This is a genomic window from Halomonas bluephagenesis (assembly GCF_054790765.1).
Window position 1 is genome coordinate 1,325,330 of sequence record NZ_CP133631.1, and the last position, 57,671, is coordinate 1,383,000.

Consider the following 57,671-nt stretch of genomic DNA (forward strand, 5'->3'; position numbering starts at 1 on the left):
GAGCACCGCCCGCAAGCGCCGCCCACCCAGCCGCTTTTTCGACCATCTGTCGGCTGCTCTGTCGCTGTAACCGCTTAGTAGCCCAACCGCGAGCCACTATGCTTGCTAGCGCCAGCACAGAAACGGTAATACCGGTACCAAGCGACATGGCGAGCACCGAAGCGACACCGACGTAAAACTGCCCCAGCAGGCTAGCAGCCCCCAACATAAGTACTGCCCCCGTGCATGGACGCATACCGATAGCGCCGACGGTCATCAACGCTGTGCGCCAGTCGAGCGCCTGTTGAGGCTCGATATGATGAGCGCCACCGCAGCAGTGGGAATGGTCATGGCTGTGGCTGTGGCTGTGGCTGTGGCTGTGATCAACAGCATCACTGGCGTGGGCTGAGTAAGCTTGGCGCAATTGTTTTATCGCCCGCCAGCATAACCAACCACCTAACAGCGCCACTAACATAAAGCTGGCTTGCTCTACCCACACCACGCTACCCATTGCTTGGCGGGTCAGCCAGCCAAGACCATGAACGAGTACTGCTACCATGGCAATGGCCGTTACCCCCTGTAGCAGGGATGCAGCAAAAGAGAGCCCCAGCGCGCGGCGGGTAGCACCGCCGTGGGATGCCAAATACGTCGCTAGTACCGCTTTGCCATGCCCAGGCCCCGCGGCATGAAAAACGCCATAAGCAAAGCTTACCCCTAGTAACGTTAGCCAAGTGTTGGTAGAAGGCGTGCGGGAGAGCTCGGTGATAGCAAGCGTTAGGGTGCGATGTAAATCACGTTGCCAAGCCAGCAACTGAAAGCTCACTCCCTGCAAATTAGCCTGTACGATAACGACCAACAGCAGCGCCCCGAACACGGTAAGCGCTCCCCATAACAGTTGTTGCCGCGTTAAAGGCATTGCCCCTCCACCAAAAAGTTATAAAGTAACACTTTATACACGACCTTCCAGGTTTTCCGCTAGTCGCATTTAACCCGCCCCGTTTCAGCAAAATGGCGGCCAAACCCTGGTTCGCCCGTTTCATCCACGTCCAGCAGCGCGGCTTGCATAACGAGTTCCGGATCGGGATCAGCAGGCAACACGCTTAAACGGCAGTCGGGCTCACCATTGAGAATCAGCGCCTGCTCAGAGGGTGCTCCGTCCTCTTCTTCGTGCACCACTTCAATATAGTAAGTTGGGTCAAAGACCTGATACTCCAGCATTCGCCCAGCCAATGGCTGAGGTGATGCCAACGGTAGAATAAACATAAATGTTAAACGGCCGTCACGCTCCAACGCAGTGTATTCAGACACCTCTCCCAGCGCTTGCGGTTCACCGTTCACACGCACCTCAGTAAAGTAGTGCTGCTGCGACAGGTTATCACGGATGTCACTGCCTAACTGATCAAGACCTTCTTGCAGATTACTGCCTTGAATCTGCTGCAACTCTTCAAACACCACCAAGCTGTAAAAAGGATCCATTCGCCACGTTTGATGCAGCCCTGTGGCTAACCCGTCGTCATCCGTTATCACCCGCACACTGAGATCGATCCAGCCATGTGGGTGAGCCATCACTGGGCTGCTGGTTAACGTGCCACAAACGCCTATTGCCAGCACTACCCAGTAACCGCGAAATTTATTCAGTAAGCTACCAAGCGGAGGTAATACGCCTATCACGGTAATTCTCCTAATTTATATTGCAGCTCAACCAGCCAGGGATCTAATACATACGGTGGCAGTGGCTGATTACCACGCAGAGCCGATAGGCTGACACGGCTGCCACCAGGCACCTCACTTACCTGCAGTTGCAAGCGATACTCTGGCCAACGGGCTAACGTTGCTTCTGCTCGCCCTAGGGCTAAATCAGCGTGCCGCACGACATAGCCTTGCTCCATCATTAACTCAATGGCTTCGCGGAACGTTTGCTCAGGGGAAGCGTTGTAACGCAGTTCTCGCGGCTCTAGCGGCTGCGTAGTGGCACAGCCTGCCAGCGTAATAATCACAAGTACTGCGGTGGCCGTTAAAAAACGCTTACGTAGTGATTTCATGCCGCCCTGGGGGTACCAGCCACTTGCTTAAATGCCGTTTGGAAGCGTTGACAAAAATCATCATTGCTAGCGCTGTAAGATTCACGCAGATCCCCTAAGTGGTCAAAGCGGCGAATATCTCGAGAAAGCCGAATATGGCCATCACGTGCCAGTAGCGACACCCGCTCTACCTCGACAGGTTGGTGGCGAAAACCACCGCCAAATCCTCTACCAACTCCCAAGCCAATGCTGGAACCACCACTCCCCAAACCGAAGCCACCAAATACCCGCGTGCTTCGCCCATAACCAAAGTCGTTATCGTAAGGGTCATAGTAGCCAATCAAATCACGCTGCCGACTAGCGGTCACCAGCCCCAAACCGGTGTCAGTCGTATCAAGTTGAAAGCCCCAGGCTTCCAACACTTCAATACTCTGTGTCAGCACCTCTAGGGGCGGTGCCGACTGGCCGGTGGAGAAGTAGCAGGCTGCCGAAGGGGCAGGCTCCGCTTGAGGAAGGCGCTCTGGCACTGCTTGGCAGCCTGTCAGTATTAACAAGCACGTCATGCTAATCGGTAGTATTGCCTTCATGAGTGATCCTCTCGCCCCGGTTACGGCTGGTGTGTCATCGATCGCCGCGCTAAGCTCGCCAGCAGCCATTCATTAAGATAAATGACAAAGAACTGCTCCAAAAAAACTATTCTCAAAAAACTATTCCCAACAATCTGTGACAACGCTTTAGAGAGGTTGTGCGATGAATGTTCTGCTTTGCCCCGATAGTTTTAAAGATGCTGTGAGTGCTGAACAAGCGGCAAACGCCATGGCCAATGGTATTCAGCGTGCTGCGCCAACCGCCACAATTCACCTTTGCCCGCTTGCGGATGGCGGCGAGGGGAGCTTGGACGCGCTTATTGCAGCCACCAACGCCGAACGCCGTCAACTAACGGTACAAGATGCCCTGGGGCGGCCGCGTCAAGCATCCTGGGGCTGGCTTAGCGAGCAGCGTACCGCGTTTATCGAATTGGCAGAAGCCAGCGGGTTGCAGCACCTAACCCCTGATCAGCGTAATGCCCTGCATACCACCACTTACGGTGTCGGAGAATTATTTCTTGCAGCGCTGGACGCTGGTGCCACGAAAGCACTGCTTTTTTTAGGTGGCAGCGCTACCAATGATGCAGGGGCAGGGATGCTCCAAGCACTGGGAGTAAAACTATTAGATCATAACGGCGACTCGCTTCCTCCCGGTGGTGCTGCGCTCCAACAGCTTGCAACGCTCGACCTTTCCACGCTCGACCCACGTTTAGACAGCTTAGAAGTTGAAGCTGCCGTGGATGTCGATAACCCACTGCTAGGATCGCGTGGGGCGAGTGCAGTCTTTGGCCCGCAAAAAGGAGCATCACCTGACGATGTCGCCACACTTGACCAAGCGATTGGTCATTTTGCCGAGCAGAGCGCCCAGGCATTGGGGCGCGATGAAAGAGAATTAGCAGGCGCAGGAGCTGCGGGCGGTATGGGATTTGCCGCTCGCAGCTTTCTTAACGCAACCCTTACGCCGGGCATTGAGATGATTATGCAGCAGGCCAAGCTACCCAACCTGCTTCCTGACGTTGACGTAGTAATTACCGGAGAAGGTCGCCTAGATGGTCAAAGCCTTTCGGGTAAAACGCCTATTGGCGTTGCTCGTGCGGCCAAACGCTACGGCAAGCCCGTCATTGTGCTGGCTGGCAGCCTGGGTGATGGATGGCAGGCCTGTCTAGAAGAAGGCGTTACCGCAGCGTTTGCCCTTGCCGATGGCCCGATGACACTTGAGGACGCTCTACCACGTACCGCTGAGCTACTCGCCGATCGCTGTGAGAGTATCGCAAGGCTTTGGCTAGCTCGGTAAGCGGGACAGCTAGCCGCTCTTGACGAAACGCCACCCCTTGAAAAACAGGATAGTCGCCTACATCTTTCTTACTAGACGCACACGCAGAGGCATATCAGTGCTGTACTCGTTGCGTAAGCGATGAGTCAGCCGTCGCCAGCTCACCGCCAAGGTCATGTTATGACGCTATTGCAGCGATGCAGAAAACTTGTTTTGCAACGTTCGCTAAGCGACTTAAGCTAAATCAAACGATTTGATGGCCGTACTGTTTCAGAGCGGTTCCAACCATGGAGGAGCACTATATGAGTGATACGAATAGCATTGGCTTACACGAAGGTAGCGCAAGCCAACTAGCTGAGAAACTTAATCACCTGCTGGCCAATTATCAGATCTTCTATATGAACGTTCGTGGCTACCACTGGAATGTCCGAGGTAGCGACTTCTTTGAGCTACATGCGAAATTTGAAGAATTCTATACAGACTTGCTCACCAAAGTAGACGAAGTGGCGGAGCGTATTTTGACGTTAGGCCACAAGCCCATTCATGCGTATAGCGATTATGTGAAAATTTCGCGTATTGAGGAAGATAAAGACGTTCATGATGGTCAAACCTGCGTGAAAGGCGTACTCACAGGTTACCAAACACTGATCGAATTACAGCGGGAACTGCTGGCAATTGCATCGGATGCTGACGATGAAGGCACCGCTGCTAAAGCCGGTGATTATATTCGCGAGCAGGAAAAAACCGTGTGGATGCTCAACGCTTACCTGAGCAAATAACGCGATGTTTACCTCGTTAATCTGAGGTAAGCACTATCAAAAACGGCACCATAGCGGTGCCGTTTTTTTTATGGCGATTTGTCTAACGAGAGTTCGCCAGCGTTTCGATGAAGTCGCGCAACATCTCCCAGAACTCGGCCACCGACTCAATTTCCACTCGCTCGTCTGGAGAATGCGCGCCACGAATCAGCGGGCCAAACGAAATCATGTCTAAATGCGGGTATTTGCTACCTAAGATGCCGCATTCAAGGCCTGCATGAATCACTTTAACCTCGGGTTCACGGCCCATTAAGGCGGCATGCCGGGCGTTAAAGGTAGCAAGCAACGGGCTTTGCGGATTGGGAACCCAACCTGGGTAGCCGTTCTCCACTTTCACTCTGGCGCCCATCAGGCCAAATAACGCCTGAAAGCGTCCCGCCATCGCATCAGTGGCACTGTCATGCAGTGAGCGCACCAACGCACAAAGATGGAAACGTCCGCTTTCCACGTTTAATACGCCCAAATTGTTCGAGGTTTCCACTACCCCCGGCACATCAGCACTCATGCGTTCGACCCCACAGGGTGCCGCATGCAGCGCAGCCAGCAGCATCGCACTGCCATCTCGGGTCAGAGGCTCAGCGTCAACCAGCTCCACACGCTCAGCTTTAAGCACCATATTGCTATCGCCACTGCCCAATTCGGCTTTCAGCGTATGGGCAAGCGTTTCAACCATCGCCAGCGCAGCGTCAACCTCATCAGCAGGCAGGGCAATTTGCGCAAACGCCTCGCGGGGGATGGCATTACGCAGCGTGCCACCATGGTAGCTAATTAACCGCGCATCAAAGGCTTCCAGTGCCCACAGAACGCGGACTAGCAAGCGATTCGCGTTGCCCAGGGGCTTATCAATATCCATCCCCGAGTGGCCGCCTTTAAGCCCCGTCAGCGCCAGCGAAATCACCTGCTCATTGTCTTGCATAGCCGTGATGGGAAGCTGTGCATTCACCACCACATCAGCGCCGCCCGCGCAGCCGATATACACTTGGCCGCGATCTTCGCTGTCTAAATTTAGCAGCAATGACCCTTCCAGCCAGTTCTCGGCGAGATTGAGCGCGCCCCCCATAGAGGTCTCTTCCTCTAGCGTAAACAGCGCTTCCAAGGGGCCGTGAGTAAGCTCAGGATCTTCTAGCACTGCCAGAATAGCGGCGACACCAAGGCCATTATCAGCACCTAGCGTGGTGCCATCAGCAAATAGCCAACCCTCTTTTTCATATGTCTGAATAGGGTCGCTGGTGAAATCATGGTCATGGCCTGCGTTAGCTTGCGCCACCATATCTAGATGGCCCTGCAGCACGATGCCTGGCGCGCTTTCACAGCCAGGCGTAGCTGGCTTACGAATGCGCAGATTGCCAAAGTCATCACGGTCGTGGGAAAGTCCCTGGGAATCAGCCCAGGCCTCCAACGTAGCCACCAGCGCAGCTTCATGACCAGAGGGACGTGGCGTATTACACAGTGTGCGAAAGTGCTGCCACACTAAACGTGGCGCGAGGGCTTCTAGATGTGCGTTCATGGAAACTCTTCATTATCGATAACCTGCTTACTTTACCCGCCTGAGCTACTGGGGAAAAGCGTGCGCTGCTCAATAATTTGCTGAGTCGCACGTCGAATCAGGCGCACCGTCTCACCATGCGCTTTCGCTAACGGTTGGTTTTGGAAGGCCCAGGCGATCAACTGCTGGTGTGCAATCTGCACGTCTTGCCCTAGCGGCCAGTGGCTAGCCTCTCTGGCCAGCGCCTGAAGCGCCGTCCTTGCCAACGCAGGGTCACGATGAGCGTAAGCTACATCTTCTATCGTTTGAACCTCAGCCGCGCTAAGCGCTAAACGAGGTATCGACGGCAGCAGTAACGCGACGATCGATGCTGGCAGTGCTGCTAACTCAAAAGCCAGTAGTGTTATCAACGAGACCGCAAATGAATCACGCAGCGATGCCAGCACTGCTTGCCCTTCGCTGGAAAGCGCACGCGCCACCATAATGGCATACTCGCCGGTAGCCGCTTCCCGAGTGATGCCTAAGCGAACAGGCACAAACCCAAGCGCCAGCCAAAAACGCAGCAGCGATGCTTCGGCACCAAAGGTAGCCCCGTACAGCGCCACGCCCTGCTGGTCAGCATTGGCTATATCGTCTTCTAACAACCGCCGCCCTAACCCTTCACGCCGCCGCTCTGGGTGAGCGGCAATGCGCGCTACCCGACGCCAGCGGGACGTTAACGCCTCACGGCTACCGCTGTGTGCTGCCAACGACTGGGCCAGCAGATGCCCTTGAGGGCGTCGCTCACCACGAGCCACTTGTTCAGCAAGTGCGGCATTAAAGCCGCCCTCTTCCCGAGTCACCAGGACGGCCTGGGGCTCTTCAGCTGCGATAATTGTGCGAATGGAGGTGCCAGGGCCATCCAGCAGTTGGCGTAAGTCGCTAGGCGTGGTGCGATAGTGGGACTGCACCAGCAAGCCGAACAGTTTCTCTAACAACTCAGGCTGCTTGGCTAACTGCGCCTGAGTAAGCGCTATAGAGGCGGTCTGACAGTAAGTACGGGCGTGTGCCTCGGGTAACGGAGCGTTGAGCAGTAGCAGCGTTTGAATAGTTGCTTCTAAGGGATCACCCGCTGACCAGCGAATAGGAGAATCTAGATGGAGCTCGCGCCACTGGGGTGCTTTTCGATTGAGCACCTCGCGAAAGCGCAGTGCAAAACCGCGCCCTGAACCTTCATAGCCATGTACGGTGGTTGCAAACGCGATACGAGGGAATGCAGCAAGCCACTGAGCTAACATTGCCGCAGGAATCGCCGCAGCCTCGTCGACAAGTAAATAGCTGCCGCTACCGCCGAGTGTTGCTTGGTGAACCTGCGCGTTTAGCGCATCAGGTGGAAGAAAACACAGCGAGCTACCACTCGGTAGTTGAAAGCGCGACGGGCTGAGCCGTTGGCCTTCTGGGCATAGCGCTACCACTCGCGCAAACAGGCTTTCCACTGAACTAAGTCGGGGTGCGGTCACCACCAATTGCGTAACGCTTTTTTGTAGCAGGCGGGCACAGGCAATCCCCAGCGCCGCGCTTTTACCTCGCCCACGGTCCGCAGTTATAACCAGTGGTCGGCGACGCTTTAGTCTCACTAGTGCATTCACCGCACGAGCTTGGTCGGCAGTCAGACAGTCGGCGTCGTCAACGGGAGTTGCACGCGAGTCTCGAACAGGCAGCCTAGGCAGCGCAAGCCTGCTACCCACCTGCCAATGAACAATAGTGCTCTCACCCGTAAGCAGCGATGCCAAACGTTCAAGGTAGTGGGCGCTCAGTGATTCCCAACACCAGGGGTGATCGGTAAAGCGGGCATAATCAGGATCAGGCTGTTCGCCCCAGTTGTCTGGCGTGATGACCACCAAGAACCCACCCGCGCTCACGGTACCCGCTAATGCGCCCAGGGCATCTGGGTCTAATCCCTGGCTACCACTGGCGTCTACGACGATTAGCTGATGTTCCGCCCCTAGCCGTGTGCGAGCTTTACGGGCTGGTAAACACGGCGCCACCGGCGTCTCATGCTCAGCCCCCACCCACAGCGGCGCCTGCCACATTCGCGCTTCCCATAACCGTTGCGCCTGTTGGCGAGCCTTATCGGTCGGCCCATATAGCCATACCAGCGCCCGCCAGCGGCGACGCTGCAAGCGGGTGGCATGGTGCCCCAAGGCCGATGCTTGCTTAATGACAGCGTTAGGTTTGTCAACGCGACAGCCTGCTCGCATAGCGTCTCCTGAGAATGTCTTTTACTTACAACTTTGGTTGTAGAATAACGTGTTTTTCAACGGTTTTAGAACTAACCATATGGTTAAAAAAATGACTAAAAAATATACAAACAATTGTTTTCAATGACCTTAATTTAAAAAAAAAGCTTCGTTTATGACGTTAAATTCCTTGAGTTACTGATATTGCGCTGCAGCGGGTGGAGTGTGCTAGCTTAGCGATGCAGCCTAGCGGTATTTACTTTACGTAAACGTAAGCCATGCTCGCTGCACTTTCCTGCTTTCAGGTAATGAACACTAATAACGCCAACCGCCAAAGTACCAGGAAACATACAATGAAAAAGATGACTAAATTCGCACTAACCAGCCTCGCCGCTGGTGTCGCTTTCGCCGCACTCACCTCTACCGCCCAAGCGCAAGAACAGTGGACAATGACCACTACCTGGCCCGAGAACCTTGACCTGATTAAGATTGATCAGCACTGGGCAGACCTTGTAAACCAACTCGCAGGTGACGAAGTACAAATTAACTTCCGGGCAGGTGGCACGTTAATGCCTGGCACTGAAGTGTTCGACGCTACCGAAACCGGTGCCATCCAAGCTTCTGGCGATTGGCCAGGCTACTGGGCAGGTTTAAACCCGGCATTCTCTCCACTGGCCACCACTACCAGCCTGTTTAACGGCGTGGATTACTTGAACTGGATTCAACAATGGGGCGGTTTTGAGCTCTATCAAGAAATCTATGGCCAATACAACATGGTGTATTTGCCTTACGGTATCACCAATAACGAATCTGGCTTCATGGGTCGCACGCCGATTGAAAGCCTCGCCGACCTTGAAGGCAAGCGCTTACGTCTATCGGGTCGTGACCAGGGCCGAGTACTTGAAGAGCTAGGGGGCTCCCAGGTTACATTGGCGGGTGGCGAAGTGTATCAGGCGATTGAGCGCGGCGTGATCGACGCAGGTGAATTCTCTACCCCAGGTGTTGATTTTAACGCAGGTTTTGCTGAAGTTGCTGATTACTGGGCGACGCCTGGCTGGCACCAGTCGGCGAGCGTTTTCGGCGTTATGATCAACAAAGATTCTTGGGACGCTCTGTCTGAAGAGACTCAGGCGAAGCTAAGAACTGCCGCCGAAGCCACCATGGCATGGTCACTCTCGTGGTCGGAGCGTGAATCCACCGATGCCACACGCAAGTTTATTGATGCAGGGGTCACCATTAACCAGTTCTCCGAGGAAGACCTGGCGCGCATTCAGGAAATCACCAACGAGGTGATCGTTCGCGGTGCTTGTGAACACCCGGATCATGCAAAAGTATATCACTCCATGATTACCTACCTAGAAGACTATGCGGCATGGCGTGATGTTACCGCGCCATTCAACATGAGCCGCACTATGGATAACCTGCCCTCACTGGAAGAGATCGAAGCCTGCCTATAAGGCGTTTAAGTGCCGCCCCAGCGCTGCTGGGGCGGTTGGTGCTTAGCTGCGGAGACCTTCCATGAATGCGATTGCCAAGGCGATCGATGCAATTAACGAGCTGCTGGGCCGCATCATCGCACCGTTAATTGCCATCATTACTCTTATAGTGCTTTACGACATCGTGTCGCGCTTCTTCTTTGGCCGCCCTAGCGACTGGGCATTTGATGTCACCAAAATGTTGTTTGGCGCCCACTTTATGCTGATGGCCGCCTATGGATTACGCCACCATGCCCATGTGGAAGTCGACGTTATTAAACGCCTGCTATCACGTAAAAAGCAGGCCGTACTAGACCTGCTCGGCTACTTGATCTTCTTTGTGCCTTTCATTTGGCTGTTATTGACTTACGGATGGCGTTTTTTTGAGCGCTCGTTCAGTCGTGGCGAAACGACCTACGGCATGGTCTCAATCCCTGTGTATCCGGTGAAAGGCGTTATCGTAGTCGCTGCAGTGCTTATTCTGTTGCAGGCGGTTGCTATCGTTCTGCGCGCCATTATGCAACTGCGTGAGGAGAAATCCGCATGAGTGCAGAACTACTGACGCTGGTGATGTTTGGCGGACTTTTAGTTGGCCTGTTTATGGGTCATCCGCTTGCTTTTGTATTGGGTGGCATGGCAGTCATCGGTGCTTATTTAGGGCCTGGCATTAACACCCTGGGTATCATCATTAACAACGTCTATGGCAACGCTATGGACAACTACGTACTAGTGGCTATACCACTGTTTATTCTGATGGCGCGCTTCCTTAACGACTCAGGCGTCACCGAAAAAATGTTTGATGCCATGCGGTTGCTGCTGGCGAACCTCCGCGGTGGATTAGCGCTTACCGTGGTTGTTGTATCTGTCTTACTTGCAGCTACCACCGGTATTGTCGGCGCGTCTATTGCCGTTATGGGTATGATTGCCCTAGTGCCGATGCTGAAATATGGCTATAACAAAGAGTTGAGCGCAGGCGTCATCATGGCCAGCGGCTGCTTGGGCATTTTAATTCCCCCCAGCATTATGTTGATTTTGATGGCGAGCTACTCGCCGGTCTCGGTGGGCGCACTCTTTGCTGGTGCATTAGTACCCGGCCTGATGTTGGGGATGATGTATGCCCTCTACGTGCTGGTGATCTGCTGGCTCAAACCTAGCTACGGCCCTAAAGTACCGGCAGAAGAGCGCGCTGAAGTCAGCACAAAACAACTTCTGATCATGCTGGGCAAGTATGTTGTTCCGCCAATGTCGTTAATTCTCGGCGTACTGGGGGCACTGTTTACCGGAGTAGCACCGGCCACTGAAGCATCTGCTATTGGTGTGTTTATCGCCTTCCTGCTTTTTTTGATCTTCGGCGACCGCAAGCTATCAACCTGTTACAACACGCTGATTGAAGCTGGCAAAACCACAACGATGGTCATGTTAGTGCTTGTCGGGGCGACGGCGTTTACCGGGGTATTCTCGATTGGCGGTGGAATGACCGTAATCAGCGACTTCGTGCTAGCGGTTCCAGGCGGTACTGTCGGTGCCCTGCTACTAATGTTGTTCCTGGTATTTATCCTCGGAATGTTCCTCGATTGGACCGGCATTGTGCTGCTTAGCTTCCCTATTATGCTGCCAATTATCTCGCAGATGGGCGTGGACATACTGTGGTTCGTCGTCATGGTGGCGGTAGTACTGCAAACCTCCTTCTTAACGCCGCCCTTTGGCTATGCGCTGTTCTATCTGAAAGGAGTGGCGCCACCGGGGGTCGAGATTGTTGATTTATATAAAGCCGTCGTGCCATTTGTGGCCATTATCATTTTCGCCTGCATACTGATGGCGCTTTTCCCCAGCTTGATTACGGGACTACCAAGTTTGATGGTGGGCTATCAGTGACACCTATCCGCTGACGCTAAACGCACGACTTCCCCCCGCATTGCGGGGGGATTTTTTTGATAGCCGCAATGTTGGCTGCAGCAGCCTAACGCAAGTGATACTATTTGCAGCTGCTATTTTTTCGCATTGACGAGCCAAGCTGCCCCTCATCCAAGGAGACAACGACGTGTCTACGCCAGCTCGCCGCTCACCATCGGCCCTGCTTTCAGGTTTTGCCTCACGCCTTTCGCTGTCGCTTAACCCTTGGTCAATCGCCCTGTTTTTGATTGCCCTCGTTGTCGCGCTTCCTATTATTGTGGTTCTTAGCCATATTTTTGTGCCGACGGAAGGCGTTTGGCAGCACCTTGCAAGCACCGTGTTACCACGTTATCTCTCTAATACGTTCTGGCTGGTGCTATGGGTAGGCATTGGCACTCTGATTGTGGGGGCTGGGACCGCGTGGCTGGTCGTTATGTGCCGCTTCCCTGGCAAGCGCATATTTGAATGGGCACTGCTGTTACCCCTGGCAGTACCGACTTATGTCATTGCCTACGCCTATACGGACTTTTTCCAAGTAGCAGGACCGCTACAAAGCATGTTGCGCGAATGGCTTGACTGGCGAGTGGGCGATTACTACTTCCCCAATGTGCGCTCTTTAGGCGGCGCGGCAACCCTAATCACTTTTGTGCTTTACCCGTATGTGTACCTGCTAGCCCGAGCGTCATTCCTCGAGCAGTCAGTATGTGTATTAGATGTTGGCCGTACCCTGGGGCGTGGCCCCTGGCGCTTATTTGCTAGCGTGGCGCTACCGCTCGCCCGCCCGGCGTTAGTCGGCGGCGTTTCACTGGTACTAATGGAGACGCTTAACGAATTTGGCGCGGTGCAGTTTTTTGGTGTAGATACGTTTACCACGGGTATCTATCGCACATGGTTTGGCTTAGGAGAACCCGTAGCGGCTGCTCAGCTAGCAGCCTGCCTACTGACCTTCGTCATTGTATTGGTTCTTCTAGAACGCTATTCGCGGGGTAAACGGCGCTACTTCCATACCACTAACCGCTATCAGCAATTACCGGAATATCAGCTGCGGGGCTGGCATGCACTCGGCGCTACCCTGGCGTGTTTGCTTCCCATTGTTATTGGCTTTTTACTACCCAGCGGCATTTTGCTCAATATGGCCATTAAAACGGGCGATAGCCTTTTCGGCACGCGGTTTATTGGCTTTGCCATGAATAGCTTGAGCCTTGCGACCGTTGCCGCTTTAATCGCGGTAGGGCTAGCCGTACTACTGAGCTACGGGGTTAGGCTCAACAATTCACCAAGCGCACGATTTTTCACACGTATCGCCGCGATGGGATATGCCATTCCTGGCTCGGTAGTTGCCGTAGGTATCCTGATTCCATTTGCCTGGCTGGATAACTCGCTGAACATGTGGCTACACGAACACTATGGCAAAATCATCGGACTGGTATTTAGCGGCTCAGCGTTTATCTTAATTTACGCCTATGTCGTGCGCTTTTTAGCTGTTTCATTTAATGCGGTAGAAGCAAGCCTTGGCAAGGTCACGCCCAGCATGGATGCCGCCTCCCGCACCTTGGGCCAAACCGCAGGTGGTACGTTACGTCGTATACATACGCCGCTGATGCGTAGCAGTCTGTTAGCAGCAGGGATTTTGGTATTTGTCGATGTAATGAAAGAGTTGCCCGCCACGATCATATTGCGCCCCTTCAACTTCGACACTCTGGCAGTGCGCGCTCACAGCCTCGCCTCAGATGAACGACTAGCAGAAGCATCAACAGCCTCTTTGACGATTGTGGTGGTTGGCATCTTACCCGTGATTTTACTCAGCTTGGCGATGCGCCGGGCGCGCCCCGGTAGCCAGGCTGAGTAGTTGAAGCGAACCGTCATTGGGAAGCAAAAAGTTAACGAGGAAAGATAAATACCTGGGAGTGGTCCAAGTCGATATCAATCGGCTGGCCCTCCTGGGGTAAAAACACGCCTGGCACACGGGCGTGAAGGTGAGCTTCCTGGCCATCTTCTCCATGCGCACATAGGTGAATAAGGCTGGAGCGCCCTAACAGCTTAGCCATGACCACATGACTATGATTATGCGGCTCTACAGGCAGGGCGCGCTCTTTGATGCGTAACGCTTCTGGGCGAATCATCACCTGGGCGTTGCTGCCTTCTGGCAACCAGCTGGCATCTACCGGCCCCACTGGCGTGGCGACAAAGCCCCCCTTAACGACGCCGCTTAATTCATTCACTTCGCCAAAAAACGTCACCACAAAGGGGTCCACTGGCGCGCAATAAAGCTCGCGGGGCGTGCCTGTTTGAACGATTTTGCCATCTCGCATCAGCGCGATACGGTCTGCCATAAACATGGCTTCTTCGGGGTCGTGGGTCACTAGCAGGGTTGCTGAGCCAAGCTTTTTCAACACGTGCAGCGTATCGTCTCGGATGCGATCACGTAGCCGCGCATCCAGGCTAGAAAATGGTTCATCCAACAGCATCAGTTTAGGCGTAGGTGCTAACGCGCGCGCCAGTGCTACGCGCTGCTGCTGCCCACCTGACAACATATGCGGATAGCTTTCTGCATAGTCGGCCATACCGAGCTGGGCCAGCAATTCCAGAGCACGTTCCCGGCGCTGGCTAGAGGGCAAACTTTTCAGACCGAAGGTAACGTTTTCCAGCACGCTAAGGTGTGGAAACAAGGCGGAGTCTTGGAAGGCGAGACCAACATTGCGCTTTTCCGGCGGCACGTGACGCTTACCTGGAGCCGCAATGGATAGACCATCAAGACTAACCGAGCCTTCCTGCACGACCTCCAAGCCCGCAGCGATTCTAAGCAGTGTGGTTTTGCCGCAGCCAGAAGGGCCCAGTAAACACACAACCTCGCCTGGAGCGATATCAAGGTCGATGCCTTTTACCACTTTATTAGCCGCAAACGTATGCTGAACACCACGAAGCGACAGTGCTAATGCAGGAGCCGACACATCGGAAAGTGACACAGTTGCCGTCATTATTTCACCATTGTCTCGTCCACCCGCGACATGATAATCGCATGCCGCTGCGAACACGGTTGAAAGTTATTTACATTCTATTTTCTATTGAGCAGAGATGCACGCTTCTTGCTAAACAGAGGATGCGTTTCATTAGCATTTAACTTGACGCCAACCAAGAGAAGCGTTTCAATACGCGATGTCGCTAATGCAACTTATTATCATAAACATTCAGGGTATTTGTTATGAAAAAAGCACGTCTTACGGCTACCGTAGCTGCCATCATGGCGGGTTCTGCTTTTGCAGGTAGCGCGCTCGCTAACGAGGTCAACATTTACTCCGCTCGCCATTACGATTCTGACGAGATTCTCTACAAAGCATTCACTGAAGAGACCGGCATCGAAGTTAATGTACTGGAAGGCGACTCAGACCAGTTGATGGAGCGCATGCAGCGTGAAGGCATTGCTAGCCCTGCTGACGTAATGCTTACCGTTGATGCAGGCCGCCTATGGCGCGCCGAGCAGGACGGCCTTTTTCAAAGCGTAGACTCTGATGTGCTCAACGAGCGCCTGCCAGAATCAATGCGCCACCCTGACGGCCTGTGGTTTGGCTTTAGTCAGCGCGCACGGGTTATTTTCTACAACCGTGAGAACTTTGATCCCAGCCAAATCAGTTCTTATGAAGACCTGGCCGATCCGCAGTTTGAAGGCCAAGTGTGCATTCGCTCTTCCAACAACATTTATAACCAGTCGCTACTAGCCTCAATGATTGAGCATCACGGCGAAGAAGGTGCGGAAGAGTGGGCCCAGGGGGTTGTGAATAACATGGCCCGCGACCCTGAAGGCGGCGATACCGATCAGATTCTTGGCGTTGCGAGCGGCGAGTGTGACTTAGCAGTCGCAAACCACTATTACTACGTTCGCATGCTGCATTCCGATGAAGATGCTGATCGCGAAGCCGCACGCAAAGTGGGTATGATTTTCCCCAACCAGGATGATCGTGGCACTCACGTTAACGTTGGCGGCGCAGGCTTAGTGGCTAACGCGCAAAACGCAGAAAACGGCATTCGCTTCCTGGAGTTCTTAGCCTCTGACGAAGCTCAGGAAGTACTTGCTGACCGTAACTACGAGTTCCCCGTCGTGGAAAGCATCAAGAAAAACCCGGTGCTTGAGTCTTGGGGTGATTTCGAGAAAGACGATATCAACATCAGCATCCTGGGTGAAAACAACCCAGAAGCGATTCGTATTTTTGATCGTGTAAGCTGGCGTTAAGTTCTGCGGCTCTACGGCTCTTAGGACTCATGAGCCGCAAGCCTAACTAAAAAAACACCTGCAGCTCAGCTGCAGGTGTTTTGCATTAGATCCCCCGTAACGAGCCCGTAACGTTTAAGCCTTACTTAGCCTAACGGGCTTAATACTAGTGGGCTTCATCCCAGTTGGCGCCGCTTTCGGCTTCAACAATCAGCGGCACACTAAGCGTGGCAGCAGCTTGCATACGCGCCCGCACCTGCTCAATAAATGCCTCAACTTGCACTTCGGCCACCTCAAACACTAGCTCATCGTGCACCTGCATGACCATGAGTGCATCAAACTCCTCTTCAGCAAGCCATGCATCGACATCAATCATCGCCTGCTTGATGATATCCGCTGCAGTACCCTGCATAGGCGCGTTAATTGCGGTGCGTTCGGCACCCTGGCGGCGGTTACGGTTTTGCGAGTGAATCTCTGGCAAGTACAGCCGCCGCCCTAGTACGGTTTCTACAAAGCCATCTTCCGCAGCTTGGGTGCGAATACGATCCATATACCGGGCAACGCCGGGATAACGGTCAAAATAGCGATCGATGTAGGTTTGCGCCTGGTTGCGATCAATATGCAGCTGGCGTGATAAGCCCCAGGCGCTCATACCGTAAATCAGCCCAAAGTTGATGGCTTTGGCACTGCGCCGCTGGTCGGCAGAGACTTTTTCAAGCGCGGTACCAAAGACTTCTGCCGCAGTTGCGGTGTGGATATCGCGCCCTTCCGCAAATGCGTTCAAAAGCCCCTTGTCTTCTGAGAGGTGCGCCATAATGCGCAGCTCAATTTGCGAGTAATCTGCCGCCACAATGCGATAGCCTGGGCGAGCCACAAACGCTTGGCGGATTTTGCGTCCCTCTTCCGTGCGAATCGGGATGTTCTGCAGGTTGGGATCGGATGACGAAAGCCGCCCTGTCGCCGTCACCGCTTGGTGATAGCTAGTGTGCACTCGACCAGTAGTTTTATTGAGCAGGCGCGGCAGCTTGTCAGTATAGGTGGACTTAAGTTTCGCTAGCCCGCGGTGCTGCATAATCACCTTGGGCAACGGGTAATCCAGCGCCAACTCTTCTAGCACCGCCTCTGCGGTAGAGGGCGCACCTTGGGGGGTTTTCTTGATCACCGGAATTTTCTGCTCTTCGAACAGAATCTGCCCCAGCTGTTTGGGTGAACCGAGGTTAAACTCACGACCTGCCAACTCGAATGCTTCGCTTTCAAGCTCACGAATACGGCGCTCTAGCTGTTGGCTCTGCTCGTGTAGGCGCTCGGCATCCAGTGCCACGCCATTGCGTTCAATCCGCGACAACACGTTAATCAGCGGCAGCTCAAGATGATCTAGAACGTCCGCTAAACGCCCTTCCCGTTCCACCTGAGGGCGGAGCGTTTCTTGCAGCCGCAGCGTGATATCCACATCTTCACAGGCATAAGGAACCGCCTGTTCCAGGGCGATCTGGTTAAACGTGAGCTGTTTGGCACCTTTCCCAGCGATCTCCTCGAAGGAGATCGTTTTTTCGCCCAAATACTTCAGCGCCAGCGAATCCATGTCGTGGCGCGTGGCGGTGGAATTCAGCACGTAAGAGGCGAGCATGGTGTCGGCCAGCGGCCCCACCACGTGAATATCATAGTTTGCTAGCACAGAAATATCGTACTTAAGGTTCTGGCCAATTTTGGTTTTTTCAGGATCTTCCAGCAGCGGCTTTAATGCCTGCAGTACCTGTTGACGATCAAGCTGTGCGGGAGCATCCAGATAGTCATGGGCCAGTGGAATATAGGCAGCTTCACCGGCCTCCAGCGCCAAGCCGACGCCTACAATGTCGGCGTCCATATAATTCAGGCTAGTGGTTTCTAAATCGAAGCAAAAACGCTCAGCTTGCTTCAAACGCTCTAACCACGCATCGAACTCAGCTTGCTCAACGATGACATGGTCATTTCGCTGGCTGGAAGGCACGGCGCTTTCAGCGGCGTCAGTAGTGATGTTATCAGGCGCGGGCTCGCCCCCTTTTACGTCATCAACACCCTCGTCGTTACCCGCCAGCAGTTCAGCCAACCACTGCTTAAACTCCATCTCTTTATAGAGTTCCACCAGGGCTTCGCGGTCTGGGTGCGCAATATCCAAGTCATCCAGACCCACGGGGAGTTCGCAGTCGGTCTTAATGGTCGCTAATTGGTAAGAGAGAAAGGCTTGTTCACGGTGCTCTTCCAGCTTCTTCGGTAACGTTTTCGCACCACGGAAGCTGAGTGTTTTGACGCGTTCCAGATCACCGTAAATAGTTTCTAACCCGCCTTCCATACCTTGTAGCAGGCCAATGGCGGTCTTTTCGCCCACCCCCGGCACGCCGGGAATGTTATCAACCTTGTCGCCCATCAATGCCAGAAAATCAATGATCAGTGAGGGCGGTAGCCCAAATTTCTCTTTGACACCCGCTTCATCGAGGGTTTCTTCTTTCATGGTATTGACCAGTGTGATGTGGTCATTCACTAACTGCGCCATATCTTTATCGCCGGTAGAGATTACCGCATCACGACCCGCCTGGGTGGCATGGTGTGCTAGGGTGCCAATCACATCGTCGGCTTCGACCCCTTCAATGCACAGAAGCGGTAAGCCCAGCGCTTTTACACAAGCGTGCAGCGGTTTAATTTGGCTGCGCAGATCATCCGGCATGGGTGGCCGATGAGCTTTATACTCGCTGTACATCTCATCGCGAAAGGTTTTTCCTGGCGCATCAAACACCACTGCCATTGGGCTTTCCGGGTAGTCTTTGATCAGACGCTTGAGCATATTCAATACGCCCTTCACGGCCCCCGTGGGCTGGCCGTTGGAGGTCGTTAACGGTGGGAGCGCGTGAAAGGCGCGATACAGGTACGAGGAGCCATCGACAAGCACGATTGGGGCACGGGCCATAACCAATTCCATTGTTAGCAACACAGTAAGAAAGTCTATTGGCTATGATACGCGTTCACGCCAATGGCTGCAGAAACAACCGTTACGAATAACGCATTTCAAACTCACACAACGCTGCCAACTGACCCTGCAAGCCGCTACAATAATGGGCTTAGCAACCTGGGCGAGATTCTCATGGCTGTATTTACTCCGCTGAGCGACGTTCAGGTCGCCGCGTTTTTGGAAAAGTTTGATGTAGGCAGCTTCGTTTCGCTACAAGGCGTTGCCGGTGGCACAGAAAACTCAACGTTTTTTGTGACCACCGATCGTCGTGAGCTGGTACTAACCCTGTTTGAACAGGGCGAACATGAAGAGCTGCCGTTTTTTGTCGAGTTGTTGGATTACCTGGATGAGCACCGTTTACCGGTGCCCGGCACTATTCATGACCGCGAAGGTATTGCGCTACACAGTTTGGCAGGCAAACCTGCTCTGCTGTTTCCACGCCTACCAGGCAAGCATCCTAGTGCACCCAACCTTGCCCAATGCCAAGCACTGGGCAATACGCTGGGGCATTTGCATGTTGTCTCCCAGCGTTTTCCTGGCCATCGGCCAAACCCGCGCGACCTTCACTGGCTGCGTGCGGTGCATCACAAGGTGCTAACCTATATCAGCCCTGACGATCAGACGCTGATGAAAAATGAAGTCGATGACTTTGAAGGTGCCTTTAGCCAGCACGGCGAGCTACCGCAAGGGGCACTCCACGGCGACTTATTCCGTGACAACACGCTGTTTGAGGGCGACCAGCTAGGCGGCATTATCGATTTTTATAACGGCTGCACAGGCGATTTGCTATTTGACCTGGCCATCGTCATTAACGACTGGGCAACCAATGAGGATGGCACGCTGAACGCTGAGCGTTATGAGGCCATTCTTAGCGCTTACCAGGCACGCCGCCCTCTCACCGCGAATGAACGTGAGCTATGGCCTACCATGCTGCGCATGACCGCATTGCGGTATTGGTTATCGCGGCTGCTGGGCGTTTATGTTGATCCACCTGCTCATGACCTAACGCCTCACGACCCTGAGCGTTTCCGAACCATTTTAAAAGCGCGCATTGCATTTGGCGCACTACCGCTCCCAGAGGTTTATTGATGATCGAATCGGTGACCACCAGCGCCCAGGCCTTACGCGCCCGTCGCACATGGAATATTGACCAATGGGGCAGCGGCTACTTCGATGTAGACGACCACGGACAAGCACTGGTACGTCCGCTAGGCAGTGACGCTGAAGGCCCCGCGCTGCCGCTTAGCGGGCTTGTGCGTCAACTGCAAACTGCGGGTCTGCGGTTGCCGGTGCTAGTAAGGTTTAGTGACATTCTGCATGACCGAGTAGAGCAGCTGTGTGGTGCGTTTGATGTCGCGATGCAGGATATCGACTATCAAGGCGGCTACACGGCGGTTTATCCGATTAAAGTTAATCAGCAGCGCCGCGTGGTGGAAGAGATACTCGCTACTTCCGAGCGTGGCAATGGCCGTGTAGGACTGGAAGCAGGCAGCAAACCGGAGCTCTTGGCAGTGCTGGCACTGTCTGATGGCGGCTCTTCGCTTATCGTCTGCAATGGCTATAAAGACCGTGAGTACGTTCGCCTTGCACTGCTGGGAGAAAAGCTGGGGCACCGCGTTTACCTGGTTGTGGAAAAGCTCTCTGAGCTGGAGCTTATATTAGAAGAGGCTCGTGAGTTGGAAGTCACCCCACGTATTGGTTTGCGGGCACGGCTGGCCTCAGTGGGTAAGGGTAAATGGCAAAACACCGGTGGCGAAAAGTCAAAGTTTGGTCTGACAGCCAGCCAAATTCTTGACGTAGTAGCGACCTTGCGCGCTCAAAATGCGTTAGAAAGCCTACAGTTAGTGCACTTTCACCTCGGCTCGCAAATTGCCAATATTCGCGACATTCAGCGTGGTCTGCGGGAATGCGCCCGTTTTTACCAAAACCTGATGAGCCTAGGTGCGCCGATTGATACCGTCGATGTTGGTGGCGGGCTAGGAATCGACTATGAAGGCACCCGCTCACGCAGTTACTGCTCAGCCAACTACTCCATGCAGGAGTATGCACGTAACGTCGTTAGCGCTTTTGCGCAGCTGTGTCAGGAAGCTGACCTGCCCCAGCCCCACCTGATCAGCGAATCAGGCCGCGCGCTAACGGCTCACCATGCCGTGTTGATCACCAACGTGATTGGCGAAGAGCGCGTTAGTGATTCGCCTCCAGAGCGTTCTTCCCAGGAAGACCTTCAGGTGGAAGCCCTATGGCGGGTTTTTGAGCAGTTAGCCGAGAGCCAAGAGCCCCGTGTTCTGGTGGAAGCTTGGCATGATCTCTTGCAGGCGGTTAGTGAATTGCAAGACCGTTTCGTAATGGGTTTAAGTGATATCAATGCCCGCGCCGAAGGCGAACGGCTTTATATGGCGGCCTGCTCCCGCCTACGCGGTCAACTCGATACCCGTAATCGCGCTCACCGAGAAATTATGGACGAACTGGCTGAAAAGCTAGCCGACAAGCTGTTCGTTAACTTCTCATTATTTCAGTCGGTGCCGGACGTTTGGGGGATCGAACAGATATTCCCTGTCCTACCGTTGAGCGGGCTAGACCAGCCCCCGACTCGTCGCGCAGTCATTCAGGATATTACCTGCGACTCAGATGGCCGTATTGATAGCTACGTGGATGGTCAGGGCGTGGAAAGCACGCTACCGCTGCCCGAGTGGGCAAGCGATGACGAGCGTTGGCTAGGCTTTTTCCTGGTAGGTGCCTATCAGGAAATTCTCGGCGACTTGCACAACCTATTCGGCGATACCGACTCCGTCGATGCGGCACTGGGTGAAGATGGTGAGTGGGTGCTTTCTAACCTACAGGCAGGCGATACGGTGGCCGATGTTCTAGCCTACGTGAATTTTGATGCGCGGGTACTAAAACAAAAGCTCACCGAACAACTGGTCACTAGCGGCTTTTCGACCCAAGAGCAGGCAAAGTTTGCTGCTAGCCTGAGCGAAGGGCTAGAGGGCTATACCTATTTAGAATAGTGCGAGCGGAAGCCTAGCGTAGCCATCGCGGCCACTGAACGTTAACCACACCGACGAAAAGGCCACCGACAATGTCAGTGGCCTTTCGCTTAACTGCTTACATTTAACTGCTTACATTTAACTGCTTACATTTAACTACTTGGCGTCATCGCCATCACACTACTCTACTACGCTAGTGGTGATTTCTAGCCCGCCAGTCAACGTTAAACGCAGCGCGGCTCCACGGGGCAATTCGCCGACCCCCGCAGGTGTACCTGTCAAAATAACGTCGCCCGGCTCTAGCGTGAAGTGGCGACTCATCTCCGCCACCAACGTCGGGATCGCAAAGATCATATCGGCACCTTCCCCGTGTTGACGCTCTTCACCATCAATCTCAAGGGTGAATGCCAACGCATTCCAATTGGGTACACGGCTTAGCGGCAAGAACGGAGATAGCGGGCAAGCACCATCAAACGCTTTTGCTATTTCCCAAGGATGCCCTTTCTCTTTCAGCTTGGTTTGTACATCACGAAGCGTTAAATCCATCGCTAGGCCAATACCCACAATGGCACGCTCTGCTTCATCTTGAGTAGCGTGGGTCAGTGTCTCTCCCACTAAAAGCGCGAGCTCGACTTCATAATGTACATCGCCTCGTGAAAACGGCGGATCAAGTGGTTTAGTCAAGTCCACCACGCTGGTGGCGGGTTTCATAAATAACAGTGGCTCATTGGGAACCGGATTATCCAATTCCTTGGCATGGTCGGCATAGTTGCGGCCGACGCAGACGACTTTGCCCAACGCGTGGGGAAACTCCTGACCATCGGTGAACTGTGGAACAAAACGCATGGCGGGGCTTCTCCTTCTCATTATGCGTGCCGCATTCGCAACGACAGGCGCAACAGTCTACCCCAGCTATGCATATGTTCCACAATCTCTTCTACAGCATTTCATACATACCACTAGTGATACGTTAGATTATGCGTCGGGCGTCCAGCGATCATCAGGCCTATGCGCCAAAAAGCTAGGACGCTGACTTGGAGCAGCAAACGGTTCAACACAACGATTATCCGGACGATTAAACACAAAGAACACGTTGCTACGGGGATCAGGCGACAAATTGGCATTAGACGCATGTAGCGTGTTGCAATCAAACAGTAGCAAACCACCTGCTTTACCTTTTGGCGCTTCAATACCATGCTTTGCTACTAACTGAGTCAGCGCTTCAGAGCTGGGCACACCAATCTCCTGTGCTTTAAGCGAGCTTTTGTGGTTATCCTCCGGTGTTTCCCCTAAGCAGGGCACGAATTCCAGATGAGAGCCAGGGATTAGCATGAGCGGGCCATTGAACTCATGGTTGTCGGTCAAGATCAGTGAGGCGCTAACGGCGTGCATATTCGGCATACCGTCTTCCGCGTGCCACGTCTCAAAGTCGGAGTGCCAATTAAACCCTTTCCCGGCAAAGCCAGGCTTATAATTAATTCGCGACTGGTGCACGTAAGGGTCACCGCCGATAATCTGCCGGGCAGCCCCCGCTAAGCGCTCGTCTATGGCCAGTTGACCTAAACGCTCCGAAAGCCTGTGCACCGCAAACAGCGAGCGAATGTTGTGGCTTTCTGGCTCGGTAACGCTGAATTCTTGATCACGATAAGCATCATTGCTCATCAACAACGTCATTTCATGGCAAAGTGCCTCCAGCTCTTCGCCCGAAATCAGGTTTGGAATAAACAGAAACCCTTTGCGTTCAAACTCATCAAGCTGTTCTTGAGATAACGGTCCTGTTAAATCCCGACCTTTAACCACCGCATCACGACGCGGCAGGGTTAGCGAAGCTGGCGCCGATGCTAGGCGCGTTGGGTACTCATCCTGCACCGTTTCGCGCTGTGCCGACGGTATATCCATCATTTCACAGTATTGCTTATGGGCAGTGACGGTATTAAGAGGGTTGTTGCTGACTGTCATCTAATCCACTCCTTGTATGATTAAATTTCAGATCAATAAAAACATGTACTAACATTCACTTGTACATAACACCATCAATAGGGTAGTCAAATGACTAGCCCTTGCAACCCATAAGCTCTACTTTATAACGTGTGTTATGAAATCTCTTTAAGCCTTAGCAATTAAGCTCTAGCAATGGCTCTTAAAAACTAGCCAAGACAAATATGCCCATAAATAAAGTCACTATCAAAACCTGTGTTTTTTGCCATTTCTTCGGGTTTTAAAAGTTTGACACTACTACGAGTTTTACGAATAAACTTTTTTTGCTCAAGTGCAGTCATACAGCGACTAACGTGAACACTAGTCATTCCTAAAAGTTCTCCAACAGTTTCCTGCGTGACAGGAAAATCAAAAACATTACCTTCCAAAAGCCCTTTGAATTTAAATCGCGCATAAACTTCAAGTAAAAAATGCGCAACCCTTTCCACCGATCGATGATGCGTACAGCTTCTGAGACGCTCTATCGTAATATTATCATTCACCATGACGTAAGATGTAATTGCTTTCCTAACTTCCTCGTTTTCTTTACAAAGCGCATGAAGATGATCACCAGAAACCTTTATAAGCTCACAATTGGTAATAGGAAAAATAATAATATCACGACTTTCAAAAAAGCTTTCACGCATACCAATAATATCGCCAGGCATAAAAATATTACAAACATCCTGCCCACGTGAATTTGTTGCATGAGATAAACTTGCCCACCCCTCTTTTATAACAAAAATATCAGCACGACCTTCGCATACAGAGAAAACCTGTTGGTTTTTCTTTAGCTCTACAGGCTTCTGGCGTATTTTTGACAGCGAGTTAAGAGACTCCTCCCCCATCTCGCCATACAACCCCAGCACCTGCGCTATGTTGATACACGCCCCGTGATTGCTTAAGCTTCCAAGCTTGCTTTTACGACTTATGTCGTTCGCCAGGGGAACTCGATCTGCAGTAAGCCCTTTCATCTCTACACTCCATTGTAGTTAGACAAAAACTGTGCACTCCAGTCAAAAAGTACAGTCTAAAAATAATTAAAACAGTTGCGCAAAGAAAAATATAGTCAATGATCAATAATTAAACAAGGTACTTTTATAACTTAAACCCGAAAACATATTAAAAAAAATCAAACATTGACATTTGTTAAAAAACAACCCCTCCTCATTAACTGCTTTAATAAAAAACGTGCTTACAAAAATTAGCAACAACATCAACCATATATTATGAGCAAGATCATCACGCTATATATTTTACCCATCATCACAACCCACGTTGGTAACAGAAAACTTCCGCCACATCCCCCAATAACTCTTAAACATAAGCACACAACTTTCGGGCTACATTAAATAACACTGTCCCTATCATAAAAAAACCCTAGCAAGCCCTGCCAGGGTTATAATTTAGATAGATAATGGATCCTAGATTTTCTCAGTTGCCGCCATTAAGGCGTTGCGCGAAGCTTACTTGCCAGAGTCAATCTGTTCTATCTGCGCACCCGAATTCGCTTTCGCCTTACCTAGACTAGGCTCCTGCCCTTCAGGTTCAGGCTGATCGCGCACACTATATTTACTACGTCCATCCAACGATGGGCCATTTGACCAGCGGCCTTCTGGGGCTTTTTTATCTAACAACGTATTCAGGTAGTAATACGAATGTTGTGTCGCTTCGTTGTCTTCCGGCGTGGCTTTGGGAATAGGCAGTTGCTTCTCGAAGCCCCCCAACTCCTCGATCACAGCCAGCCACTGTTGCTGATGATAAGTATCTCGGGCAATCAGAAAGGAAAGAAAGTCCTTCATACCATGGTCGTCGGTCCAGTTATACAGCCGTGACGCCAACCCTCGACCACCCGCTTCCGCTGCCACGTTCGCCATCATATCAGCAGCAATATTGCCCGTGGCATAAACATGGCTCATATCAAAGGGAACGCCGTTGGCGTTAACCGGCATCGCGGAAAGCCCCGATGAAAGCAAATGTCGCGGATTCGCCCCACCAATAATCGCGTTCATAACAGGGTCTTTCGCCGTCGCCTCTTGATACGATACCGGCGCTCCCTCCAGGTTAAGCGCGACGGCATGTCCCAACATTTCAATGTGGGAAAGCTCTTCGGTAGCGGTTGACATCAGCATATCGCGAATTCGATCATCGCCTCTCGCTCCCATAGCCTAAAAAAAATACTGCATGGCTACTCGAATTTCTCCTTCAACGCCGCCAATTGCTTGTTGTAGCAACATGGCGAACTCAGGGTTTGGCTTATCCACTTTAACGGGATACTGTAATTTTCCAGAGTGATGGAACATCGTGCAATTCTCCTTAACTTATAACCACTCGATAAAACTCATATTCCTTACATTAGAGTTTTGATTCCTTAATAAAATGGCAAACACAACTCAGCACTTTTTAGCCATCATAGTATTTGATCACTATATAAAAGCCTTTATCGCTCAAGTCACTTTAGGTTAGCCAAACAGAAAGGGGAATCAAGTAGAAACAAAGCAAAGGCACAACGTTTAATTTATACATAAAACAATAAAACCTGATCTGATTAATGTTTGATAACAAAGCATCAGACATAAGATAAGGTAGCAAAACATTAATAACCCGATTACTATTTTACAATGAGAAACCTAGAGAAACGCTTTATGAAAAAACTATCCATCATCGCATCGACTATGGCCATACTGCTTGCCAATGGATGCCAATCGCATTCAGCGATTCACCAAGCAGTCAAGCCTGACGAAACGCTAACCAATACGTATTGGAAACTGGTCACGCTTGAAAATCAGCCTATTACCACCGCTGACAACTATCGCGAACCTCACCTTGTGCTCCATGAAGAAAAAACACGACTAGCAGGCTCAACTGGCTGCAATACCTTGATTGGCAGTTACCGTGTTGAAGGCAAACGGATAGCGTTTGAACAAGTTGGCACCACAATGATGGCTTGCCCTGACACGCAAATGCGCAATGAACAGGCACTGCTCAGCACACTTCAGCAAGTAGACGCCTGGCAAGTAAACGGCGGCACCCTGTCGCTTAAAAACGCCAATGGCAAACCAGTAGCAGTGTTTGAGGCCGTACATCTTTATTAGTCATCGGCTTGGTGACAAGCTCACTTAATGAAAGTGCCCTCCTGCCGCTGCTGCTCTCTATGCGCCAGGATGTCGACAAAAGCGCGCACTTTCGCAGGGCGAAAACGTGCTAATGGAAAAACGACATGTATGCCACCTGAGAGCAAGCTCCACTAGGGCAAAATATGTATAAGGCATCCAGCCGCGAGGTCACCTGCACTAGCATAATCCGGTAATACCGATATCCCCGCACCAGCGTACAACGCTTCGCGTACCGCCAGCGTCGCATCGAGAAAGATAGAGGCCCGCATGAGGATGGATCGACTCCCACCCTCATTTAGAGAAAAATCCCACTGCAACGGATGAGGCAACGCTTTATTAGCAATAAACGGAAAATCTAGTAGTTCTTCAGGCTGGGAGAGCTGCGCCACCTGTTTCTCAAGATTTGGTGATGCAACCAACAACTGCCGGAAAGAGCCTATTTTCCTCGCTTGTACGCTTGGCTCGGTTAGCCAACCAACGCGAATAGCAAGTTCGATGTCTTCCGACATCAGATCGACTTTCTGATCACTCAGCGTGGCATCGACCTTGCATTGCGGATAGAGCTGGGTATATGCCGCAATTGCAGGCACCACACAGGTGACACCGTAGTCGAAAGGGGCCGCGCTGTTCTTCCTGCGCCCCTCTCCAGCCGAGGTGGAAGTGCTCAACGATGTTAACGGTGATCTAGTGAACCTATACCGTATCGTTCAAAACCACCTGGAAGAGTTCGTCAGGCAGTTCAAGTGGGCGCTTTCAAGCCGCCAGGTGTTCGAGTGGCTGAAGATGACACGCCCGGAAACGCTCACTGATATCCAGCGAGCAGCGCGCTTCTACTATCTACAGCAGAATGCCTTCGGTGCCCGCATCGAAGGCCAGACGTTTGGCCCCGCCACCACCACACCTCCAGGGCTAAACCTGCTGCGCCTGGAAGAACCACTGTCAGCAGCTCACCTGCGCTTAGCCAGCACCTTTATTGAGCACCTAAGCTGGCAAGCGTGCATCGAGCGATACGACCGCCCAGACATCCGCCGGATCTTCGCGGACTACCACATCGAAACCACCGACATCCGCTACACCGTCGGCGGCGGCAAAGGATCAGACGCCAAAGAGGTTCTGATCTTCAGTTGGGATGTGGATGCAGAACCGGCAGGGCTGTTTTAAGCGATTTAGTAGTCACTACCACAGGACACAGAAATGGTTGATATCCTAGCAATAGGCTCAGGCCTCAAAACTGCGTATGAGCTTGCTCGGGCCGCTAAAGACGTTGACGATAAAGTGCGTGTCGATACAGCGATCAGCAAGATAATGGATCAACTCACTGCTGCCCAGTTTGGTTTATTTGAGATGCAGCAGCAGTATCAACAGTTGATCGATGAAAACCGGGAGCTAAGAGAACAGATAAGCAAGGAAGAACGCTTCAATCAGTATCGATTGAAAGAAACGCAGCAAGGTGGGTTTGTATTAGAACTCAAAGACGAGTATGTGACTGAAGATAACCCGAAGCATGCAATATGCCAGTTATGTTCACAGGAAGGTAGACTGACCCCTTTGAATAAAGATCCCCAGTACTACCATTGTCCTCGCTGCAGAGTTGCCACAGAGCATACATATCATGACCTGCCTTGCTAACGCTTAGTCAGTGCCAATTATCCCGCTAACCTGTGCCAAATACGCCACGCGCTTACATTCAGTTCAGTTATGAAAGTGCCCACGCTGTAGACACTTTATAGACACATACGAAAAAGCCGCCCTTTCGGACGGCTTAATCTAATTCTCTAACGCTCTGATTTTAACCACTTTTCAGTGGTGCCGACACCAGGAGTCGAACCCGGGACCTACTGATTACAAGTCAGTTGCTCTACCAACTGAGCTATGTCGGCGCTTCGCGTTTTCTTGAGAATATGATTGCTTCACTGTTAAGCTTTGCAATCAACAAGAAATCTTGTTGGCAATGGCTGGGGGACCAGGATTCGAACCTGGGAATGCCGATACCAAAAACCGGTGCCTTACCACTTGGCGATACCCCAACGTTTGGTGGCCAGAGACGGAATCGAACCGCCGACACGGGGATTTTCAATCCCCTGCTCTACCAACTGAGCTATCTGGCCGCTGCCAACGGTGCGTATTAAACTAAAAACTCAGCTTTTCGTCAACACTTTCGTGAAACTTTCTTTCTAGTCACGTGCTTAGGGAACTTCTTGGCAGGGTCAAAAACGGGCAAAAGCCACACCAGCCGTGGGCTGCGCCAAGATTCACCCCTTTGCAGCCCTCCTTCTTAAACACTTAAGCCTGGGTTGGCGGCACGTATCCTTCGGCTTGGTCCGTGGTTTCGTTGTCTAGAAAACGTTGCATCTGATCCATTAAGTAAGCACGTGCTTCAGGCTCAAGCATATTGAGGTGCTTTTCGTTAATCAGGCGCGTTTGCAGCGCTTGCCACTCTTCCCAGGCCTGTTTAGACACCGTGGCTTGAATTTCTTGCCCCTGCTTACCCGGCAACGGTGGAAACGGCAGAGCGGGTAGCTCTTGTTGGTACTTACGGCAGAAAACGGTGTTGCTCATGGTGTACTCCTTTCTGAATAACAGTGCGCGAATAAAAGTGACAACGCGAGTGACGTTAGCGCGATGGCCCTGGCGTTGGATCTAGGGCAAACGGCGTTAGCTGGCTCAGCAGCAATTTAACCGGTGCAGCCAAGCCGAGCGCCGGCGGATCGTTAACGTCATACCATACGCCGCCTTCTCTTACGCCATTCAGCCTATCGCAACTAACCGGCTGAGGCGTAATCGATAGGCGAAAATGGCTAAACGTGTGGGTAAAGCTGGGCAGTGGTGCATGGCGTTCAGGGGAAGCCACATGATCGGCTAGCCAATCGTTTAGCTCACTATGGCGTTCAAATTGGGGCAGGCTCCATAGGCCTCCCCATAGTCCGCTGGGTGGCCGTTGCTCTAACCAAACCCGCCCTTGCCTATCCCGCAGCATTAGCATAACGGTTTCACGCGTGGGCAAGGCTTTTTTAGGTTTGGACTCGGGAAAGCGTTGCGGCTCACCTTGGGCGTAGGCACAACATACGTCGTTAAACGGACAGATCAGACAATCAGGCTTGCTGCGTTTACATAGCGTGGCGCCGAAATCCATGATGGCTTGGGTATAGTCGGCAAGACGGGTATCAGGTGTGTAATACTCAGCCAGCGCCCACAATGAGCGCTCTACCGCTGGCTTGCCTGGCCAGCCGGCAATGGCGTGCAAGCGGGTCAGTGACCGCTTTACGTTGCCGTCTAAAATCGCCGCCTGCTGACCAGAACTTTGCGCGATGATCGCGCCAGCCGTGGAACGGCCTATACCTGGCAACGCCATCAACGACTCGACGCTATCTGTGGGCAATTCGCCGCCATGGGACGCTAACGCCATTTGGGCCGCTTTATGCAGATTACGAGCACGGGCGTAGTAGCCAAGCCCTGTCCATAGGTGCAGTACGTCGTCCTGGGGCGCATTGGCCAGCACTTCTAACGTAGGGAAGCGTGCCATAAAGCGTTCGAAGTAGGGAATGACCGTGGTGACTTGGGTTTGTTGGAGCATAATTTCAGATACCCATACCCGGTAGGCGCTGCGGGGCGACTGCCAAGGTAAGTCATGCCGACCATACTGGTCGAACCAGGTAAGCAAACGGCGTTGAACCTCTTCCGCCGCCAGACACGGCGTTGGCATGTCGGCCATAGGATTTCCTTAAACAGTAAAACGGCACCCTGCGATTAGCCGTCAGCTGGCCATGCTATATGGCTGGCTAACACGCAAAAAAGCGCCGGCGGTAAGGCCGGCGCGCACTTATTGTATCGGTTCAAAACATGCATGAATGCTCAGTTAAATAGACGACGAATCCCCTCACGAAGTTCCTGACCAGCGCCTTCTCCCAGGCGCTCATCAATTCGATCCAGTGAATCGCCCAGCCGTTCTTCCAGCTCTTCTTCAACGCGGCTGCCTGCTTCATTACTTAGCAGGTCTATCACCGCTGTTTGGAAAGCCAAACGATCAAATCGGCACCACTGGGTTTTATCGTCGCTTACATGACCTTCGCAGCGAACCGGAAGCGGCAACTGCTCTAAACGCGGATTCACGCTACAGGCAGCGTCAGCGGTGTCGACCAACTTAGCATTCGCTTCAGTGGTGAAATTTAGCGTATTGAGATTGAAGTCGCCTTTGCCCTGCACATCAATGCCGGGAAGGGTGATAAGCAAATCGTCGCTTTTCACTACACCATTGCGCACTTGGAAGGTCGCGTCAAACCGCTCAAAGCGCGTATCAGGCTCCCACTCGCGTAGGGTCCCTTCGCCCTCCAGCTGCGCCACTACCTCACACATTTGCTGAGAGATATTCGTTTGTAGAATAGCTCCGTCGTTCAGCTGCGCATTTAGCTCGCCGTTAAGATTGCTGGTGAGCACATCACGGCGATTGCCCTGAGTCGTCAGCGCTCCTTCTAGGTTAAAGCGGCCTCGCAGCGGTGACGCCTCCTCACTAAAGGTTTCGATGAGCGGTGCTACCTGAACATCACTGATACGTGGGGAGAGTTGCCATTCGAGCACCTCTGCGGTGGCATCAAGACGGCCTGTCGAATTAAGTTCACCTCCATAGAAGCGCGACTCAAAGGCCGTCAGTTGGTGCGCTCCCTTCTCTCCGCGCAAACTTAGCGAGGTATCATCGAACGTCAATCCGGCCAACATAAGTTGGTCGACGCTTAGGTCACCCTCTAGCGATAGCGTGCTAAGCCATGCCTGAGGCAATAGCGCCCCATCGGTTTGAGCAAAGGCTCTGCGCAGTAAGCCTCGGCTAGCTTGCTGAGCTGTTTCGGGTCCAGGCAGATAATGATCAATATTTAGCTGGTCGCCTTCCAGATTGAAGGCTAATTGAGTACCGTCCAACGCGGCGGAAACATTACCCGTGAAGGTACTGTCATCAACCACCAAGGAAAGACGCGGAAGTGTGATACTTGCCATGTCACCTTCAATGGGACTGGTCATCGCCACATCACTTAGCGCAGCTTCGTTGGCTGTATTCAGCGTCATCCCCATCCGCGACAGCCATGGACGCAGTGTAAAAGGAGCTGCCGTGAGTTGGCCGCTGTACTGAGGGGCGTCTAGTAGTTGCTCCACATTGAGATGCCCACTGACCCGTAGCCCATCTGGCCCAGTTAATTGAGCATCTTTAAGCTGAGCAGTTTGTGCCGCAAAGTCACTTTCCAAGCCAAATGCCAACGAGAGCGCAAGGCTCCCCTGCCAATTGTCTGGATGACGTAAACCCGCGTCAACAACACCCTCGCGAATCGTAAGTTGTTGCTCACCCATTCGGGCAACTATTTCCGCTGCTTTAAGGCTAAGCTGCTGCGGGTCGCTTTCTCCAGAACGACGCGTACGGGTCGTTAGCTGTGTACTTTCAAAAATTAGTTGCTCATCTTTTAAACCTAAACGAAGGCGGGTTTCAAGATTCACTTCACTGATTAGGTCAGGCGTGCGCTCCAATACCTCTGCATCTAAGCGGTTATGCTTAGTTAGCGTAAACATGGTTTTTAGGGGGAAAGAGCGCAAAGGATTGACGTTGGTGCCTGAAATATTGAGCGGCTGCACTCGCCAAAGCGCTTGGCTTTGCTCATCACGGAAGCGGATATCAGCATTCTTCACTTCCACGCTGGCAATGTTCAGCACCACCGACAAATTACCAGCATCTGCGTTGGGACCAGCACTTGCCGGTGCCAGAACCGTTTCTGCTGTTTCGTTACCCTGTTCAGCGAGACGCTCTAGTAATGCCTGCCAATTACCTTCACCTTGTTCATTCTTCTCAAGGTTTAAGCGCATACCGTCCAGGGTTAAGCCATCAACAGCAATTTCGCCCCGTAATAGAGGGGCAAAGGCCACGCTAACTTCGGCTCGATCAATGGCGGCAAACGCAATTTCGTCCTGGGCTTGCTCTGGCAACCATGCTCTTGCCTGCTCAACACTGACCCCGATACGCGGATAAAACGACCACGTGATAGGGCCTTCCAACGCTAGGTTCAGGCCGGTTTGCTCTTCTACCACAGCGGTTAGCCGGGGCTTGAAGTCTTCTGGATCAAGAAAGGTGGTGACATACACCACTGCAGCAACGGCAACGATCGCTAAAATACCTACCGCGGCCAGCAAAATACGTAGTAGCTGATTCATTACCCTTTTCCTTTTGGGTTTAGCTCAACAAAATCACTGGTGATGGGTGCACCCGGCTGTGAGGATGGTTCATTGGCTATGGGTCGATAACCGAGCTTGGATAGCAGTACTCGATCCGCTAACGGCAGCGACGACGTTTCGATGCGCAGCACACGCCCTTCTTGTTTTGCCTGTTCACCTAACAGTGCCATTAATCGCGTACCTACACCGCGCCGCCGGGTGGGTTTACGCACGCACAGCTCTGAGAGCCACCACGCGCGGTCAGCTGTTTCTTTTACTGCTACGGCACCGAGCAGCCGATCGTTAAAATGTGCGCAGGCAAAAAAGTGCTGTCCTTTTAAATGTTGCTCAATAAAAGGGGTGACCGTTGGTGTAGGCATACGCTCTTTGGGCGCATCTTCATAAATGCGTATTAGGTCAATACGCACCTGCTCTTCTGCTTCCCAACGGGCCTGGTCGACGTAATGCAATGTCACCGGCATGGTGAAATCCTCTTTGCCAAAGCAGCAAGGCTGCTATTCTACCGCCAGCAAAGGCGGCTACCTTTCGCGCATTGTAGCGGATGGGGGCGCCGATTCACTATAATGGTCGCTTTGGCCACAGGTTATGCCTTGATCCAGCGGTGATAACATTCCACCAACACCCCTCAGAGTGCGCATCAGCGCAGGAGATGCAACATGTCAGCGCGTATTGCCACGGTAAGCCGTGACACCAACGAAACGCAGATTACGGTCAGCGTCAACCTTGACGGCGAAGGCCGCCTCCGCAGTGACACCGGCGTTCCGTTTCTTGATCATATGCTTGATCAAGTGGCTCGTCATGGGATGGTGGATCTCGACATTGACGCAAAAGGCGACCTACACATTGATGATCACCATACGGTCGAAGATCTAGGCATTACTCTGGGCCAAGCGTTTCACCAAGCAATCGGCGATAAACGCGGCATTTACCGCTACGGACATGCCTATGTACCCCTTGATGAAGCGCTTTCGCGGGTGGTTATCGATTTTTCCGGCCGCCCAGGCCTGTATATGAATGTCGACTTCACCCGCGATACTATTGGCCGCATGGACACCCAACTGTTTTGGGAGTTTTTCCAAGGCTTCGTCAACCATGCTCGTGTCACACTGCATATCGACAATGTAAAAGGCTTTAATGCTCACCATCAGGCTGAGACTATTTTTAAAGCGTTTGGGCGCGCGCTACGCATGGCAGTGGCAGAAGACCCAAGAATGGCGGGGCAGATGCCGTCCACTAAAGGAAGCCTATAATGCCGAGTATTACAGCCAGTGGTAGCTCGCTAACGATAACAAGGAGCGCTTTATGACCATCGCGGTAATCGATTATGGAATGGGCAACCTGCACTCTGTGGCAAAAGCGCTTGAGCACGTCACCCACGAAAATGTGATTATTACCCGCGACCCTCGGCGTATTTTAGGCGCAACACGCTTGGTGCTACCGGGCCAGGGGGCTATCCGAGACTGTGTGGGCGAGCTCGAACGTACCGAGCTACGTGGTTTAGTCGACGATATTCTTACCCGCCAGGCCAAGCCGCTGTTGGGCATTTGCGTGGGTCAACAAATGCTGATGGAACGCAGCGAAGAGAATGGCGGCGTAGACTGCCTAGGCTTTTTCCATGGCAGCGTCGACCGTTTTCCGGCCAATATGCGTGATGATTACGAACAGCGTTTAAAAGTGCCGCACATGGGTTGGAATCTCGTGGCACAGCATCACGATCACCCGCTGTGGGCAGGCATTGACGATAACGAACACTTCTATTTTGTGCACAGCTACTACGTCAATGCAGCTGACGATGCCCAAGTGTTTGGTACCACTCAGTACGGCAAGGTTTGCGCCCACGTGGCGATTGGCCGCGATGCCACCTTCGCCGTACAGTTCCACCCTGAAAAAAGCTCCCGTGCGGCCCTTCGCCTGCTAGAAAATTTTGTCACCTGGACGCCCTGAGAGGTTTCACTATGTTGGTAATTCCCGCGATTGATCTCAAAGACGGCCAGTGTGTGCGCTTGAAACAAGGCCGCATGGAAGATGCGACGTCCTACGGCGATGACCCCGTTGCCATGGCCGCCCGCTGGGTAGAAGCAGGGGCTCGCCGCCTGCACCTAGTTGACCTAAACGGCGCATTTGAAGGCAAACCGGTGAACGGCGATGCAGTGACTGCAATAGCACGCGCCTACCCTAACCTGCCCATTCAAATTGGCGGCGGCATTCGCTCGGCAGACACCATTGAGCATTACCTAAATGCAGGGGTTTCTTACGTCATTATTGGTACAAAAGCGGTTAAAGAACCGGATTTTGTGGGCGAGATGTGCCGTGCATTCCCAGGCCATATTATTGTTGGCCTGGATGCTAAAGATGGCTATGTGGCCACCGACGGCTGGGCTGAAGTGTCCACCCTGAAAGCGACCGAACTCGCCAAGCGCTTTGCCAATGACGGCGTTTCCAGCATTGTTTATACCGACATTGCCCGTGACGGCATGATGCAAGGCGTCAATGTGGACGCCACTGCTGCGCTAGCTCGTGAAGGCGGCTTACCCGTAATCGCCTCTGGCGGTGTCACCAATCTAGATGATATTCGTGCGCTATGTGATGTCGCCAATAGCGGCATTTTAGGCGCGATTACAGGCCGCGCTATCTACGAGGGCAGCCTGGATGTGGCAGAAGCCCAGCGTTTGAGCGACCAGCTTAGCGGAGGCAACGAATGAGCTTAGCGAAACGTATTATTCCTTGCTTAGATGTCGATGCCGGGCGTGTGGTGAAAGGCGTTAACTTTGTTGGCATCCGTGATGCAGGTGACCCCGTTGAAATCGCCCAGCGTTACAACCAGCAGGGTGCCGATGAAATCACCTTCCTCGACATTACCGCCAGCCACGAAAACCGTGACACCACAGTCGACATGGTAGAGCGCATCGCCGGTGAAGTGTTTATTCCTCTCACCGTTGGGGGCGGTATCCGCAGTTGCGATGATATTCGCACCATGCTGAATGCAGGGGCCGATAAAGTCTCGATCAATACCGCCGCGGTTACCAATCCAGAGTTTGTTCGCGAGGCCGCTGAGCGCTTTGGCAGCCAATGTATCGTGGTGGCGATTGACGCTAAGAAGGTGTCCAAAGAAGGAGAGCCTCCGCGCTGGGAAATCTTCACCCACGGCGGACGTCGGCCGACGGGCTTAGATGCCGTCGAATGGGCCAAAAAGATGGTGGAATTTGGCGCAGGCGAGCTACTGTTAACCAGTATGGATCGAGACGGTACTAAAGTGGGCTTCGACCTGGGCGTTACCTACGCTATTTCTGAAGCCGTCAGCGTGCCGGTGATTGCCTCTGGCGGTGTAGGAAACTTGGATCACTTAGTGGACGGCGTACTCAAAGGTGGTGCCGATGCGGTACTGGCGGCGAGTATCTTTCACTTTGGTGAATACACGATACCAGAAGCAAAACGCTATATGGCGGAACGGGGCATCGAAATGCGCCTCTAACGGGATCTTATAGAAACGAGCCCTTTTTCAGGAGCATTACATGCCACATTATTACCAATGGCTGGGAGGGCTAGCAATTTTTTGGCTGAGCACAACCGTCTCAGCCTTTTCTTTGCCAGATTGGCCGCCCACCTTAGAACTCGACCACACATTGGTGCAAACCAGCCTGTTAACACGTCACTTCGACCCAGACCCGGAGCACATCAATCAGCAAAAGCTAGTCAGTATTGAGTTACACAACCCTGACCGCTGGCTAACTGGGGCGGCATGGTTTAAAAACTCCTTCGATCAGCCTACTTGGTACTTCTATGCAGGCCGAGAGTTTCCTCTTTGGCAATTTTCTGAAGGGGTCAACGTACGAGCCAAGCTGACAGGTGGGCTACTGCGCGGCTATAAAGGTGAGTACCGCGACAAGATCCCCTTTAATCATTTAGGCATAGCGCCTGCGCTGCTACCTAGCATTGGCGTGCAATGGGGGCGTGTAGAATCAGATCTCATTATCTTCGGCACCGCCGGCATGATGGTGACGGCGGGGCTGCGGTTTTAACCGGTTTAGCCAGTTACTCCCCGCCTTCGTCTAAGGTTAAACCAAGATTACTGATGCCGTTATTACGCCCTAACTGACGAATCTCTTTTAGGGAGGTTTTATTAATTGGCTCGCTCACGGCGTCCAAAACAGCATCCTGGAAATCGTTTTCGTCGGCCATCAATGGATGGTCGCGAATAATCAGCGCAAGCACCTGAGCATCTTCCTCACCTTCGGTCAGCTCGATAAAAGCGCGAACGCCCGCTCGCGAGGTGCGGCTGACATCCAGCACTGCTTCAGGTGATTCGCCCTGCAGCGTATCTAGCAACGCGGATACCGATACGACGGCGTCTAACGCTCGGCGCGCTCCAAAGCTCTCATCACCTTCTGGGGGTTCGCACTCAGCCAGCTTTTCCGCTTGCCGAGCAAAGTCGATACTAGCATTCGGAACGTTTAGACGCTCCCATACCAAGCTCAGCACGGTACGCAGCGTATGCTCGTCACCTAGACCCGTGGTTTGTTGATACAAAGCGTAGTTAGGTAGCAGGCGTTCACAAAGAGCTGCCATAAACGCTTGCTGGGCGGGCAACGGCAATTGTTAAAGCCGCTGATAAAATCCTAGGGGTTTAGCCACCATGCTGATTTCCTGGGTCACAATATTGGTGAAATGAACGCGATACGTTATCGTCGCACAAACGCGACAGGAGATCCCTGTCGCGTTGTTAACATCGGCCGGCGAGGAGATTACCATGCATATCCATCTGCTACAGCACGGCCCTGACCATGGTCCCGCTCGTCTAACTGACTGGCTTGAGAGTATGGGCCATAGTTACACCGTTTTTCATCTTTATGCGGGCGAGCTAACCCCACGACCGGGTGAGTGCGATGCGATCATTATACTGGATGGCCCTGAGCCGCTAGTAAATGATCCACCCGACTGGTTTAAAGCCGAGCGAAAGCTGATTAATCGCTATCTGGATGGTCAAAAACCAATACTGGGCATTGGCTTGGGAGCACTGTGGATAGCGCAAGCGCTAGACGCTGTCATCGCGCCAGGCACTTACCCTGAAATTGGCTGGCACCAAATAACACAGGCCCCAGAAAGCGCCTTTGACTTACCCGAACAGTTTGAGGCGTTTATGTGGCATCGCTTCGTGTTTAGCTTACCGGACAATGCACTACCGCTAGGCGGCAGTGCGGCGGCACCACTACAAGGGGTTTCATGGGACGCTGGGCGTGTCATCGGCTTACTGTGCCATTTTGAGGCGACTGCTTCCAGCGTCTCACTACTGCTCGATGCAGACGACCGACCACAGCCAAAAAATAACGCAACAGGGCGTTTTCTACAAACCAATGAACAGATCCTAGAAGACGCTAGTCGTTTTCATAAGTTAGCACCGCTGCTAGACCGCGTGATGACCCAATGGCTGAAAGCGGCATAGGCCCCTGCATCAACTATTGGCGCATAAAACGCCGCTAAGCGCTCCATTGCTTAGCGGCTTCTAAACAGCTATCCCAATCGCCAACGTGCAGCTCGGTAGGACGGCTATCCCGCTGCTTTTCAAGATGATAGCGATAAAGTGGGTCGTAATATTCCGTTAACAGCGGTGCAAGCCATGCCTCGTGAGCCTGAATATTACCTAGCGCATGGGCATCAAAGGCCATGCACTGTAATCGCTGCAGACGCTGCAAACGGGCATTTCCTAGCCGCTTAGCCAAACGCTCCAAGGCATTGGCTAATTGGCGCTGCATGCGCTGCCAGCCCTCTTGCTGGCCGTAACGGGCGGTGTAGCTCTGTTCAAGTGCTTCGATATAGTCACGGCGCAACTGCTCTAAACGCCAATCCAGAGGCATCTCAATGCGTATTCGCGGCGCACGCTGTAAGGCATGCCAAAAAGTAAGCGGAATATTAGCATTACCGATTTGTCGCGACTCATCCTCTACTACCAGTTTACCTGTCAGCCCGATTAAGCGTTTGGCCAAGGCGTGTTCAAAATCAATTTGTGGCGTCGGTTCTTCTGGCTGTCGGCCAAAGGCCGATCCTTTATGGTTGGCAAAGGCCTCTAGATCAATGCCGTTACTCAATTGGTTAATAAGCGTCGTTTTGGCACAGCCTGTCAGTCCTGCAACGACCAACATCGGCTGACTGGCGGCCTCATCAATCCGCTGACATAGCCGATGACGCACCGCTTCCCAGCCACCCTCAATACGCGGCCTGTTAATACCTGTTTCGGCTAGCCACTGCTGCGCAATTTGCGAACGTAGCCCTCCACGAAAACAGTAGATAATAGCTTCTGGCTGGCGCGCTACGTACGCCTCCCACGCGTCAACGCGTGCTTGCTTAGCTTCACCGCTAACTAAGCGCTCACCCAACCCGATGGCCGCCTGCTGCCCCAGCTGCTTATATGCAATGCCCACTTGGTGGCGCTCATCATCAACCATTAACGGCAAGTTAACCGCGCCAGGCAAACTGCCCTGGGCAAACTCAATCGGGGCGCGCACATCAATCAACGGCGTTTCTTCCGCGATTAAGTTTAATGTTGCCGGAACAGTGGCTAGGGTCATCCAATAACCTCAATCAAAACGTCGCCCTGTGCAGCCTTCATGGTGCCAAACGGTACCAAGTTAATACCGTTCTCACGGCCAATACGTTCTACGTCATCTTCCCAGGCAGGATCGACGCTAATCAACAAACCGCCCGACGTCTGAGGATCGCAAAGCCATTGCCAGTGGGCATCGTCCATAACAGGCAACGATTTACCTAAGGCGTCGCGGTTGCGCAGTGAGCCTCCGGGGACAGCGCCCTGCCGACGGTAAGCTTCAGCTTCGGCTAAACGGGGTAAGCGGCGAAAATCGATCTGCGCCATCACACCGCTTGCGCTGCACATTTCCGATAGGTGCCCAGCAAGGCCAAACCCCGTAACATCCGTCATGGCGTTAACGCCTTTCACCTTCGCCAACTCAACGCCAATATGATTGGGCTTGAGCATCGTTTCTCGGGCAAGGCCTTGGTGCCCGGCTTCGAGCAAGCCGCGCTTTTCAGCCGTAGTTAATAGCCCCACACCCAGTGGTTTGGTTAGGAATAACAGATCATCAGGTTTCGCCTGGCTGTTGAGTTTTAAATGCGCCAAATCGACTAAACCGTTGACCGCCAAACCAAACATCGGCTCTGGGGCGTCAATCGAGTGTCCGCCTGCTAACGCGACGCCCAGCTCACGACAAACAGCTTGGGCTCCTGCAACAACATCACCCGCAATTTCAGCGCTGAGCTTATCCAGCGGCCAACCTAAAATGCCCAATGCCATGACCGGCGTGCCGCCCATGGCATACACATCGCTAATAGCGTTAGTGGCAGCAATACGGCCAAAATCGAAGGGATCATCGACAATCGGCATAAAGAAATCGGTGGTCGCGATCATGCCGCGGCCATCACCCAAATCATACACCGCAGCGTCTTCACGCCCCTGATTACCTACAATGAGCCGTTTGTGACCCGCGGCAGGCCCTGCTTTAGCAAGAATTCCATCCAGCACATCTGGAGCAATTTTGCAGCCACAACCTGCACCGTGACTATATTGGGTTAACCGAATCGAACTCATAATGCCTCTCCTTAGTCTTTATGTTGTTCCTCAGCATAGCTTACGTTAGAGCGCTTCCAGGGCATCGCTAAGTTTATCCACAGGGATGACCTCCATCCCCTTCGGAGCCTGCTTGGGTGCATTACCACGCGGCACAATCGCCCTTAAAAATCCATGCTTAGCCGCTTCAGCAATACGTTCTTGCCCGCTGGGCACAGGCCGAATCTCTCCCGAAAGCCCAACTTCGCCAAATACCACCAACTCTTTTGGCAGAGCGCGATTTTGCAGGCTGGATACCACCGCTAGGAGCACCGCCAAGTCAGCACTGGTTTCGAGTACTTTCACGCCGCCTACCACGTTAAGGAAAACATCTTGATCACCGGTAAACAGACCACCGTGACGGTTTAGCACGGCTAGCAGCATAGCAAGTCGGTTTTGATCGACGCCAACGGCCACACGGCGAGGATTCCCCAATGCAGACTCATCGACTAACGCCTGCACTTCCACCAGAATTGGCCGGGTACCTTCCCATACCACCATGACCAAACTACCGGGAGCCTGTTCTTCTTGGCGTGATAGGAAAATCGCACTGGGGTTTTTGACTTCTTTTAAACCTTGCTCAAGCATTGCAAACACACCCAGCTCATTCACCGCACCAAAGCGGTTTTTCTGGCCGCGAAGGGTTCTAAATCGAGAGTCAGCTCCACCCTCTAATAGCAGCGAGGCATCAATCATGTGCTCCAGTACTTTAGGGCCAGCCAGCGTTCCATCCTTCGTTACATGCCCAACCAGTAACAATACTGTGTTCGTTTGCTTAGCAAAGCGGGTCAGAGCTGCCGCAGATTCACGAACCTGGGCAACGCCACCTGGCGCTGAGCTAATATCCTCTAGGTGCATCGTTTGAATTGAGTCGATGACCAAAATTTCCGGTTTTTCTCGTTCAGCCACCGCTAAAATTGTTTCAACACTGGTTTCCGCTAACATTTTCAGCCCATTAGTAGGCAGCTGTAAGCGGTGGGCGCGCATCGCAACTTGGGAAAGCGACTCCTCCCCGGTGACATATAGAATACGCCGCTGCTGGGCGAGCTTGCAGGCGGGTTGCAGAAGCAGCGTGGACTTACCAGCGCCTGGGTTGCCCCCCAGCAACACAGCGGACCCCGGCACCAGGCCGCCACCTAGCACACGATCAAACTCAGCAAAGGTCGAAGTGAGGCGGGGTACTTCGCTGAGATCCACATTGCCAAGATCCACCACATCTCTCGACAGGTCTCCTGCATAGCCCGCCCGTCCCATGGCTGCGCCACTTCCAGGGCGCGCACTAGCCAACCGAATCTCACTTAGCGTGTTCCATTCCTGGCAGCTGGAGCACTGGCCTTGCCACTTTCGATACTCCGCACCGCATTCGGTACACACAAAGGCACTTTTCGCTTTCGCCACCGCCATGTCGCTCCTGTTGTTATCGCCACTGATTATATCGCCACTGAGATTTATGCATCAGATGACTAGAAATGCAAAAGGCGGCCAATGGCCGCCTTTAAGCATCACTTCACGCTTTATTGACGCTGTAACTGCAGCATCTCACCGTTTTCGAAACGACGACGCTCTGGGTCGATCAGCTCCAACGTGCGTTCACTAATACGTTGAAAGTAGTAGATCTGGCCATCGCCATTCGGCGTTAACTCATAGACAGTGGCAGATGGATCCGACGGCGTGCCCGTCAGTACTTCCCAGTTACCTGCATAGTTTTCGTCTGGCGGCGTTTGTGGATGATTACGATAAGTGGCGTTTAACGTGAACGTCCGTTCTTCGGGAGCACTCATTTCTTCGCCTATCATCGTCACATTCAAGTCGATGCCATCGCAGTTACGGCAAGGCAGCGTACCTTGATAATTGGCTTTAGAAGCAGTCATTCCTGCTTCTTCACGCTGATCCGTTGGGCCAGCTGCACAGCCCGCCAACAGTGCCAACATAGCCGAGCCGGCTAGCAAACTCCTAAATTGCATTGAGTGTCTCCTTATCGTGTTGGACATACATTTCTTTCGCGCGCTTGTGACAGCATAACCGCTACAAGGTGCGACGCCCACCCCCCTCACTACTTGAATGCTTGCGCTCAGGCAGTCATCGGGCGACCATGGGGTATTAACATCAGGATAATCAGGTTACCCGCATGAGCCAATACTGGAGTCCAGCTGTTAGGGAGCTTACCCCCTATGTGCCTGGTGAGCAGCCCCGCGAACAGGTTATTAAACTCAACACCAATGAAAACCCTTATCCGCCCGCACCTGGGGTGAGCAAGGTGCTGCGTAATTATGCTATCGACCATTTGCGCTTGTATCCTGATCCTACCTCTTACGCGCTGCGTACAACGCTGGCCGACAGCTATGGGGTTAGCGTGGCAGAAACCTTCGTCGGCAATGGGTCAGATGAAGTGCTCGCGTTTGCGTTTCAGGCCTTCTTCTGCCATGACGCACCGCTGGATGTCCCCTCAATCACCTATAGCTTTTATCCTGTGTACGCCAACCTTTATGGCGTCGCGCTTCGTAAGCATCCACTAACCCCACAGTGGGAGGTCGATGTTGATGCCCTGGCGAATGCATCAGAGCGCAGCGGCGTTATCTTTGCCAACCCAAACGCACCGACTGGCCATGCGCACTCCCTCGAAACCATTGAGGCTCTGCTTAAGCGCGTGACAAACCGGGTTGTATTAATCGATGAGGCTTATGTGGATTTCGGCGCAGAAAGCGCTGTTGCTTTAGTTGAGCACTACCCTAACCTGCTAGTCACAGGAACGTTCTCTAAATCACGTAGCTTGGCTGGTTTACGCTTGGGCTATGCCATTGGCTCCCCTGAGCTGATTGATGGGCTCCAGCGGGTCAAGGACTCGTTTAATTCCTATCCAGTGGATAGCCTAGCGAGCCTCATCGGCATTGAAGCTCTTAAAGATGAAGAACACTTTAACGCGTGCCGAAATAATGTGATCACGACCCGTGAGCGCACACGTCAGCGACTTGAGCAGCTAGGTTTTGAAGTACTGCCTTCGAAGGCCAACTTCGTGCTTGCCCAGCATCCCGATTTTGAAGGCGCTCAGCTATTTGCAGGCCTTCGAGAGCGAGGAGTTTTGGTACGTCATTTTAATACTGACGCACTCAATAACTTCTTGCGCATCACCATCGGCACAGATGATGAGATGGATAGCTTAATAGAGGCACTGGAAGCAATCTGCCGCTAATTCTCACATTTTCTAAGCATAAAAAATCCCCCAGGGCGCAAGCCCTGGGGGATTTTTCAAATAGTTCATAACCAATAGCTCAACAACAAAAAACCCCAGCTTCATTAGAAGCTGGGGTTTTTCTTAATAAGTGCCTGACGATGATCCGGGCGGCGCTCCGCTACTCTACTCGTCTCATCCTGAGACTCGCCCTTCGGGCCCGCTAAAGCGGTTCCCGTTTGTTCCCGACAAACGGGGTCCAGGGGAGACCCCCTAAAAAGCAAAACCCCGACCAAATGGCCGGGGTTTCTCAATAAGTGCCTGACGATGACCTACTCTCGCATGGGGAGACCCCACACTACCATCGGCGCTAAGCGGTTTCACTTCTGAGTTCGGCAAGGGATCAGGTGGTTCACGCGTGCTATGGTCGTCAGGCGTAACGGGTCATGTATATCATGCTGAACGTGTAATCGATGTTTTGTGGCGTCTCTTTCGTCTCACGCCCTTCGTGTGTCACGTTGGGCTTGAGTCGCGTATCCGGTTTTCGTTATCACTGCGACCAGACCCCTTGGGTGTTATAGGGTCAAGCCTCACGGGCCATTAGTACACGTTAGCTCAACGCCTTGCAGCGCTTCCACACCGTGCCTATCAACCAGCTGGTCTCGCTGGGCCCTTCAGGAGGCTCTAGGCCTCAGGGATGTCTCATCTTGAAGGGGGCTTCCCGCTTAGATGCTTTCAGCGGTTATCCCGTCCGCACATAGCTACCCGGCAATGCCACTGGCGTGACAACCGGAACACCAGAGGTGCGTCCACTCCGGTCCTCTCGTACTAGGAGCAGCCCTTCTCAAACATCCAACGCCCACGGCAGATAGGGACCGAACTGTCTCACGACGTTCTAAACCCAGCTCGCGTACCACTTTAAATGGCGAACAGCCATACCCTTGGGACCGACTTCAGCCCCAGGATGTGATGAGCCGACATCGAGGTGCCAAACACCGCCGTCGATGTGAACTCTTGGGCGGTATCAGCCTGTTATCCCCGGAGTACCTTTTATCCGTTGAGCGATGGCCCTTCCATACAGAACCACCGGATCACTAGAACCTGCTTTCGCACCTGCTCGACGTGTCTGTCTCGCAGTCAAGCACCCTTATGCTCTTGCACTCACTGCACGATGTCCGACCGTGCTGAGGGTACCTTCGTGCTCCTCCGTTACTCTTTGGGAGGAGACCGCCCCAGTCAAACTACCCACCACACACTGTCCTCGATCCGGATAACGGACCTGAGTGAGAACGCCAATGATGCCAGGCTGGTATTTCAAGGTTGGCTCCCCTCGAACTAGCGTCCGAGATTCAAAGCCTCCCAGCTATCCTACACAGGCAACATCAGCGTCCAGTGTGAAGCTATAGTAAAGGTTCACGGGGTCTTTCCGTCTAGCCGCGGGTACACCGCATCTTCACGGCGATTTCAATTTCACTGAGTCTCGGGTGGAGACAGCGTGGCCATCATTACGCCATTCGTGCAGGTCGGAACTTACCCGACAAGGAATTTCGCTACCTTAGGACCGTTATAGTTACGGCCGCCGTTTACCGGGGCTTCAATCAAGAGCTTCGCCTTGCGGCTAACACCATCATTTAACCTTCCGGCACCGGGCAGGCGTCACACCCTATACGTCCGCTTGCGCGTTAGCAGAGTGCTGTGTTTTTACTAAACAGTTGCAGCCACCTGGTATCTTCGACCGGTTCGGGCTCTGAGAGCAAGTCTCGTCACCCTACGCCGGCGTGCCTTCTCCCGAAGTTACGGCACCATTTTGCCTAGTTCCTTCACCCGAGTTCTCTCAAGCGCCTTGGGATTCTCACCCTGACCACCTGTGTCGGTTTGGGGTACGGTCGCACATGATCTGAAGCTTAGAGGCTTTTCCTGGAAGCGTGGCATCAATGACTTCCTGACCGTGGTCAGTTCGTTTCGTGTCTCGGCCTTAGAGCATCCCGGATTTACCTAAGATGCAAGCCTACTCACTTTCACCAGGACAACCAACGCCTGGCTCACCTAGCCTTCTCCGTCCCCCATCGCAATCATGTCCGGTACAGGAATATTGACCTGTTTCCCATCGACTACGCCTTTCGGCCTCGCCTTAGGGGCCGACTCACTCTGCTCCGATTAGCGTCGAACAGAAACCCTTGGTCTTCCGGCGAGGGAGTTTTTCACTCCCTTTATCGTTACTCATGTCAGCATTCGCACTCGTGATACCTCCAGCGAACTTCTCAATTCACCTTCATCGGCTTACACGACGCTCCTCTACCGCTCACACCTAAGTGTGAACCCGTAGCTTCGGTACCTGGTTTAGCCCCGTTACATCTTCCGCGCAGGCCGACTCGACTAGTGAGCTATTACGCTTTCTTTAAAGGATGGCTGCTTCTAAGCCAACCTCCTAGCTGTCTGAGCCTTCCCACATCGTTTCCCACTTAACCAGGATTTCGGGACCTTAGCTGACGGTCTGGGTTGTTTCCCTTTTCACGACGGACGTTAGCACCCGCCGTGTGTCTCCCACGCTCGCACTCACCGGTATTCGGAGTTTGCCTCGGGTTGGTAAGTCGGGATGACCCCCTAGCCGAAACAGTGCTCTACCCCCGGCGGTGATACGTGAGGCGCTACCTAAATAGCTTTCGAGGAGAACCAGCTATCTCCGAGCTTGATTAGCCTTTCACTCCGATCCACAAGTCATCCAAATCTTTTTCAACAGATCCTGGTTCGGGCCTCCAGTTGATGTTACTCAACCTTCACCCTGCTCATGGATAGATCGCTCGGTTTCGGGTCTATATCCAGCGACTGTGTCGCCCAGTTAAGACTCGGTTTCCCTACGGCTCCCCTAAACGGTTAACCTCGCCACTGAATATAAGTCGCTGACCCATTATACAAAAGGTACGCAGTCACAGAACAAGTCTGCTCCTACTGCTTGTACGCACACGGTTTCAGGATCTATTTCACTCCCCTCTCCGGGGTTCTTTTCGCCTTTCCCTCACGGTACTGGTTCACTATCGGTCAGCCAGGAGTATTTAGCCTTGGAGGATGGTCCCCCCGTCTTCAGTCAAGGTTTCTCGTGCCCCGACCTACTCGATTTCACATGATCAGATTTTCGACTACGGGGCTATCACCCGCTACGGCTGAGCTTCCCAGCTCATTCGCCTAATCAGTCACATGCTTAAGGGCTGGTCCCCGTTCGCTCGCCGCTACTAGGGGAATCTCGGTTGATTTCTTTTCCTCAGGGTACTTAGATGTTTCAGTTCCCCTGGTTCGCCTCTTACGCCTATATATTCAGCGCAAGATACTCATCTTATGATGAGTGGGTTTCCCCATTCAGAAATGCCCGGGTCACAGGTTGTTTGCCACCTCGCCGAGCCTTATCGCAGGCTTCCACGTCTTTCATCGCCTCTGGCTGCCTAGGCATCCACCGTGTGCGCTTCATTGCTTGACCCTATAACCCGAAGGAGTCTGGTGTCTCGCAATGATAACGATTGCCGGATACGCTTGAGACGTATCACAAAACAATTACGTATAAACACTTCAAAGAAGCGTTTATGTCAGCATGATATACATTGTTAAAGAGCGACTGCTATGCGCAGTGATAAGCGGTTGCTTTTTTCACATTAAAAGGAAAAGAAAGGTCTTTAAAGACGATCTTAAAAAAGCTCTTTTCTCTTCTTTCAATAGGAAGAAAACGCTTATCACTGCGTATCAACAGCATTCTGATCAGGTAATTCATTGTGAGCGCTTACCGCGAGGATGATGCATCGTTTAAGGAGGTGATCCAGCCGCAGGTTCCCCTACGGCTACCTTGTTACGACTTCACCCCAGTCATGAACCACACCGTGGTGATCGCCCTCTTGCGTTAGGCTAACCACTTCTGGTGCAGTCCACTCCCATGGTGTGACGGGCGGTGTGTACAAGGCCCGGGAACGTATTCACCGTGACATTCTGATTCACGATTACTAGCGATTCCGACTTCACGGAGTCGAGTTGCAGACTCCGATCCGGACTGAGACCGGCTTTTCGGGATTAGCTGACTCTCGCGAGCTCGCAACCCTTTGTACCGGCCATTGTAGCACGTGTGTAGCCCTACTCGTAAGGGCCATGATGACTTGACGTCGTCCCCACCTTCCTCCGGTTTGTCACCGGCAGTCTCCTTAGAGTTCCCGGCATTACCCGCTGGCAAATAAGGACAAGGGTTGCGCTCGTTACGGGACTTAACCCAACATTTCACAACACGAGCTGACGACAGCCATGCAGCACCTGTCTCTGCGTTCCCGAAGGCACCAAGTGATCTCTCACAAGTTCGCAGGATGTCAAGAGTAGGTAAGGTTCTTCGCGTTGCATCGAATTAAACCACATGCTCCACCGCTTGTGCGGGCCCCCGTCAATTCATTTGAGTTTTAACCTTGCGGCCGTACTCCCCAGGCGGTCGACTTATCGCGTTAACTTCGCCACAAAGTGCGCTAGGCACCCAACGGCTGGTCGACATCGTTTACGGCGTGGACTACCAGGGTATCTAATCCTGTTTGCTACCCACGCTTTCGCACCTCAGTGTCAGTGTCAGTCCAGAAGGCCGCCTTCGCCACTGGTATTCCTCCCGATCTCTACGCATTTCACCGCTACACCGGGAATTCTACCTTCCTCTCCTGCACTCTAGCTTGACAGTTCCGGATGCCGTTCCCAGGTTGAGCCCGGGGCTTTCACAACCGGCTTATCAAGCCACCTACGCGCGCTTTACGCCCAGTAATTCCGATTAACGCTTGCACCCTCCGTATTACCGCGGCTGCTGGCACGGAGTTAGCCGGTGCTTCTTCTGCGAGTGATGTCTTTCCTAGTGGGTATTAACCACTAGGCGTTCTTCCTCGCTGAAAGTGCTTTACAACCCGAAGGCCTTCTTCACACACGCGGCATGGCTGGATCAGGGTTGCCCCCATTGTCCAATATTCCCCACTGCTGCCTCCCGTAGGAGTTCGGGCCGTGTCTCAGTCCCGATGTGGCTGATCATCCTCTCAGACCAGCTACGGATCGTTGCCTTGGTGAGCCATTACCTCACCAACTAGCTAATCCGACATAGGCTCATCCAATAGCGGGAGCCGGAGCCCCCTTTCTCCCGTAGGACGTATGCGGTATTAGCCTGGGTTTCCCCAGGTTATCCCCCACTACCGGGCAGATTCCTATGCATTACTCACCCGTCCGCCGCTCGTCAGCGGGTAGCAAGCTACCCCTGTTACCGCTCGACTTGCATGTGTTAGGCCTGCCGCCAGCGTTCAATCTGAGCCATGATCAAACTCTTCAGTTTAAAATCATTGTGATGCTTACATGTCACTCGAAAGTCACATAAGTGCATCAAACTTGGCTCAAGGTTCAAACGAATTCATTTCAATTTACATTGTCATGACCGCTTGCCTTGATATTTGGTGATTTATCACCCTCATCGGCAAGCGCCCACATGAATTACCTGATCAAATTGTTAAAGAGCTGTTTTCGCTGGAAAAACTGGCTAACCGTTGAACTGGTTTGCCTCAGCGAGGAAGGCGTATTCTACGCATTTCCTGGTGTTTGTCAATCACTGTTTTAAGTGAGTGAAGCGAGTGAGCGAAGAAGGCGAGATAACGATGCTTTCTGGCGTGGCTCGTTTCAAAAAGGGTTGGAAGACATCGAAGCATGTTGCTGCTGAGTTCTTCTAACTCTCTGACAAACCGAAGTTTTTCAACTTCAATCACCGCTGGTAACGCTGTGCGTCCCCGGCAGCGGATGCGTACTTTACGGATTCGCTGCCGACTTGGCAAGGGGGTTTGCGGGAAAAAAGTGAATAAATTTTAACTTTTAGGTTTTGCTTTACGCATAACGGCCAATACGGGGCCTGAACACACATAAGCACCAAAGAGCAGCAGCAGCATTACAGAAGGTTCAACAGAGATCATTACGAACCCTAGCACCACCGCTAGAAGCACAACAAAAGGAACAGGCTTTTTGAAATCGAGATCTTTAAAGCTGTAATAACGAATATTACTGACCATGAGCACACCCGCAGCCCCCACGACAAACAACATAAGCAGCTTAAAACCTACCGCATCTGCATCAAAACTATGGAAGGTCCACACACTAGCGGCCACTAAGGCGGCGGCGGATGGGCTTGGCAAGCCGATAAACCACTTCTTATCCACACTACCAATCTGCACATTGAAGCGTGCTAGGCGCAGCGCCGCACAGGCTACATAAAGAAATGCTACGACCCAGCCTGTTTTACCGATGTCTTGTAAAATCCAGGTAAAGGCCACTAATGCAGGCGCCATACCGAACGAGATCATATCGGCAAGGCTATCGTACTCTGCACCAAACTCGCTTTGCGTATTCGTCATACGAGCAACCCGACCATCAAGGCCATCGAGCACCATGGCGATAAAAATCGCCACTGCTGCTGAGGTGAATTCGCCGTTGATGCCAGCCACCACGGCGAAGAACCCCGAAAACAGCGCAGATGTGGTAAATAAATTAGGTAGTAAATAGATGCCTTTTCGGCGAATTTTCTTGCCGTCTTCGACCGCCTCTTCAACCACTTCAGTTTCGCGCAGGAAAACGGTAGCGAGATCTTCATTACTTACGTTGTCATGACTTACCTTTTCGTGACTAGCGTCTTCTTGCTCTCCAGTACCACTATCTTCTGTTTTGTGGCCTTCTTGAGGCGCTGACTGCGAGGCCTGTTTACGCTCTTGATCGCGAGCATCCTGGGTCATAAATATCATCCGTTTGAAGTGAAGTCACAAGAACAGTGATCTCTTTTCATTCTACACGGTGAGGCTAACTCAGCCAGTCAATTGCAGCACGCAACGTTAAACGCCTCGGGGCGCGACAATGCGCGCCCCGAGGCTCTAACTAGTGCACTAGCACGATAACCGCTTAGTTTTTCGACTTATCAACCAGCTGGTTGGCAGCAATCCAAGGCATCATGCCACGTAGCTTAGCGCCTACTTGCTCGATTTCGTGTTCAGCATTCAGGCGACGACGTGCCGTCATAGACGGGTAGTTGGTGTTGCCTTCTTGGATGAACATTTTGGCATACTCACCCGTTTGGATACGCTTGAGTGCGTTGCGCATTGCGGCACGAGACTCGTCGTTAATCACCTCGGGACCAGTAACGTACTCACCGTACTCCGCATTGTTGGAGATGGAGTAGTTCATGTTGGCGATACCGCCTTCGTACATCAGGTCAACAATCAGTTTAAGCTCATGCAGACACTCGAAGTAAGCCATCTCTGGCGCATAACCTGCTTCGGTAAGGGTTTCAAAACCAGCTTTAACCAGCTCAACCGCGCCACCACACAGGACTGCTTGCTCGCCGAATAGATCCGTTTCGGTCTCATCTTTAAAAGTAGTTTCGATAATGCCGCTGCGACCACCACCAACACCTGCCGCGTAAGAAAGCGCTAACTCTTTGGCATTACCAGACGCATCCTGGTGGATAGCGATCAGGTCAGGAATACCGCCACCTTTAACGAACTCAGAGCGTACAGTGTGCCCCGGTGCTTTCGGCGCGATCATGATGACATCAAGATCTTTACGCGGCTCAATTTGGTTGTAATGGATATTAAAGCCGTGGGCGAAGGCTAAGGTCGCACCTTCTTTCAAGTTCGGCTCTACTTCCTGCTCGTAGATCGCTTTTTGGTTCTCATCCGGCGCCAGAATCATGACAACGTCTGCGGTTTTGCACGCTTCCGGAACGCTTGCCACTGTCAGGCCTGCGGCTTCTGCTTTGGCGGCAGAGGAAGAACCTTTGCGCAGTGCAACGGTGACGTCAACGCCAGACTCTTTCAAGTTGTTCGCGTGGGCATGGCCTTGCGAGCCATAACCAACAATAGTGACTTTCTTGGCTTGAATGAGAGACAGGTCACAATCTTTATCGTAATAAACGTGCATGGCGAGACTCCAAAATCGAACTTGATCAAAAAATGATCGTTATATAGGGATAGTTTATATATGTCGTATCAGCGTTGATGGCCACCCGTGCCGTCTTTTGCAGCACTGGGCTTTGGCGTTGAGATCACTGTACGCCACCGCCACCATTGCGTAAAACGCTATATTTGCAACATACTATTTCTAATTATGAAACACCGATCTTAATATTGGGCTTACTATGGATTTTCGCTTATTAAAGCATGTGGTGACGCTGGCCGAGACGCTACACTTTGGACGTGCTAGCGAGCTTTGTCATATCAGCCCATCAACCTTAAGCCGTTCGATTCAACAGGTTGAAACCGAGCTAGGCACGCGACTGTTTGAGCGTGACAATCGCCATGTCACGTTAACCCCCCAAGGGTTAGCTTTTCAGCACTATGCGAAAGAGACCTTAGAGCAGTGGGAAATGCAGAAGCGAACACTGGCCGCCGCAGTGGCACAGCTGAGCGGCGAAATAAGCATTTACTGCTCGGTAACCGCAAGCTATAGCTTTCTCTATGAACTATTAAGTGATGTGCGCACCCGCCACCCAGGTATCGAACTAAAGCTGCATACCGGCGACCCCGCCGATGCCATGTCGCGAGTGCTAGAAGGCGCAGACGATATGGCCATTACCCCCCGCCCACGGATTCCACCCAACGCCCTGGCCTTTAAATCGCTTACCCGCTCGCCACTGCTGTTTATTGCTCCTACAGAAGCCCACGATTGGTTACCCAGCCAGCCGGAAAGCTCAACAGCCGAGCAGTGGCGTCATGTCCCGATGATTCTTTCAGAGGCTGGTCTTTCAAGGGAGTACGCCAATACCTGGTTTAAAGCGATGGGCATAACGCCGCGCATTTATGCCCAAGTGGCCGGGCACGAAGCGATTGTAAGTATGGTGGGACTGGGGTTTGGCGTGGGCGTAGTACCCAAAATCGTGCTAGATAACAGCCCACTGGCCGAACGCGTGCAAGTGCTCAACGTAAAACCCGAGCTCCCCCACTACGATGTCGGGCTTTGCGTGCTTAACCGACGACTCAAAAACCCGATGATTGACGCATTCTGGGCTACTGTGACTCCGCGTTAAGCACATTACAAAACGCCATAAAAAAAGCCGCCCTAGGTAAGGACGGCTTTCTCAGCAGCGTTTTTAACGAATTGCTCAACAACTTATTCAACAAGCATGCTTCGTTTACAACGATAGAACTTTATCGCCGCGAGCAATACCAGACACTCCAGTACGCGCCACTTCGAGAATACCTACCGGCGCCATGGCATGTAGAAACGCATCCAGCTTAGCAGCATCACCGGTAATCTGTACGGTGTAGAGGCTTGGCGTTACGTCGACGATCTGCGCCCGGAAAATATCCACCGTACGTTTCACTTCATCGCGGGCAGCGCCTAGCGCTTTTACTTTCACCAGCATCAGTTCACGCTCAATGTGATTACCTTCTGTCAGGTCGACCAGCTTCACCACATCAATCAGCTTATTAAGATGCTTGGTGATTTGCTCAATCACCCGGTCATCACCCACGGTAGTCACCGTCAGACGTGACAGCGACGGATCTTCAGTCGGTGCAACGTTCAGCGTTTCAATGTTGAAGTTACGCTGGGAGAACAACCCGACCACACGTGACAGCGCACCCGGTTCGTTTTCCATCAGAATCGAGATGATATGACGCATCAGGTACGCTCCGTTTTAGACAGCAGCATGTCACGCATGGCACCCAGCGGCACCTGCATCGGGTAGACGTGCTCAAAGGGATCGACCTTCACATCCAGGAATACCAACTCATGTTTGTTGGCAAAGGCACGTTCTAGCGCCGGCTCCAACTCATCGAGGGTATTCACGGTGATCGCAGTAAATCCGTAAGCCTCAATTAGCATGTGGAAGTCCGGCAGCGATTCCATATAGGAGTGCGCATGACGGGACTTGTAGTTCAAATCCTGCCACTGCCGCACCATGCCAAGCGATGCGTTGTTGAGATTTACAATCTTGACGCCCACACCGTACTGCTTACAGGTAGAGAGCTCCTGCATCATCATCTGGAAGCTACCTTCCCCCGTCACGCACACCACGTCGTCATCAGGGAAGTTCTGCTTGATACCCATAGCGGCGGGGAAACCAAAGCCCATAGTCCCCAAACCACCTGAGGTAATCAAACGGTTAGGCTTATCGAACTTATAGTACTGAGCAGCAAACATCTGGTGTTGGCCAACATCCGTCGTCACGTAGGCTTCACCACGAGTAACACGGCACAGCGCCTCGATAACTTCCTGAGGCTTCAACGCTTCGCCTGGCTTAGAAGGTTCGTATAGTTTGCCTTCACGCTCGGCACGCCAGCCGTCAATCTTTTGCCACCACTCGGTCAGCGCTTCAGGCTGCGAAATTGACTGACCTTGAACCAGGCTGATCATTTCATTAATGACGCTAGACGCTGGCCCAACGATGGGCACATCCGCACGCACGGTTTTAGATACCGAGCTTGGGTCCACATCCACGTGAATGATTTTTGCCGTGGGGCAGAACTTCGACGTGTTGTTGGTCACCCGGTCATCAAAACGCGCGCCAATGGCGATAATCAAATCCGCGTGGTGCATGGCCATATTAGACTCATACGAGCCGTGCATCCCTAACCAGCCCAGGCACTGCCGATCACTTTGCGGATAGGAGCCGATACCCATCAACGTTGTGGTAATGGGGAAGCCGAGCTGTTTGACCAAATCGGTCAACCCTTCGCTTGCCTTGCCAGTTACCACGCCACCGCCGGTATAGAACACCGGACGTTTGGCTTTCAGCATCATCTCAACGGCTTTTTTAATTTGACCAGTATGCCCCCGAGTAACCGGGTTATAGGAGCGCATCTTGACCTTTTTCGGGTAGATGTACTCGTAACGCTCGGTTGGTGCGGTCATATCTTTAGGAATATCGACCACTACCGGACCTGGGCGACCAGTCGCCGCAAGATAGAAGGCTTTTTTCAGCACTTCTGGAATCTCAGACGGATGCCGAATTGAGAAGCTGTGCTTCACGATGGGGCGAGTCACACCCACAATATCGGTTTCCTGGAAGGCATCGTCACCAATCAGGTGGCTCATTACCTGACCGCACAGCACGACCATAGGAATCGAATCCATATAGGCAGTCGCAATGCCGGTGACCGCATTGGTAGCGCCAGGACCGGAGGTGACAAGCACCACGCCTGGCTTACCCGCTGCACGAGCATAGCCATCGGCTGCGTGAGTCGCTGCCTGTTCGTGACGCACAAGAATGTGCTTCACCTTGTCCTGGCGGAACAACGCATCATAAATATGCAGCGCCGCGCCGCCGGGATAACCATAAATGTATTCAACGCCCTCATCTTGCAAGAAGCGGGCGATCATATCTGCGCCGGAAAGCAGTTCCACTGTGTTTCTCCCCTGGAGGTCTCGAGTGCGATCCGCAGGACATCCTGCGGTGTCGAGTGCGGCGGTATGCCGCTGCCGGCCCATGCCGGCACCTGATGCCAAACCCTGGCATATGGCCCGGTTAGGGCCTGCACTCTCATCGGAAGCACTGACATATCATGAAATATACCAGCGTCTCCCTTACACGACGGTTTGCCGTGTCGGGGCGTTGGCCAGGTTGGGCGGTTAGCCCAAGCCCGGAAGTCCTTCGGCGGGTAAAGGCTCTCGCCTACCCTTCGCGCGGGGATTAGGGGTTGCCCGTTGGTTCCGCGCCCGCAAATCAGGAACCCACAAGATTCCATTAGCGCCCTCAGCCTGTCAACCTCCGATCAGGACAAACGCAACAAACGTCGCAGTAAGCCATTAAAAAAGCCCCGCTAGCAGAGCTAACGAGGCTTTTGCCCTATTTCATTGCGCAGGCTTGTTAATTGCCCACGGGTGAATTACTCAAATATCAACTTACCTTCACTCGCGCTGATATGGATGGTATCGCCTGGGGCATACTTGCCCGCCAGCAGGTCTTGGGCCAACGGGTTCTCGATGCGGCTTTGGATCGCCCGCTTAAGCGGCCTTGCACCGTACACCGGATCGAAACCAACCACCGCAAGCTGGGCCATCGCATCATCACTGATCGCAAGGCTCAAATCATGCTCAGCTAAGCGCACTTTCAAACGCTCTAACTGAATACCGGCAATCGCCTGAATTTGCTCTTGGCCAAGGGCGTGGAACACCACCACCTCATCAATGCGGTTAATCAGTTCAGGGCGGAAATGATTACCCACCACTTCCATCACTGCATTTTTCATGACTTCGTAGTCGTTATCATCTCCCCCCATGCGCTGGATGATGTCCGAGCCCATGTTAGAGGTCATCACGATCACCGTATTACGGAAATCGACTGTGCGACCTTGCCCATCAGTTAAACGACCATCCTCCAGCACTTGCAGCAGGATATTGAAAACATCCGGATGCGCCTTTTCCACTTCGTCCAGCAACAGCACTGAGTAGGGCTTACGACGCACCGCTTCGGTTAAGTAACCACCCTCTTCATAGCCCACATAGCCTGGAGGCGCGCCAATCAAGCGAGCCACGGAGTGCTTCTCCATAAACTCCGACATGTCGATACGCACCATCGCTTCTTCGGTATCGAACAAGAAGTTAGCCAGCGACTTACACAGTTCCGTTTTACCCACCCCGGTTGGGCCGAGGAACAGGAACGAGCCGTTGGGTCGATTGGGGTCAGACAGCCCTGCCCGCGAACGGCGAACGGCGTTCGCCACTGCTTCTACCGCTTCATGCTGACCAATCACCCGCTCATGCAACGCCTCTTCCATGCGCAGCAGCTTGTCCCGCTCGCCTTCCAACATTTTGGAGACAGGAATGCCTGTCCAGCGGGAAACCACCTCGGCAATCTCTTCCTCGGTGACGTTTGAGCGCAACAGCTGGTGGCTGGCAGTATCGGCCTCGCCTTCACCCGCTTCGCTGATTTTCTTCTCCAACGCCGGAATTTTGCCGTACTGGATTTCCGACATACGCCCTAAATCGCCCTGGCGGCGCGCCTGTTCAAGGTCAATGCGCGCCTGCTCCAACTCCGCTTTGAATTGGGCTGCACCTTGAATACTGGCTTTTTCGGCTTTCCAGATTTCATCCAGGTCAGCGTATTCGCGCTCTAACTCGTGGATTTGGTTGTTCAGCGCTTCAAGACGTTTCTTAGTGGCCTCGTCAGTCTCTTTCTTAAGCGCTTCGCGCTCCATTTTCAGCTGGATTAGGCGGCGATCCAGCCGATCCATCTCTTCAGGCTTAGAGTCCAGCTCCATACGGATGCGTGACGCCGCCTCATCGATCAGGTCGATCGCTTTATCAGGCAGCTGCCGATCAGAGATATAGCGGGTAGAAAGTTTCGCCGCCGCAATGATCGCTGAGTCGGTAATATCCACGCCGTGGTGGACTTCGTAACGCTCTTTTAAGCCGCGCAGAATAGCAACCGTGTCCTCTTCAGAGGGCTCATCGACCAGCACTTTCTGGAAGCGGCGCTCCAGCGCGGCGTCTTTTTCGATGTATTTGCGGTACTCATCCAGCGTGGTCGCACCCACACAGTGCAGTTCGCCACGCGCCAACGCAGGCTTAAGCATGTTACCTGCATCCATCGCGCCTTCGGCCTTACCTGCGCCCACCATGGTGTGCAGCTCATCGATAAACAGGATGACCCGTCCCTCTTCCTGAGAAAGCTCTTTGAGCACTGCTTTCAGA

Annotated in this window: 46 protein-coding genes, 3 tRNA genes, 3 rRNA genes and 1 pseudogene (2 of these 53 running past the window's edge); 20 read left to right on the top strand and 33 right to left on the bottom strand. The window is 52.8% G+C overall.

Annotation, left to right across the window (positions count from 1 at the left end):
• The 4 genes in view from REH51_RS05840 to REH51_RS05855 are tightly spaced (at most 59 nt apart) and all read right to left on the bottom strand, a layout consistent with a single transcriptional unit that may run on beyond the window.
• A protein-coding gene (locus tag REH51_RS05840) for a nickel/cobalt transporter (RefSeq protein ID WP_009724877.1) crosses the window boundary here: on the bottom strand, positions 1–895 show its 5' portion. Its footprint begins 110 nt before the window's first position; only the first 895 of its 1,005 coding nucleotides appear in the window; it begins with the start codon at positions 893–895; its stop codon lies off the left edge, out of view.
• A gap of 59 nt (positions 896–954) precedes the next feature.
• On the bottom strand, positions 955–1,590 hold the full coding sequence (locus tag REH51_RS05845) for a DUF1007 family protein (RefSeq protein ID WP_498937718.1): 636 nt from the start codon (positions 1,588–1,590) through the stop codon (positions 955–957).
• Positions 1,591–1,646: 56 nt separating this feature from the next.
• Positions 1,647–2,021, bottom strand: a complete 375-nt coding sequence (locus REH51_RS05850) for a hypothetical protein (RefSeq protein ID WP_009724879.1) — start codon at positions 2,019–2,021, stop codon at positions 1,647–1,649.
• Positions 2,018–2,587 (bottom strand): hypothetical protein, encoded by a 570-nt coding sequence (locus REH51_RS05855; protein WP_498937155.1) that lies wholly within the window; start codon positions 2,585–2,587, stop codon positions 2,018–2,020. The genes REH51_RS05850 and REH51_RS05855 overlap by 4 nt, the downstream gene beginning before the upstream one ends.
• Before the next feature lie 163 nt (positions 2,588–2,750).
• Here REH51_RS05855 and REH51_RS05860 point away from each other — a divergent pair, with 163 nt between their 5' ends.
• Complete coding sequence (locus REH51_RS05860) at positions 2,751–3,881, top strand: glycerate kinase (RefSeq protein WP_009724881.1); 1,131 nt, start codon at positions 2,751–2,753, stop codon at positions 3,879–3,881.
• Positions 3,882–4,162: 281 nt separating this feature from the next.
• Positions 4,163–4,639, top strand: coding sequence for a Dps family protein (locus REH51_RS05865; protein ID WP_498937157.1), 477 nt, complete (start codon positions 4,163–4,165; stop codon positions 4,637–4,639).
• Between the two features lie 82 nt (positions 4,640–4,721).
• On the opposite strand, the gene REH51_RS05870 is transcribed toward REH51_RS05865, so the two are convergent.
• Together REH51_RS05870 and REH51_RS05875 are read right to left on the bottom strand one after the other, a co-directional pair.
• The gene (locus REH51_RS05870; protein ID WP_009724883.1) at positions 4,722–6,185 is read right to left on the bottom strand and encodes an aminoacyl-histidine dipeptidase; all 1,464 of its coding nucleotides are present in this window, start codon (positions 6,183–6,185) and stop codon (positions 4,722–4,724) included.
• Positions 6,186–6,217: 32 nt separating this feature from the next.
• Positions 6,218–8,404, bottom strand: a complete 2,187-nt coding sequence (locus tag REH51_RS05875) for a tRNA(Met) cytidine acetyltransferase TmcA domain-containing protein (RefSeq protein ID WP_009724884.1) — start codon at positions 8,402–8,404, stop codon at positions 6,218–6,220.
• 332 nt (positions 8,405–8,736) lie between these two features.
• Here REH51_RS05875 and dctP point away from each other — a divergent pair, with 332 nt between their 5' ends.
• From dctP to REH51_RS05895, 4 genes are all read left to right on the top strand, one after another.
• On the top strand, positions 8,737–9,840 hold the full coding sequence (gene dctP, locus REH51_RS05880) for a TRAP transporter substrate-binding protein DctP (protein ID WP_009724885.1): 1,104 nt from the start codon (positions 8,737–8,739) through the stop codon (positions 9,838–9,840).
• Between the two features lie 61 nt (positions 9,841–9,901).
• Positions 9,902–10,405 carry a TRAP transporter small permease subunit gene (locus REH51_RS05885; protein WP_009724886.1) on the top strand — a complete coding sequence of 168 codons (504 nt, stop codon included), beginning with the start codon at positions 9,902–9,904 and terminating at the stop codon, positions 10,403–10,405.
• On the top strand, positions 10,402–11,733 hold the full coding sequence (locus REH51_RS05890) for a TRAP transporter large permease (protein ID WP_498937159.1): 1,332 nt from the start codon (positions 10,402–10,404) through the stop codon (positions 11,731–11,733). Before REH51_RS05885 ends, REH51_RS05890 begins: the two co-directional genes overlap by 4 nt.
• Before the next feature lie 166 nt (positions 11,734–11,899).
• Entirely contained in the window at positions 11,900–13,600 is a 1,701-nt protein-coding gene (locus tag REH51_RS05895; RefSeq protein ID WP_009724888.1) for an ABC transporter permease, read from the top strand.
• 31 nt (positions 13,601–13,631) lie between these two features.
• Here REH51_RS05895 and REH51_RS05900 read toward each other — a convergent pair whose 3' ends face one another.
• Positions 13,632–14,729: an ABC transporter ATP-binding protein gene (locus tag REH51_RS05900; protein WP_498937161.1), complete on the bottom strand. Its 1,098-nt coding sequence runs from the start codon at positions 14,727–14,729 to the stop codon at positions 13,632–13,634.
• Between the two features lie 224 nt (positions 14,730–14,953).
• Here REH51_RS05900 and REH51_RS05905 point away from each other — a divergent pair, with 224 nt between their 5' ends.
• Positions 14,954–15,979 carry a Fe(3+) ABC transporter substrate-binding protein gene (locus REH51_RS05905; protein WP_009724890.1) on the top strand — a complete coding sequence of 342 codons (1,026 nt, stop codon included), beginning with the start codon at positions 14,954–14,956 and terminating at the stop codon, positions 15,977–15,979.
• A gap of 145 nt (positions 15,980–16,124) precedes the next feature.
• Here the strand turns inward: REH51_RS05905 and polA are convergent, their stop codons facing one another.
• Positions 16,125–18,899 (bottom strand): DNA polymerase I, encoded by a 2,775-nt coding sequence (polA, locus tag REH51_RS05910; protein ID WP_498937163.1) that lies wholly within the window; start codon positions 18,897–18,899, stop codon positions 16,125–16,127.
• A gap of 174 nt (positions 18,900–19,073) precedes the next feature.
• Between polA and REH51_RS05915 the strand changes: the two genes are divergently transcribed.
• Together REH51_RS05915 and speA are read left to right on the top strand one after the other, a co-directional pair.
• The gene (locus REH51_RS05915; protein ID WP_498937165.1) at positions 19,074–20,030 is read left to right on the top strand and encodes a homoserine kinase; all 957 of its coding nucleotides are present in this window, start codon (positions 19,074–19,076) and stop codon (positions 20,028–20,030) included.
• The gene (speA, locus tag REH51_RS05920) at positions 20,030–21,949 is read left to right on the top strand and encodes a biosynthetic arginine decarboxylase (RefSeq protein ID WP_009724893.1); all 1,920 of its coding nucleotides are present in this window, start codon (positions 20,030–20,032) and stop codon (positions 21,947–21,949) included. The genes REH51_RS05915 and speA overlap by 1 nt, the downstream gene beginning before the upstream one ends.
• Positions 21,950–22,108: 159 nt before the next feature.
• On the opposite strand, the gene REH51_RS05925 is transcribed toward speA, so the two are convergent.
• The 4 genes and pseudogenes from REH51_RS05925 to REH51_RS05940 form a co-directional block, all read right to left on the bottom strand.
• Entirely contained in the window at positions 22,109–22,774 is a 666-nt protein-coding gene (locus REH51_RS05925; protein WP_009724894.1) for a fumarylacetoacetate hydrolase family protein, read from the bottom strand.
• A gap of 129 nt (positions 22,775–22,903) precedes the next feature.
• Positions 22,904–23,887 (bottom strand): ectoine hydroxylase, encoded by a 984-nt coding sequence (thpD, locus tag REH51_RS05930; protein ID WP_009724895.1) that lies wholly within the window; start codon positions 23,885–23,887, stop codon positions 22,904–22,906.
• A gap of 188 nt (positions 23,888–24,075) precedes the next feature.
• The gene (locus tag REH51_RS05935) at positions 24,076–24,879 is read right to left on the bottom strand and encodes a Crp/Fnr family transcriptional regulator (RefSeq protein ID WP_009724896.1); all 804 of its coding nucleotides are present in this window, start codon (positions 24,877–24,879) and stop codon (positions 24,076–24,078) included.
• Between the two features lie 492 nt (positions 24,880–25,371).
• A pseudogene (locus REH51_RS05940) lies at positions 25,372–26,208 on the bottom strand (manganese catalase family protein).
• Positions 26,209–26,550: 342 nt separating this feature from the next.
• On the opposite strand from REH51_RS05940, the gene REH51_RS05945 reads away from it, so the two are divergent.
• Positions 26,551–27,000 (top strand): META domain-containing protein, encoded by a 450-nt coding sequence (locus tag REH51_RS05945; protein ID WP_009724898.1) that lies wholly within the window; start codon positions 26,551–26,553, stop codon positions 26,998–27,000.
• Between the two features lie 152 nt (positions 27,001–27,152).
• Here REH51_RS05945 and REH51_RS05950 read toward each other — a convergent pair whose 3' ends face one another.
• Positions 27,153–27,689 carry a substrate binding domain-containing protein gene (locus REH51_RS05950; RefSeq protein WP_498937167.1) on the bottom strand — a complete coding sequence of 179 codons (537 nt, stop codon included), beginning with the start codon at positions 27,687–27,689 and terminating at the stop codon, positions 27,153–27,155.
• Here REH51_RS05950 and REH51_RS05955 point away from each other — a divergent pair.
• Together REH51_RS05955 and REH51_RS05960 are read left to right on the top strand one after the other, a co-directional pair.
• Positions 27,655–28,182 (top strand): DNA adenine methylase, encoded by a 528-nt coding sequence (locus REH51_RS05955; protein WP_498937720.1) that lies wholly within the window; start codon positions 27,655–27,657, stop codon positions 28,180–28,182. The genes REH51_RS05950 and REH51_RS05955 overlap by 35 nt on opposite strands.
• 33 nt (positions 28,183–28,215) lie before the next feature.
• A complete protein-coding gene (locus REH51_RS05960; protein WP_009724901.1) occupies positions 28,216–28,650 on the top strand; it encodes a hypothetical protein in 435 nt (144 codons plus the stop codon).
• A 175-nt stretch (positions 28,651–28,825) separates the two neighbouring features.
• On the opposite strand, the gene REH51_RS05965 is transcribed toward REH51_RS05960, so the two are convergent.
• From REH51_RS05965 to REH51_RS05995, 7 genes are all read right to left on the bottom strand, one after another.
• Positions 28,826–28,901, bottom strand: a tRNA-Thr gene (locus tag REH51_RS05965).
• Between the two features lie 72 nt (positions 28,902–28,973).
• A tRNA-Gln gene (locus tag REH51_RS05970) sits at positions 28,974–29,048 on the bottom strand.
• A gap of 5 nt (positions 29,049–29,053) precedes the next feature.
• Positions 29,054–29,129: transfer RNA gene (locus REH51_RS05975), tRNA-Phe, on the bottom strand.
• A gap of 175 nt (positions 29,130–29,304) precedes the next feature.
• Positions 29,305–29,580 carry an oxidative damage protection protein gene (locus REH51_RS05980; RefSeq protein WP_009724902.1) on the bottom strand — a complete coding sequence of 92 codons (276 nt, stop codon included), beginning with the start codon at positions 29,578–29,580 and terminating at the stop codon, positions 29,305–29,307.
• 55 nt (positions 29,581–29,635) lie between these two features.
• On the bottom strand, positions 29,636–30,733 hold the full coding sequence (gene mutY / locus REH51_RS05985) for an A/G-specific adenine glycosylase (RefSeq protein ID WP_498937169.1): 1,098 nt from the start codon (positions 30,731–30,733) through the stop codon (positions 29,636–29,638).
• Positions 30,734–30,873: 140 nt separating this feature from the next.
• A complete protein-coding gene (locus tag REH51_RS05990; protein WP_009724904.1) occupies positions 30,874–33,207 on the bottom strand; it encodes an AsmA family protein in 2,334 nt (777 codons plus the stop codon).
• Positions 33,207–33,689: a GNAT family N-acetyltransferase gene (locus tag REH51_RS05995; protein ID WP_009724905.1), complete on the bottom strand. Its 483-nt coding sequence runs from the start codon at positions 33,687–33,689 to the stop codon at positions 33,207–33,209. The genes REH51_RS05990 and REH51_RS05995 overlap by 1 nt, the downstream gene beginning before the upstream one ends.
• 195 nt (positions 33,690–33,884) lie before the next feature.
• Between REH51_RS05995 and hisB the strand changes: the two genes are divergently transcribed.
• The 5 genes from hisB to REH51_RS06020 are packed head-to-tail and all read left to right on the top strand — an operon-like array spanning position 33,885 to position 37,247.
• Positions 33,885–34,478 (top strand): imidazoleglycerol-phosphate dehydratase HisB, encoded by a 594-nt coding sequence (hisB, locus tag REH51_RS06000; RefSeq protein WP_009724907.1) that lies wholly within the window; start codon positions 33,885–33,887, stop codon positions 34,476–34,478.
• A gap of 52 nt (positions 34,479–34,530) precedes the next feature.
• Positions 34,531–35,172 (top strand): imidazole glycerol phosphate synthase subunit HisH, encoded by a 642-nt coding sequence (gene hisH, locus REH51_RS06005; RefSeq protein ID WP_498937172.1) that lies wholly within the window; start codon positions 34,531–34,533, stop codon positions 35,170–35,172.
• A gap of 11 nt (positions 35,173–35,183) precedes the next feature.
• Complete coding sequence (gene hisA, locus REH51_RS06010) at positions 35,184–35,930, top strand: 1-(5-phosphoribosyl)-5-[(5-phosphoribosylamino)methylideneamino]imidazole-4-carboxamide isomerase (protein ID WP_009724909.1); 747 nt, start codon at positions 35,184–35,186, stop codon at positions 35,928–35,930.
• Positions 35,927–36,700, top strand: coding sequence for an imidazole glycerol phosphate synthase subunit HisF (gene hisF / locus REH51_RS06015; RefSeq protein WP_009724910.1), 774 nt, complete (start codon positions 35,927–35,929; stop codon positions 36,698–36,700). The genes hisA and hisF overlap by 4 nt, the downstream gene beginning before the upstream one ends.
• Positions 36,701–36,740: 40 nt before the next feature.
• Positions 36,741–37,247 (top strand): hypothetical protein, encoded by a 507-nt coding sequence (locus tag REH51_RS06020; RefSeq protein ID WP_009724911.1) that lies wholly within the window; start codon positions 36,741–36,743, stop codon positions 37,245–37,247.
• A gap of 13 nt (positions 37,248–37,260) precedes the next feature.
• Here the strand turns inward: REH51_RS06020 and REH51_RS06025 are convergent, their stop codons facing one another.
• Positions 37,261–37,794 carry a YjaG family protein gene (locus REH51_RS06025; RefSeq protein WP_498937174.1) on the bottom strand — a complete coding sequence of 178 codons (534 nt, stop codon included), beginning with the start codon at positions 37,792–37,794 and terminating at the stop codon, positions 37,261–37,263.
• 181 nt (positions 37,795–37,975) lie between these two features.
• Here REH51_RS06025 and REH51_RS06030 point away from each other — a divergent pair, with 181 nt between their 5' ends.
• The gene (locus REH51_RS06030; protein WP_498937177.1) at positions 37,976–38,668 is read left to right on the top strand and encodes a type 1 glutamine amidotransferase; all 693 of its coding nucleotides are present in this window, start codon (positions 37,976–37,978) and stop codon (positions 38,666–38,668) included.
• Positions 38,669–38,702: 34 nt separating this feature from the next.
• Here REH51_RS06030 and mnmH read toward each other — a convergent pair whose 3' ends face one another.
• The 4 genes from mnmH to REH51_RS06050 all read right to left on the bottom strand — a co-directional run bounded on the left by mnmH (position 38,703) and on the right by REH51_RS06050 (position 42,807).
• Positions 38,703–39,791, bottom strand: coding sequence for a tRNA 2-selenouridine(34) synthase MnmH (gene mnmH / locus REH51_RS06035; protein ID WP_498937179.1), 1,089 nt, complete (start codon positions 39,789–39,791; stop codon positions 38,703–38,705).
• The gene (selD, locus tag REH51_RS06040) at positions 39,788–40,828 is read right to left on the bottom strand and encodes a selenide, water dikinase SelD (protein WP_409559435.1); all 1,041 of its coding nucleotides are present in this window, start codon (positions 40,826–40,828) and stop codon (positions 39,788–39,790) included. The genes mnmH and selD overlap by 4 nt, the downstream gene beginning before the upstream one ends.
• 42 nt (positions 40,829–40,870) lie before the next feature.
• Complete coding sequence (radA, locus tag REH51_RS06045; protein WP_498937721.1) at positions 40,871–42,241, bottom strand: DNA repair protein RadA; 1,371 nt, start codon at positions 42,239–42,241, stop codon at positions 40,871–40,873.
• A gap of 116 nt (positions 42,242–42,357) precedes the next feature.
• Positions 42,358–42,807, bottom strand: coding sequence for a copper resistance protein NlpE N-terminal domain-containing protein (locus REH51_RS06050; protein ID WP_498937181.1), 450 nt, complete (start codon positions 42,805–42,807; stop codon positions 42,358–42,360).
• 164 nt (positions 42,808–42,971) lie between these two features.
• Here REH51_RS06050 and hisC point away from each other — a divergent pair, with 164 nt between their 5' ends.
• The gene (gene hisC, locus REH51_RS06055; protein WP_083817087.1) at positions 42,972–44,033 is read left to right on the top strand and encodes a histidinol-phosphate transaminase; all 1,062 of its coding nucleotides are present in this window, start codon (positions 42,972–42,974) and stop codon (positions 44,031–44,033) included.
• 298 nt (positions 44,034–44,331) lie between these two features.
• On the opposite strand, the gene rrf is transcribed toward hisC, so the two are convergent.
• The 5 genes from rrf to ilvC form a co-directional block, all read right to left on the bottom strand.
• Positions 44,332–44,447: ribosomal RNA gene (gene rrf, locus REH51_RS06060) — 5S ribosomal RNA — on the bottom strand.
• 144 nt (positions 44,448–44,591) lie between these two features.
• Positions 44,592–47,484 (bottom strand): 23S ribosomal RNA (locus REH51_RS06065).
• A 321-nt stretch (positions 47,485–47,805) separates the two neighbouring features.
• A 16S ribosomal RNA gene (locus REH51_RS06070) occupies positions 47,806–49,338 on the bottom strand.
• Together the 16S, 23S and 5S rRNA genes form the textbook arrangement of a ribosomal RNA operon.
• Positions 49,339–49,858: 520 nt before the next feature.
• Complete coding sequence (pssA, locus tag REH51_RS06075; protein ID WP_009725023.1) at positions 49,859–50,776, bottom strand: CDP-diacylglycerol--serine O-phosphatidyltransferase; 918 nt, start codon at positions 50,774–50,776, stop codon at positions 49,859–49,861.
• A 163-nt stretch (positions 50,777–50,939) separates the two neighbouring features.
• A complete protein-coding gene (ilvC, locus tag REH51_RS06080) occupies positions 50,940–51,956 on the bottom strand; it encodes a ketol-acid reductoisomerase (RefSeq protein WP_009725024.1) in 1,017 nt (338 codons plus the stop codon).
• A 217-nt stretch (positions 51,957–52,173) separates the two neighbouring features.
• On the opposite strand from ilvC, the gene ilvY reads away from it, so the two are divergent.
• On the top strand, positions 52,174–53,061 hold the full coding sequence (gene ilvY / locus REH51_RS06085; RefSeq protein WP_009725025.1) for an HTH-type transcriptional activator IlvY: 888 nt from the start codon (positions 52,174–52,176) through the stop codon (positions 53,059–53,061).
• A gap of 105 nt (positions 53,062–53,166) precedes the next feature.
• Here ilvY and ilvN read toward each other — a convergent pair whose 3' ends face one another.
• The 3 genes from ilvN to clpB form a co-directional block, all read right to left on the bottom strand.
• Positions 53,167–53,658 carry an acetolactate synthase small subunit gene (gene ilvN, locus REH51_RS06090; RefSeq protein ID WP_009725026.1) on the bottom strand — a complete coding sequence of 164 codons (492 nt, stop codon included), beginning with the start codon at positions 53,656–53,658 and terminating at the stop codon, positions 53,167–53,169.
• A complete protein-coding gene (locus REH51_RS06095) occupies positions 53,658–55,382 on the bottom strand; it encodes an acetolactate synthase 3 large subunit (RefSeq protein WP_009725027.1) in 1,725 nt (574 codons plus the stop codon). Before REH51_RS06095 ends, ilvN begins: the two co-directional genes overlap by 1 nt.
• A gap of 482 nt (positions 55,383–55,864) precedes the next feature.
• Positions 55,865–57,671: the 3' portion of an ATP-dependent chaperone ClpB gene (gene clpB, locus REH51_RS06100; protein WP_009725028.1), read on the bottom strand. It continues 773 nt past the right edge of the window; only the last 1,807 of its 2,580 coding nucleotides appear in the window; the start codon falls outside the window, past its right edge — the gene reads right to left on this strand; it ends in the stop codon at positions 55,865–55,867.

Bases quoted from the DNA above. Each gene is read 5' to 3' on its own strand.
- ilvN (WP_009725026.1), bottom strand. From the start codon at position 53,658: ATGCGTCATATCATCTCGATTCTGATGGAAAACGAACCGGGTGCGCTG.
- hisH (WP_498937172.1), top strand. From the start codon at position 34,531: ATGACCATCGCGGTAATCGATTATGGAATGGGCAACCTGCACTCTGTG.
- REH51_RS05960 (WP_009724901.1), top strand. From the start codon at position 28,216: ATGGTTGATATCCTAGCAATAGGCTCAGGCCTCAAAACTGCGTATGAG.
- thpD (WP_009724895.1), bottom strand. From the start codon at position 23,887: ATGACAGTCAGCAACAACCCTCTTAATACCGTCACTGCCCATAAGCAA.
- REH51_RS05925 (WP_009724894.1), bottom strand. From the start codon at position 22,774: ATGCGTTTTGTTCCACAGTTCACCGATGGTCAGGAGTTTCCCCACGCG.
- hisB (WP_009724907.1), top strand. From the start codon at position 33,885: ATGTCAGCGCGTATTGCCACGGTAAGCCGTGACACCAACGAAACGCAG.
- pssA (WP_009725023.1), bottom strand. From the start codon at position 50,776: ATGACCCAGGATGCTCGCGATCAAGAGCGTAAACAGGCCTCGCAGTCA.
- REH51_RS06030 (WP_498937177.1), top strand. From the start codon at position 37,976: ATGCATATCCATCTGCTACAGCACGGCCCTGACCATGGTCCCGCTCGT.
- REH51_RS05980 (WP_009724902.1), bottom strand. From the start codon at position 29,580: ATGAGCAACACCGTTTTCTGCCGTAAGTACCAACAAGAGCTACCCGCT.
- polA (WP_498937163.1), bottom strand. From the start codon at position 18,899: ATGGCCCGTGCCCCAATCGTGCTTGTCGATGGCTCCTCGTACCTGTAT.
- mnmH (WP_498937179.1), bottom strand. From the start codon at position 39,791: ATGACCCTAGCCACTGTTCCGGCAACATTAAACTTAATCGCGGAAGAA.
- REH51_RS05990 (WP_009724904.1), bottom strand. From the start codon at position 33,207: ATGAATCAGCTACTACGTATTTTGCTGGCCGCGGTAGGTATTTTAGCG.
- REH51_RS05865 (WP_498937157.1), top strand. From the start codon at position 4,163: ATGAGTGATACGAATAGCATTGGCTTACACGAAGGTAGCGCAAGCCAA.
- REH51_RS05870 (WP_009724883.1), bottom strand. From the start codon at position 6,185: ATGAACGCACATCTAGAAGCCCTCGCGCCACGTTTAGTGTGGCAGCAC.
- speA (WP_009724893.1), top strand. From the start codon at position 20,030: ATGATCGAATCGGTGACCACCAGCGCCCAGGCCTTACGCGCCCGTCGC.
- REH51_RS05890 (WP_498937159.1), top strand. From the start codon at position 10,402: ATGAGTGCAGAACTACTGACGCTGGTGATGTTTGGCGGACTTTTAGTT.
- hisC (WP_083817087.1), top strand. From the start codon at position 42,972: ATGAGCCAATACTGGAGTCCAGCTGTTAGGGAGCTTACCCCCTATGTG.
- REH51_RS05945 (WP_009724898.1), top strand. From the start codon at position 26,551: ATGAAAAAACTATCCATCATCGCATCGACTATGGCCATACTGCTTGCC.
- REH51_RS05905 (WP_009724890.1), top strand. From the start codon at position 14,954: ATGAAAAAAGCACGTCTTACGGCTACCGTAGCTGCCATCATGGCGGGT.
- mutY (WP_498937169.1), bottom strand. From the start codon at position 30,733: ATGGCCGACATGCCAACGCCGTGTCTGGCGGCGGAAGAGGTTCAACGC.
- REH51_RS05875 (WP_009724884.1), bottom strand. From the start codon at position 8,404: ATGCGAGCAGGCTGTCGCGTTGACAAACCTAACGCTGTCATTAAGCAA.
- hisA (WP_009724909.1), top strand. From the start codon at position 35,184: ATGTTGGTAATTCCCGCGATTGATCTCAAAGACGGCCAGTGTGTGCGC.
- REH51_RS05885 (WP_009724886.1), top strand. From the start codon at position 9,902: ATGAATGCGATTGCCAAGGCGATCGATGCAATTAACGAGCTGCTGGGC.
- hisF (WP_009724910.1), top strand. From the start codon at position 35,927: ATGAGCTTAGCGAAACGTATTATTCCTTGCTTAGATGTCGATGCCGGG.
- REH51_RS05995 (WP_009724905.1), bottom strand. From the start codon at position 33,689: ATGCCGGTGACATTGCATTACGTCGACCAGGCCCGTTGGGAAGCAGAA.
- REH51_RS05860 (WP_009724881.1), top strand. From the start codon at position 2,751: ATGAATGTTCTGCTTTGCCCCGATAGTTTTAAAGATGCTGTGAGTGCT.
- REH51_RS05935 (WP_009724896.1), bottom strand. From the start codon at position 24,879: ATGAAAGGGCTTACTGCAGATCGAGTTCCCCTGGCGAACGACATAAGT.
- REH51_RS06020 (WP_009724911.1), top strand. From the start codon at position 36,741: ATGCCACATTATTACCAATGGCTGGGAGGGCTAGCAATTTTTTGGCTG.
- dctP (WP_009724885.1), top strand. From the start codon at position 8,737: ATGAAAAAGATGACTAAATTCGCACTAACCAGCCTCGCCGCTGGTGTC.
- REH51_RS05900 (WP_498937161.1), bottom strand. From the start codon at position 14,729: ATGACGGCAACTGTGTCACTTTCCGATGTGTCGGCTCCTGCATTAGCA.
- ilvC (WP_009725024.1), bottom strand. From the start codon at position 51,956: ATGCACGTTTATTACGATAAAGATTGTGACCTGTCTCTCATTCAAGCC.
- REH51_RS06050 (WP_498937181.1), bottom strand. From the start codon at position 42,807: ATGCAATTTAGGAGTTTGCTAGCCGGCTCGGCTATGTTGGCACTGTTG.
- REH51_RS06025 (WP_498937174.1), bottom strand. From the start codon at position 37,794: ATGGCAGCTCTTTGTGAACGCCTGCTACCTAACTACGCTTTGTATCAA.
- REH51_RS05915 (WP_498937165.1), top strand. From the start codon at position 19,074: ATGGCTGTATTTACTCCGCTGAGCGACGTTCAGGTCGCCGCGTTTTTG.
- REH51_RS05850 (WP_009724879.1), bottom strand. From the start codon at position 2,021: ATGAAATCACTACGTAAGCGTTTTTTAACGGCCACCGCAGTACTTGTG.
- REH51_RS05855 (WP_498937155.1), bottom strand. From the start codon at position 2,587: ATGAAGGCAATACTACCGATTAGCATGACGTGCTTGTTAATACTGACA.
- ilvY (WP_009725025.1), top strand. From the start codon at position 52,174: ATGGATTTTCGCTTATTAAAGCATGTGGTGACGCTGGCCGAGACGCTA.